This window comes from Nocardioides insulae DSM 17944, assembly GCF_000422825.1.
GTDB lineage: Bacteria > Actinomycetota > Actinomycetes > Propionibacteriales > Nocardioidaceae > Nocardioides > Nocardioides insulae.
The window spans coordinates 516,035-572,143 of record NZ_AUGU01000013.1 but is presented as its reverse complement, the minus strand read 5'-3'; the positions used below and the strand labels follow the sequence as shown (position 1 = coordinate 572,143).

Sequence of the window (56,109 nt, the reverse complement as noted above, 5' to 3'; positions counted from 1 at the left end):
GCCGCGCGATCACCACTGCCATCGCCGTCATCGTGCTCGGCCCGCCGATCCTGACCACGCTCCGTCGCGCCGCCCGACGCGCCACCGTGACCGGCGTCGTCGCCCCGACCGACTCCGTGGTCCCGGTCGGCGCGGGCGAGGCCACCGACCGCCCGGACGCGAGCTGACGCCAGCAGTCCTGGGCGGGCCGGCCGACCACGTCCGGCGTCGGTAGGAGTCACCCGGTGAGCTGCTGCGGACGGCCGCCGCTGCGGGTGGCGCCGATGCTGGCTGTCATGACGCAGGCCAACGCGAGCCACTGCAAGGGTCCGAGCAGTTCCCCGAGCACGACGACGCCCACCAGCGCAGCGGCGGCGGGCTCGAGGCTCATCAGGATGCCGAAGACGGGCGGGCGCATCTGGCGCAAGGCCACCAGTTCGCAGCTGTAGGGCACCACCGAGGCGAGCAGCCCGACCACGGCACCGATCAGCCACACCTGCGGCGAGGCCAGCTCCTCGGCGTACCGGCCGAGCACCAGCGGGAGGATGAGGAGCGCGCCGACGGTGCTGGCGAGGGCGAGGCCGTCGACCCCCTCCCAGCGTCGCCCGGTCTGCGCCGAGAGCAGGATGTAGGCGGCCCAGGCGGTGGCGGCGAGCAGGGCGAAGGCGACGCCGAGCGGGTCCAGGGAGGTCCGTTCGAAGCCGAGCAGCAGGACACCGAGCCCCGCCAGGACGACCCAGAGCAGGTCGCGGCGGCGCCGCGATCCGAAGAGCGCGACGCTCAGCGGCCCGAGGAACTCGATGGTGACCGCGATGCCGAGCGGGAGTCGGGCGAAGGAGTGGTAGATGGCCCAGTTCATCAGGGCCAGACAGGTGCCGAACCCGACCACCACCAGCCAGTCCGTGCCGCTGTGTCCGCGCAGCCGCGGACGGGCGAGGGCGAGCAGCACGACCGAGCCGCACAGCAGGCGCATCCAGACCAGCGTGGTGGGGGAGGCCTCCTCGAAGAAGGTCTTGGCCAGGCCCGCGCCGAACTGGAGCGACACGATACCGATGAGCACCAGCAGCACCGGCGAACCGCCCGCACGGCCGGCAGATTTCACCCGTCCGCCGACGCTACGGGGTGGCGTCGGTCCGGTCACCGGTCCACCCTAGGAGGTGGCCGAGGGCGGGACGAAGCGTGTCCGGACGGGGAGCAGACATGACGACAGTGCTGATGATCGGGACCCGCAAGGGACTCTGGATCGCCACCTCCGACGACGCTCGCCAGGACTGGGACCTGCGCGGGCCCCACTTCGACATGGAGGAGGTCTACTCCTGTCTGGTCGACACCGCCGCCAGTCCACCCCGGCTGTACGCCGGCGCCTCGTCGATGTGGCTGGGGCCGTTGGTCCGGCGCTCGGCGGATCTCGGCCAGACCTGGGAGGAGGCCAGGGTCGCCTTCCCGGACGACATCGAGGCCAGTGTCGAACGGGTCTGGCAGCTCCAGCGCGGACCCGAGGACGGCGTCCTATGGGCCGGCACCGAGCCCGGGGCGATCTTCCGCTCGACCGACGGCGGGGAGAGCTTCGAGCTCGAGCGGGCACTGTGGGACCACCCCCACCGTCCGGAGTGGGCCGCGGGCTTCGGCGGTCAGGCCTTCCACACCCTGTTGCCCCACCCCGGCGACCCGTCGTCCCTCACCGCCGCCCTCTCGACCGGAGGGGTCTACCAGACCACCGACGGCGGTGGGTCCTGGCGCCCGCGCAACCAGGGGATCCGGGCGGAGTTCATGCCGGAGGGGGAGCAGTACCCCGAGTTCGGGCAGTGCGTCCACAAGGTCGCGCGTCACCCGAGCCGCCCCGAGCGACTCTTCGCCCAGAACCACGGCGGCGTCTACCGCTCCGAGGACGAGGGCGGCTCCTGGGTCTCGATCGCGGACGGGCTGCCGTCCGACTTCGGGTTCCCGGTGGTGGTCCACCCGCACGACCCGGACACCGTCTACCTCTTCCCGCTCAGCGGCGCCGAAGGACGCTACCCGCCGGAGGCCAAGGCGCGGGTCTGGCGCTCCACCGATGCCGGGGAGAGCTGGGAGGCGCTCGGCAAGGGCCTGCCGGACCGCTTCTACGTGGGTGTGATGCGCGATGCGATGTGCACCGACACGCACGCTTCGGCGGGCCTCTACTTCGGCGCCCGCAACGGCTCGGTGTGGGGCTCGGCGGACGCCGGGGAGACCTGGAGCCAGCTGTTCAGCGACCTCCCCGACGTGATGGTGGTGCGTGCCGGAGTGGTGTAGCCGCAGTGTGTGGGGCGGCGGGGTGGCCGCCCCACAGGCGCGTCGGGGTCAGACCATCGGCGGCTGGCCCTCGGGGGTGTAGACCGGCAGCTCACCGGTCGTCTCCGGGTTCTCGGGCACCGCGACCGGTTCGGGCACCGAGGACGTGATCCGGCTGCCGTCCGGGCGCAATCCGCCGACGACGGGTCGGTCCGGCAACCGCCCGTCGGCCCGGGGCCCCTGATGCGCCAGCGGTACGACGACCGGAGCCTCGGCGGTGACCTCGTACCACTCGCCGCGCACGGTGAGTTCGGTCCGACCCTCACTCCCGGGGGCGACCTCGTCGACGGTGAAGGAGACCTGGTCCTGGGTGAGCTCGACCAGCAGCCGGGTGCCGCGCCAGGTCAGCCGGTACCGCAGCCCGGGCCAGTCCTCGGGCAGTCGCGGGTCGACGGTGAGCACGCCGCGGTGGTCGCGCAGGCCGCCGAAGCCGAAGACCAGCGCACTCCAGATGCCTCCGCAGGAGGCGATGTGCATGCCGTCGACGGTGTTGCCGTGGCTGTTCATCAGGTCCAGGTAGAGCGCGTCGTGGAAGTAGTCCAGGGCGACGTGATGATGCCCCACCTCGGCGGCGATGATCGACTGCACGACGGCGGAGAGGCTGGAGTCGCCGGTGGTGATCGGGTCGTAGTACTCGAAGTCGGCGCGCTTCTGCTCCAGCGTGAACCGGTCTCCCTGGAGGAAGAGGGCCAGGACGACGTCGGCCTGCTTGAGGACCTGGAACCGGTAGATCACCAGCGGGTGATAGTGCAGCAGCAGCGGCCGGGTCTCGGGCGGCGTGTTGGGCAGGTCCCAGACCTCCCGCTCGAGGAAGAAGTCGTCCTGGGGGTGGATGCCGAGTCGGTCGTCGAAGGGGATGTGCATGCCCTCCGCACAGCGCTGCCACTCCTCCACCTCGGCCTCGGTGAGGGAGAGCCGGGAGACGACCTGCTCGAACTCGACCGGGTTGCGCTCCTTGATCATCCCGACCACGATCACCGCCGCCTCGAGGTTGTAGCGGGCCATCACGTTGGTGAACAGGTTGTTGTTCACCACGGTCGTGTACTCGTCCGGACCGGTGACGCCGTGGATGTGGAAGGACGGCTCGCCGTTGTGCCGCCAGAACCCCAGGTCGGCCCACATCCGGGAGGTCTCGACCAGGATGTCGATGCCCTCCCGGATCATGAAGCCCAGGTCGCCGGTGGCCAGGGCGTACTTGGTGAGCGCGAAGCTGATGTCGGCGTCGATGTGCACCTGGGCGGTGCCGGCGGCGTAGTACGCCGAGGCCTCCTCGCCGCTGATCGTGCGCCAGGGGAAGAGCGCGCCGTGCTGGGCCATCTCCCCGGCCCGTTCGCGCGCGGCCGGGAGCATCACCGAGCGGAAGTGCAGGGCGTTGCGGGCCACGCTCGGCTGGGTGTAGGTGAGGAACGGGATCACGTAGACCTCGGTGTCCCAGAAGTAGTGGCCCTCATAGCCGCTCCCGGTCACCCCCTTCGCGGGGACGCCGAGCCCGTCGGTGCGTGCGCTGGCCTGGGCGAGGGAGAACAGGTTGAACCGGATGGCCTGCTGCATCGCCTGCTGTTCGCGGGTGTCGCCGAGCAGTTCGACGTCCGAGCGGGCCCAGAAGTCGTCGTACCAGGCGCGCTGATCGGCGTGGTAGTAGGCGACCCCGTGCTGGGCCACCCGGTCCAGGGTGCGGTCGCACCGATCGCGCAGCTCACGCACCGGAACACCGCGTGAGGTGTGGTAGGTGACGGTCTTCTCCAGCCGCAGGGTGCGGCCCTCGGAGGCGTCGACGCGGTAGACCACCTTGGTCAGGTCGTCGTCGGCCCGCGCCACCGTGTCGACGGTGTCCATGGTCTCGATGCGGTGGTCGGCGGCGACCGCGAGGGTCATCCCGGAGTTGGTGCACCGGTAGCCCAGGCCCATCCGGTCCTCGGCGGCGAAGGAGTGCTGCGGCACCAGCACCCGGTCATCGAAGCCGGCTGCCTTGCGCGGGTCGAAACCGGCACCCGCGGTCGGGTGGTTGTACTCGTCCTTGCCGTCCTGCCGGTTGAGCAGTTGGGAGGAGATCACGATCGGTGCGTCCCCCGACAGCATGGTCACCTCGAGGGTGAACAGGGCCAGGTGACGCTGGGTCATCGAGACCATCCGGGTCGAGTCGATCCGCACCTGCTTGCCCGACGGGGTGCGCCAGATCAGGCTGCGCCGCAGGATGCCGTCGCGGAAGTCGAGCACCCGCTCGTAGTGCTCGAGGTCGGCGGTCCCGAAGGTCAGCGGCTCGTCGTCGACGTAGATCTTCATGACCTTGGCGTCGGGCACGTTGACGATGGTCTGGCCGGTGCGCGCGAAGCCGAAGGCCGCCTCCGCGTGCCGGATCGGCCAGGTCTCGTGGAACCCGTTGACGTAGGTGCCATGGGAGTACGCCGGCCGCCCCTCCTCGGGGTTGCCGCGCATGCCGAGGTAGCCGTTGGCCACCGAGAACAGGGTCTCGGTCAGCCCGACGTTGTCGGTGCGGTAGCTCGTCTCGATCAGCCGCCAGGGGTCCAGCGGGTTGATCCCTCGGTCCATCGGGTCCGGTCCGGCACCGGTGCTCATGCGCGGCTCCTCAGCTGTGCAAGGGGGTGGTTCACGAAGATCACCACGGGTGGAGGTGGGTGGGAGGTGGGGGTGAGAGGGGGAGCAGGTCAGTGCTCGTCGGAGGGGGCCAGATCGGCCAGGTCCGCCACGACCAGATGGGCGCCCGCGGCGAGCAGGGTCTCGGGCCCGGCCCCGCGATCGACGCCGATCACCAGGCCGAAGTCGCCGGAGGCGCCGGCGGCCACACCCGAGACGGCGTCCTCGAGCACGACCGCCCGACCGGGGGAGGTGTCGAGCACGGTGGCGGCGTGGACGAACGTGTCGGGGGCCGGCTTGCCGGGCAGGCCGAGTTCGGTGGCGACCCTGCCGTCGACAACGGTCCCGAAGCGGTCCAGTAGCCCCGCCGCGGTCAGGACGGCGGGCGCGTTGGCGGAGGAGGAGACCACGGCGAGGGGCAGGCCCAGGGAGGCCAGGTGGTCGAGCAGCAGGACCGAGCCGGGGTACGGCGTGACGCCGTCGCGCTCGAGCACGGCGTTGAAGGCGGCGTTCTTGGCGTCGCCCAGCGAGCGCACACTCAGCCCGTCGGACCCGGCCGGGTCCGACGGGGTGCCCTCCGGTAGCCGGATGCCGCGCGAGGCGAGGAAGTCCCGCACACCGTCGTAGCGCGGCTTGCCGTCGACGTGGGCGAAGTAGTCGGCCTCGGCGTACGGCGCGACCGGGCCGCCCGCCAGGCGCGCTCCGTGCGCCGCGAGGAAGCTGGTGAACATCTCGCTCCAGGCGGCCCGGTGCACCACCGCGGTCGGGGTGATCACACCGTCGAGGTCGAAGAGCACGGCGCCGTAGGCGCGCCAGTCCACGGTGGTCGCGGTCGTCGGCTGCTGGGTCACCGTTTCAGGCTAGGGGGTCGAGGTGACGAACCGGGGGAGCGTGGGAGAGGGATCACAACCCGAGAGTCCTCCGATGGTGAGACCGGGACGGCGTTCCACCGTCGCCGGGGATACCCTGGAGGGCATGCCCACTCTCCGCTCGGCCACCTCCACCACAGGACGCAACATGGCCGGTGCTCGCGCGCTCTGGCGTGCGACCGGCATGACGGACTCCGACTTCGGCAAGCCCATCGTGGCGATCGCGAACTCCTTCACCGAGTTCGTGCCCGGCCACGTGCACCTGCGCGACCTGGGCAAGTTGGTCGCGGAGTCGGTGGTCGAGGCCGGCGGCGTGGCCAAGGAGTTCAACACCATCGCGGTCGACGACGGCATCGCGATGGGCCACAGCGGGATGCTCTACTCGCTGCCGAGCCGTGAGCTGATCGCCGACGCGGTCGAGTACATGGTCAACGCGCACTGCGCCGACGCCCTGGTCTGCATCTCCAACTGCGACAAGATCACCCCCGGCATGCTGATGGCCGCGCTGCGGCTGAACATCCCGGTCGTCTTCGTCTCCGGCGGCCCGATGGAGGCCGGCAAGACCCAGGCGATCGCGGGCGTCGTCCACCCCAAGCTGGACCTGATCGACGCGATGATCGCGGCCGCCAACGACGAGGTCACCGACGAGCAGCTCGACAGCATCGAGCGGTCCGCCTGCCCGACCTGCGGATCCTGCTCGGGCATGTTCACCGCCAACTCGATGAACTGCCTCACCGAGGCGATCGGCCTCTCCCTACCCGGCAACGGCTCCACCCTGGCCACGCACTCGGCTCGCCGTCAGCTCTTCCTGGACGCCGGCACCACCGTGGTCGACATCGCCAAGCGCTACTACGAGCAGGACGACGAGTCGGTCCTGCCCCGTAACGTCGCCACGCGCCAGGCCTTCGAGAACGCCTTCGCCCTCGACGTCGCGATGGGTGGCTCGACCAACACCGTGCTGCACCTGCTGGCAGCGGCCCGCGAGGCCGAGCTCGACTTCAGCGTCGACGAGATCGACGCGGTGTCTCGGCGGGTGCCATGCCTCTCCAAGGTGGCGCCCAACACGCCGAAGTACCACATGGAGGACGTCCACCGCGCCGGCGGCATCCCGGCCCTCCTGGGCGAACTGCACCGCGGTGGGCTGCTCAACGCCGACGTCCACAGCGTGCACAGCCCCGACCTCGACACCTGGCTGGGCGCGTGGGACATCCGCGCCGAGCAGCCCTCCGAGCGTGCGCTGGAGCTCTTCAAGGCCGCACCCGGCGGGGTCCGCACCACCGAGGCGTTCTCCACCGACAACGTCTGGTCCTCCCACGACACCGATGCGGCCACGGGCTGCATCCGCGACATCGAGCACGCCTACACCGCCGACGGCGGCCTGGGCATCCTGAAGGGCAACCTCGCTCCCGAGGGCTGCGTGGTCAAGACCGCCGGCGTGCCCGAGGAGGTGTGGACCTTCCGCGGCACCGCGAAGGTCTTCGAGTCCCAGGACGCCGCGGTCGAGGGCATCCTCGGCGGCGAGGTCGAGGCCGGGCACGTGGTCGTGATCCGCTACGAAGGCCCCAAGGGCGGCCCGGGCATGCAGGAGATGCTCTACCCCACCTCGTTCCTCAAGGGCCGCGGCCTGGGTCAGAAGTGCGCGCTCATCACCGACGGCCGTTTCTCCGGCGGCACCAGCGGGCTCTCCATCGGGCACATCTCCCCGGAGGCCGCGGGTGGGGGCATGATCGCGCTGGTCGAGGACGGCGACCCGATCGCGATCGACATCCCGAACCGGTCGATCGTGCTCGAGGTCGACGACCTGGTGCTCGACGAGCGTCGTAGCGCCCAGGAGAAGCGGGACAAGCCGTACACCCCGATCGATCGTGACCGGAAGGTGTCGACCGCTCTGCGTGCCTACGCCTCGATGGCCACCTCGGCCTCCGACGGCGCCGTCCGTCGCCTGCCTGAGTGAGTAGTACGCCGGAGCCGTCCCTCCTCCATCGGCTGGTCGCCTTCGGTCCACACGCCGGCGCGCACCGCATCGCGGTGCGCGCCGCCGTCTCGATGCTGGTGCCGCTCCTGGTGCTGCTGGCCATCGACCGGCTGGAGTGGTCGCTCTACGCGTCCTTCGGCGCGTTCACGGCGCTGTACGGGCGCGAACGGGTCGACCTGCACCGGTTGGCGCTGCAGACGACGGTCGGCGTCTTGCAGACGACGCTCATCACCCTCGGGGCGGTGGTCGCCATCTCGCCCGAGCGCGCCTGGCTGGCGGTGCCGATCGCCGCGCTGGTGGCCGTGCTGAGCACCTGGCTCTCGGTGGGCGGGCGGTGGCATCCGCCGGGTCCGATCTTCCAGGTGTTCGCCTTCTCCGCGGTGGCCTCGGTGCCGGGCACCTGGGAGCAGGTCCCGGTGGCCGCGGCGGTGGCCGCCTCGGCCGCGGCCTTCGCCCTGATCGTGGGCAACATCGGTGGACTGTGGCGGCGGGTCCGCCGTACCGCCCCGCTGGAGCCGCCCGAGCTCCCCATCGGCGGCGTGGTCGCCGGCTTGTGGCGCCAGGCGTGGCTCTCCGGAGCCGGTGTCCTGCTTGCGGGCAGCATCGCCACCGCGGGCGGCATCGGCCGGCCCTATTGGGCGATGGTGTCGGCTGCCGTACCGCTGATGGCGGTCACGCTCACCGGCCAGGTCGTCCGCGGCCTGCACCGTCTGATCGGCACCTACCTCGGCCTGCTGGTGGCGGCGGTCCTGCTGCTCCCCGAGGTCGAACCACTGGTGCTGATCTTCCTTGTGGCCGCCCTCCAGGCGTTGGCCGAGCTGTTCATCGGGCGCAACTACGCCCTCGGCCTGGTCTTCGTCACACCGCTGGCGCTGCTGATGGTGCACCTGGCCAGTCCGACCGAGGTCCCGCAGCTCATCCTGGACCGCGGCCTGGAGACCACCATCGGTGTCCTCATCGGCGTGCTGGTCGGGCTGGCCGGCCGCGGGATTCCCGAGAAGCGGCGGACCAGCCTCCCATCCGGGGCGTAGTGGGCGCAGGTGCCCACGTGGTCCGATCTGCCCACGCACCCGGACGTGCGCCGGGCCCATGGTGGTCTGGTGAGGCCGTGGGGAGGCTGGCAGAGTGGAGCCATGGAGCAGCGGATCAGCCTGGTGACCCTTGCTGTCGCCGACGTGGGCCGCAGCCGGGAGTTCTACTGTGACGGGCTCGGCTGGGAGCCGTTGACCTACGTCGACGGCGAGGTGCTGATGATCCGCACCGGGGCGCACCTGTTGTTGTCCCTGTGGGATCGCGCGCACTTCACCGCCGAGGTGGGGGAGCCCCTCTCGGGGCCGGGCATCGCCCCGGTCACGCTGGCGCACAACCTGGCCAGTCGTGCGGAGGTCGATGAGGTCGTGGCGAGCATGCAGGCCGCCGGCGGTCTGGTGGTGGCGGCCCCCGAGCCTCGCGAGTGGGGCGGCTACTCCGGCTATGTCGCAGATCCGGACGGTTATCGCTGGGAGATCGCCCACGCTCCCGGCGAGGTGGGGGAGATGGTGGTGCCATGAGTGTTCCCGAGGAGGACCGCCGCGTCCTCGACGCGCACGAGATCGAGGCGGCCGAGCTGGACGACTGGTCCCTGGTCGACGGTGCGCTCGAGGCGCGCTATCGCACCGGCTCCTTCGCGCGCGGGATGCGGCTGCTGCGCCAGATCGCGGAGGAGGCCGAGCAGGCCAACCACCATCCCGACATCGAGCTGACCTACTTCACCCTGGTGGTGCGCTGGTCGAGTCACGACGTCGGCGGCATCACCCAGCGCGATCTCCGGCAGGCGCGGCTCACCAGCGAACACGCCCAGGCCCTCGCGGTCGCGGTGACCGAGGACTAGCGGAGCCACATACTGAAACCCGAGTCTCGGTATATGAGACGATCGGGGTCCTCGGGTGACGGGGCGGGGCTGCTGCCGATACGGTGGGCCCATGCCTGCCAGCATTCTCGTACGCACCCGACGCGCCCGCTGAGTCACACCATCAGCAGACGCGTCGCCCCTCCGTTGCCCCTAAGGCCGGAGGGTTTTTTGTTGCACGAGCAATGCCGGTCAGGTCCAACCGAGCCGGGTTTCCCCGGTGAGTAATCAGCCAGTCGGAAGATGAGGAATGACAGCGAGATGAGCGAGCAGATCTCCGGCGCCCAGAGCCTGATCACGTCGCTGGAAGCAGCGGGGGTCGAGCACGTCTTCGGCATTCCCGGAGGCGCCATCCTCCCGGCGTACGACCCGCTCGTAGACTCCTCGGTCCGACACATCCTGGTGCGGCACGAGCAGGGCGCCGGCCACGCCGCCCAGGGCTACGCCCAGGCCTCCGGCAAGGTCGGGGTCTGCATGGCCACCTCCGGCCCGGGCGCGACCAACCTGGTCACCCCGCTCGCCGACGCGCACATGGACTCCACCCCGATGGTGGCCGTGACCGGTCAGGTCGCCGAGTCGCTGATCGGCACGGACGGCTTCCAGGAGGCCGACATCCGCGGCATCACGATGCCGATCACCAAGCACAACTTCCTGGTCACCGACCCGGCCGAGATCCCGGCCCGGATCGCGGAGGCCTTCCACATCGCCAGCACCGGCCGTCCCGGCCCGGTCCTGGTCGACATCGCCAAGTCGGCGCTGACCGCGACCACGACCTTCCGGTGGCCCACCGAGCTCAACCTGCCCGGCTACCGCCCCGTGACCAAGCCGCACGCCAAGCAGATCCGCGAGGCCGCCCGCCTCATCCTCGGCGCCCGCAAGCCGGTGCTGTACGTCGGCGGCGGCACCATCCGCTCCGGTGCCTCCGCGGAGCTGCGGGTGCTCGCGGAGCTGACCGGCATCCCGGTGGTCACCACCCTGATGGCCCGGGGCGCGTTCCCCGACAGCCACCCGCAGCACCTGGGGATGCCCGGCATGCACGGCACCGTCGCTGCGGTGGCCGGCCTGCAGAAGAGTGACCTGATCATCAGCCTGGGCGCCCGCTTCGACGACCGCGTCACCGGCAACCTCGACTCCTTCGCGCCCAACGCCCATGTCATCCACGCCGATATCGACCCGGCCGAGATCGGCAAGAACCGGCACGCCGACGTCCCGATCGTGGGCGACATCAAGGAGGTCATCACCGACCTCGTGGCGGTGCTACGGGCCGAGGCGGCCGCCGGTCGCACCGGTGACTACGAGGGCTGGGTGGCGTTCTGTGCCGGAGTGAAGAAGCAGTACCCCCTGGGCTATGAGACCCACGAGGACGGGCTCGCCCCGCAGTACGTCCTGGAGCGCCTCGGCCGGATCTCCGGCCCCGAGTCGATCTATGTCGCCGGTGTCGGCCAGCACCAGATGTGGGCCACCCACTTCATCGGCTACGAGCACCCCAACACCTGGATCAACTCCGGCGGGCTGGGCACCATGGGCTTCTCGGTCCCGGCCGCGATGGGTGCCAAGGTCGCGCGCCCCGACGCCACAGTGTGGTCGGTCGACGGCGACGGCTGCTTCCAGATGACCAACCAGGAGTTGGCCACCTGCGCCATCGAGGACATTCCGATCAAGGTCGCGGTGGTCAACAACTCCTCGCTGGGCATGGTGCGCCAGTGGCAGACGCTCTTCTACAACCAGCGCTACTCCAACACCAACCTGCAGCGTCACGGTGGCCCGGTCCGGATCCCCGACTTCCCCAAGCTGGCCGAGGCGTACGGTTGTGTCGGTCTCTCGTGCGAGCGTGCCGAGGACGTCGATGCCACCATCGAGAAGGCGATGGAGATCAACGACGTCCCGGTCGTGGTCGACTTCCGTGTCCACAAGGACGCCATGGTCTGGCCGATGGTGGCCGCCGGCACCAGCAACGACGAGATCAAGTACGCCCGGGGCCTCGCGCCCCAGTTCGACGAGGACGACCTGTGAGGGCCCGTCAGCACCGCGCCCGCCACTCCACCCGGAAGGACACCGTCTGATGGACAAGCACACCCTCTCGGTCCTCGTCGAGAACAAGCCGGGCGTGCTCGCCCGGATCGCCGGGCTGTTCAGCCGCCGCAGCTTCAACATCGAGTCGCTGGCGGTCGGCCCCACCGAGCACGCCGAGATCTCCCGGATGACCATCGTGGTCGACGTCGACGAGGTCCCGCTGGAGCAGGTGACCAAGCAGCTCAACAAGCTCGTCGAGGTCATCAAGATCGTCGAGCTCGAGGAGCGTGCCTCGGTCCAGCGCGAGATCATGCTGGTCAAGGTGAGTGCCACCGCCGCCAACCGCGGCGAGGTGCTCGACACCGTGCAGCTCTTCCGGGCCAAGGTGATCGACGTCGCCCCCGACGCGCTCACCGTCCAGGTGACCGGCAACGCCGACAAGCTGGCCGACTTCCTGCGCGTGCTCGAACCGTTCGGCATCCGCGAGCTCGTCCAGTCCGGGGCGATCGCGATTGGGCGTGGCGCCCGATCGATCTCCGAGCGGCCCAGCCGCCCGGTCGCCGTACCGGCTCCGCCGGCCGCGGTCTGACCGGCCCCACCCAGACCACCCTCACCAAGAAGAAACACGAAGAAGGAGAGCCCGAAGTGGCTGAGATGTTCTACGACGACGACGCTGACCTGTCCCTGATCCAGGGCAAGACCGTCGCGGTCATCGGTTACGGCAGCCAGGGGCACGCACACGCGCTGTCGCTGCGCGACTCCGGCGTCGACGTCCGCATCGGCCTGCAGCCGGGTTCGGCGAGCCGGGCGAAGGCGGAGTCCGAGGGTCTGCGCGTGCTCACCCCCGCGGAGGCGGCGGAGGAGGCCGACGTCATCGTCATCCTCGCGCCCGACCAGCACCAGCGGAAGCTGTACGCCGAGGAGATCGCCCCGCACCTCGCCGAGGGCGACACGCTGGTCTTCGGCCACGGGTTCAACATCCGGTTCGGCTACATCACCCCGCCCGAGGGCGTCGACGTCTTCATGGTCGCCCCGAAGGGTCCCGGTCACCTGGTCCGTCGTGAGTACGTCGACGGCCGGGGCGTCCCGGTGCTCGTCGCGGTCGAGAAGGACGCCTCCGGCCAGGCCTGGGGCAACGCCCTGTCCTACGCGAAGGCGATCGGCGGCCTGCGTGCCGGCGGCATCAAGACCACCTTCACCGAGGAGACCGAGACCGACCTGTTCGGTGAGCAGGCCGTGCTGTGCGGCGGCGCCTCGCAGCTGGTCATGTACGGCTTCGAGACCCTCATCGAGGCGGGCTACCAGCCGGAGGTGGCTTACTTCGAGTGCCTCCACGAGCTGAAGCTGATCGTCGACCTCATGTACGAGGGCGGCATCGCCAAGCAGCGCTGGTCGGTCTCCGACACCGCCGAGTACGGCGACTACGTGTCGGGCCCCCGGGTGATCGACGAGCGGGTGAAGGAGAACATGCAGGCCGTTCTCGCCGACATCCAGAACGGCGCCTTCGCCAAGCGCTTCATCGACGACCAGGACGCCGGCAGCCCGGAGTTCAAGCAGCTGCGCGCCAAGGGTGAGGCCCACCCGATCGAGACCACCGGCCGCGAGCTGCGCAAGCTGATGGCCTGGGTCAAGTCGCACGACTCCGACTACACCGAGGGCACCGCCGCCCGCTGACCTGCCCAGCAGGACACGCGCGTCCCCGGTACGACGCCCCGCCACCGTCACGGTGGCGGGGCGTCGTCGTTCCTGCCATCGCTGCGAGAGCAGCGTGTGCCCACGGGTCTCACCCACGGGCCGGGGTGGGGCGGGCGCTCGGGGAGCGCCCGCGACCTCGTTCAGCGCCAGGACCCCGGGCCGGGTGAGGGAAACGGAGCAGCACTCGAGCGGTGGAGCAGGACCGAGCAGGGATCAGCACCCGGGAAACGGAGAAGGGGCCGGACGGCGGTCGCCGTCCGGCCCCTTCTCAGGGGATCCGAGCCGAGGTCAGCCCTTCAGGGTGTCGACCCAGTCGGGGTTCTCGTCCAGCCACGCCTGGACGGCCTCGGCCTCCTTGCCCTGGCCGTACTCGTTGACAACCATGTCCTCCAGGGAGCCGTACTGGTCGTCGTCGAGCTTGGCGTTGCCCATCATCTCGGCGACGTCGGGGTACTCGTCGCTGAAACCGGCAGTGGCGATCTCGTGCAGGCCCTCGGGCTCGCCCAGCGCACCCTTGGGGTCCTCGAGGTCCTTGACGTCGTAGGTGGTGTTGGCCCAGAACGGACGCCACAGCGTGACGACGATGTCCTCCTTGGCGTCGATGGCGCTGCCCAGCTCGGTGAGCATGGCCTGGGTCGAGGACTCCACCAGGGTGTAGTCGTCGTCCAGCCCGTACTCGGGCATGACGCTCTCCTTGGTGACCTTGGTCAGGCCGGCGCCGGGCTCGATGCCGATGATCTTGCCGTCGAAGCGGTCGGCATTGCCGGTGAGATCCTCGATCGAGTTGACGTCGTCCATGTAGGAGGGGACGGCGAGGGTCAGCTTGGCGTTGTCGTAGTAGGTGCCGAGGTCCTCGAGGTCGTCGCCGTACTGATCCATGTAGGCGGCGTGGGTCACATCGGGCCAGGCCGACGGGTAGATGTCGATGTCGCCCTCGGCGACGCCGGTGTAGAGCGGCGCCGCGTCGGCGATCTCCTCGATCTCGACCGTGTAGCCCTCGTCCTCCAGGACGTTCTGCCACAGGTACGCCATGCTCAGCCCGTCCGTCCACGACGGGATGATGCCGAGGGTGATGGTGTCGCCGCCACCACCGCTGGCGCTGTCGTCGCCGCCGTCGTCGTCGGAGCCGCAGGCCGCGACGCTCAGGCCGAGGCCGAGTGCGATGGTCGCCGCGCCGAGCCGCTTTCCTGTCCACTTGCGATTCATGCTGGTCCTTCCGTTGTGTGCCGGGCCCGGGGCCGGCACGCGATGGGGTGGTTCCGAGAGTCCGGGGTGATCAGCTCGCTCCACCAACACCTGCACCGGCGGCGGGGCGGATCTTCAGCTTCTCGATCTCGACGGCCTTCTCCTCCTCGCTCTGGGCGGGCTTGGGGCGGAACAGGCCCTTGAACCGGCCACGACCGGCCTCGCGGCCGCCGATTGCGGCGGTGACGCGGTCCAGGAAGATGGCGAGGATCACGACCGAGAGGCCGGCCTCGAAGCCGAGCCCGATGTCGAGACGCGAGATCGAGGTGGTGACCTGGCTGCCGAGCCCGCCGCCGCCGACGAGGCCGGCGATGACGGCCATCGAGAGGGCGAGCATGATCACCTGGTTGACACCGGCCATCACGGTCGGGGTTGCCAGGGGGAGCTGGATACGGCGGAGGATCTGACCGGAGGTGGCGCCGAAGGCGTGACCGGCCTCGACCACCTCGGGCTCGACCTGGCGGATGCCGAGCTCGGTGAAGCGGACGCCGGGCGGCAGCGCGAAGATCACGGTGGCGACCAGCGCGCCGGAGACTCCGATGCTGAACAGCGAGACCACCGGGACCAGCCACACGAACGCGGGCATGGTCTGCATCAGGTCCATGATCGGTCTGACGATCCTGCTGACCACCTCGGACTGGGCCGCGAGGATGCCGAGGGGAATGCCGATCACCAGGGCGATCACGGCCGCCACCAGGATCAACGCCAGGGTGTCCATGGCGTAGTCCCACTGCGCCATCGAGATGATCAGGGTCATCCCGAGCATGGTGCCCACGCCGAGCTTCCAGTCGCGGGCCGCCCAGGCGATCAGGGCGAAGATCAGGGCCATCACCAGGGCTGGCGGCCACTGGAGCACGTCCGCGAGCCCGTTGACGGTGGCCTCGATGCCGTCGGAGACGGCGTCGAAGAAGTTGTCGAAGGTGTCCTTGAACCACTCGAACCCGGTGTCGATCCATTCACCGACCGGGATCCTGGGGACCCCGTCGATGCGATCGTCGTACCAAGCGGTGCGGATCATGAGGCGCCTCCCACGAGTTCCTCGGAGGAGTGCTCCTCCATCATGTGCTGGGCGGCCGTGACCTTGCCGAGGGCGCTCAGCAGGGTGACCCGGGGGATCACGCCGACGAGCCGGCCGTCGTCGTCGACCACGGCGAGCGGGACCGACGAACCGGCGGAGGCGCTGAAGAGCTCGGCGACCGGGGTGTCCGCGGAGACGGTCACGGGCTGCTCCATGACACCCGCGAGGGAGTCGACCCTGGAGTGGACCGCGTCCGCCGCGGCGGCCTCGGTGACCATGCCCTGCAGCTTGCGCTGGCGGTCGACCACCATCACCGCGGACATCTGCTTCTCCCGGATGACCTTGTGCGCGGCGCGCGGGCCCTGGGTGACGCCCAGGACCTCCACCGGCGGCTCCATCACCGAGGACGCGGTGAGCACCCGGGTGCGGTCGACGTCGGCGATGAAGCGGGCGACGTAGTCGTTGGCCGGGTCGGTGAGGATGTCCTCGGCGGTGCCGATCTGGACGATCCGGCCGTTGCGCATCATCGCGATCCGGTCACCGAGACGCATCGCCTCGTTGAGGTCGTGGGTGATGAACAGGATGGTCTTGCCCAGTTGCTGCTGAAGCTCGATCAGCTGATCCTGCATGTCCCGGCGGATGAGGGGGTCCAGCGCGCTGAACGCCTCGTCCATCAGCAGGACGTCGGTGTCGGAGGCCAGCGCGCGGGCCAGACCGACGCGCTGGCGCATCCCGCCGGACAGGTCGCCGGGCAGGTGGTCGTCCCACCCGCTCAGGCCGCACAGTTCGAGCGACTCGTGCGCCTTGGCGCGGCGCTCGGCGGTGGGCACGCCCTGGATCTCGAGGCCGTAGGCGGCATTGTCGAGCACGGAGCGGTGGGGGAAGAGTGCGAAGTGCTGGAAGACCATGCTGATCCGCTGGCGGCGGATCCGGCGCAGGTTCTTGCCCTTGGCGGCGGTGAGGTTCTCGCCGTACACATCGACATGGCCGGCGGTGGGCTCGAAGAGCCCGTTGACCATGCGGATCAGGGTGGACTTGCCGGAGCCGGAAAGGCCCATGACCACGAAGATCTCGCCTTCCTCGACCGAGAACGACGCGTCGATGACGGCAGGGGTCATCCCGGCTCGTTGGAGTTCTTCGGGGTCGGCGCCGGCCTCCAGTCGCCTGACCCCCTCGGGGCCTCTTCGGCCGAACACCTTGTACAGGTGGTGTGCTTCGATCGCTGGCACCTGACCTCCTTGTGTCGGGGGGGACGTCCAGGGGAGACGTCATTGGGGTGGGCGCCTCTTTCAGGCGATCACAGACGATCTGTCATGCGCAAATCTGATGGGGATGAGGATTCAATAACAGTTGACCGTGAATTCTCGTGATTATCCACTTTCAGCGGCCGTGATTCTCGATCTGATTCCGGGCGCGTTATCAGGTGTGTTCACGCCACCATCACCCGGGTCCGGGACCGTCGCGAAGGCGGTGGGGCGGACCGCACCAGCTCCCAGGCCTCGGCCAGCAGCGTCACCGCAGCCCGGAGCTCCTCGGCGGGCCGTGTCCACGGCACTCGGACGAACCGGTCGAGTCCACCCTCGGCCGCGAACACCGGTCCGGGCGCGACCACGACCCCCCGGCGTTCGCCCTCCTCCACCAGGCGGGTCGCCGAGCCGTACGGCAGCCGGCACCACAGCGCCAGTCCGCCGGAGGGCACCCGGAAGGTCCAGTCCGGCAACTGGGTGCGCACGGCCTGCACCAGAGCCTCACGCTGGGCGCGCAGTCTGGCTCGCTGGGCGGTCAGCACCGACTCGGAGTCGGCGAGCAGGTGCCGCAGGGCGAGCTGCTCGAACACGGGGGCGCCGAGGTCGAGGCGCAGGCGCGCCCGCTCGAGCGGATCCCGCATGGCCTCGGGCATCCGGATCCAGCCGAGTCGGAGGCCGCCCCAGAAGCTCTTCGAGGCGCTGCCCAGGGTGATCGCGTCGGGGGAGTACGACGCGAACGGGGCCGGCATCTCGCCGCCGTCGAGCAGCAGCGCCTGATGGGCCTCGTCGATCACCGGGATCGTGTCGGTCTCGCGCAGGACGCCGGCCAGGTGCTCGCGCTGCGGGTCGCTCATCAGATGTCCGGTCGGGTTCTGGAAGTCGGGGATCAGATAGGCCAGCTTCGGAGCGGAGTGCCGGATCGTGTCCTCGACCGCCGGCAGGTCGAGCGCGTCCGCGTCGACCACGGCCGGGACCAGGCGGGCGCCGGAGTGCCGGATCGCGTCCACGGCGTTGGGATAGACAGGGGATTCGACCAGCACCCGATCACCGGGTCCGCTCAGCGCCTGGGCGACGATCGCCGCGCCGCTGAGCGACCCCGTCGTCACCATCACCTGGTCAGGACGGGTGGAAAGACCCCGCGCGGTGTAGGTTGCCGCGATCGCCTCCTGTAGCTCCGGCACCCCGGCAGGGAAGTAGCCGTGCCCACCCAGGTGGGCGGGGAGCTCCTCGAGGGCGGCCGTGTAGGCGGCGGCCACGCCCGGCGGGGCGGTGCCCGCCGCGCAGTTGAGGTCGATGGCATCCACGCCGGACACACCCGGTGTCAGGGTCTTGTCGTGCGCGCGGGTGAGACCGCCCGGCACCCGGGTGAAGGTGCCGGCGCCCTGCTTCGCCCGGGCATAGCCGGACTCGACCAGCGCGGCGTAGGCGCGGGTCACCGTGGTCCGCGACACCGACAGGGCCTGGCTCAGCTCCCGCTCGCTCGGGAGACGGGTGTCCAGCGGGATGCGGCCGTCCCCGATCGGCAGGGTCAGGGCCTCGGCCAGGCCGGCGTACGCCGGAGAACGGCCGAACCCCTCGACGAGGCCGGCCAGTCGGGAGGCGCTCACCGAACCGGGCATGGGTCCACCATCGCACGATTGGCTATTTAGTTGTAGGCCAATCGTCTCGATGATGGACCGGTGACCGCATCTTCACCGCCTCGTCCCACCGCACCCCAGGCCTCCCGACCCTCCCTGGTCGACCTCGGTCCGTTGGCCCAACTGCGGGCCGGTCGGCTCGGCAGGCGCCTGCCCCAACTGGCCGCCGGACTGGTCCTCTACGGGGTCTCGCTGGCGCTGATGGTGCGGGGCACGCTCGGCCTCTCGCCCTGGGACGTGCTGCACTCCGGGCTGATCAGCCACGTACCCCTGACGCTCGGTCAGGCCGTGGTCGTGATGAGCTTCGTCGTCCTGCTCGCCTGGATCCCGCTGCGGGAGAAGCCGGGCCTGGGCACCCTGGCCAACGCCGTCCTGGTCGGGCTGGCCGCCGACGCCACCCTCGCCTTGATCGACCCGCCCGGTGCGCTCCCGCTGCGACTGCTGCTCCTGGTCGGCGGAGTGCTGCTCAACGGCCTGGCGGGGGCGATGTACATCGGGGCACAGTTCGGGCGCGGCCCGCGGGACGGACTGATGACCGGGCTGGCCCGTCGTACCGGTCTCTCGCTGCGGCTGGTGCGCACGGCACTCGAGATCTCGGTCGTGATCCTCGGCCTGCTCCTCGGCGGCGCGCTCGGGCTCGGCACGATCCTCTATGCCGTGGCGATCGGACCCCTCACCCAGCGGTGGCTGCCCGCCTGGACGGTGTCCCTGGATTGCGCACCCTGCCCGCCCCGGGGCGAGGCGTCGGGTCGGCTCAGCGCTTGGTCGCGAGGATGACGCTGGTGTCGGCGGCGACCAGCACCTCGACGGCGGTGAAGCGCTCGTCGAGCAGCCACTGCTCGCGCAGCGGGTCCACGCGCCCGTAGGACAACGGCGGCCACTGCTCGCAGGGGGTGAAGTCGTCGAGCACCACGACGCCGCCCGGCTCCATCAGGTCGCTGATCTGGTCCACGCCGACCTGGTCGGGCTGTCCGGAGTCGAGGAAGAGCAGGGAGAAGGGGCCCTTGTCACGCAGGGTCGCCCAGTCGGCCGCGCGTACGTCGACCTGCGGGTCGTCCTCGAAGATCTTGGCCGCGGCGTTGGCCAGGGAGGCATTCAGTTCGGCGGTCAGGATCATCGTCTTGGGGCCCCGCATGCCGGAGCGCAGCCAGGCCGTTCCCACTCCGCAGCCGGTGCCGAACTCGGCCATCGTGCCCTCTCGGGTGGCGGCCAGCGTGGCCAGCAGGCGGCCGGTCTCGTTGCGGCAGAACGACACGTACCCGGCCTGCCGGGACACGTCGAAGGCCCGGGTGACGATCTCCGGCAGGTCTGGCGGCGCACTCATGAGTGCAGTGTGACAAGGACGGGCGCCGGTCTTGCAATGCGAACACATCGTGGTCAGGGGGTGGTGGCCCCGAACGTAGCCCCGTATCCTCGGCGCATCATGCGTTTCGCGTACGTACTTATCGAGTGCCGCGGCGAGGCCCGGCAGTCCTGACCGGACTGTACGAGAGGCCACCTCGTCGCGGTGGCTCTCGTACGCGCAGTACGTACTCGGCTTCTCGGCACCGACCGATCTGAGCATCCCGCCCGCTCACCGCGGCGCTCGGTCGGACCACCGTCCCGCATGATTCCCGAGGAGCCCTGATGTACGCGATGTACCCCGACAGCTACTCCGAGCCGACCTCCCCGAGCGGGTCCGGCACCCGCCGCGACAGCGAGTGGGGGCCGGCCAAGCACGACCCGCACGACCCCCGCAGCCGTGCCGCCGTGCAGGCGGCACTCGACCTGCGGGACAGCGGCGGGCAGCGACCCGACGACAATTAGGCTGCGCCCCATGACAGAACGCCGTGCCACTGATTCCGTGCGCCTCGCCGTCGTCCCCGGGGACGGCATCGGTCCCGAGGTGACCGCCGAAGCGCTCAAGGTCCTCGAGGCGGTCTCGCCGGTGAAGATCGAGCCGACCCGCTACGCCCTCGGCGCGGAGCACTACCTCGCCACGGGTGAGGTGCTTCCCGACGCGGTGCTGGAGGAGATCCGAGGACACGACGCCATCCTGCTCGGTGCGGTCGGGGGCAAGCCCGGCGATCCCGCGCTGCCCCCGGGCCTGCTCGAGCGCGGCCTGCTGCTGCGGTTGCGCTTCGAGCTCGACCACTACGTCAACCTGCGCCCCTCCACGCTGCTGCCCGGCGCCGTGTCACCGCTGGCCGACCCCGGCGAGATCGATTTCGTCGTGGTCCGGGAGGGCACCGAAGGGCCCTACACGGGCAATGGTGGCGCGCTCCGCGTCGGCACCCCGGCCGAAGTGGCCACCGAGGTGTCGGTCAACACCGCCTTCGGGGTCGAGCGGGTGGTCCGGGACGCCTTCGAGCGCGCCCGCAAGCGGCGCAAGCGGCTCACCCTGGTCCACAAGACCAACGTCCTCGTCCACGCCGGCGCGATCTGGTCGCGCCTGGTCGCCGAGGTGGGAGCCGACTACCCCGACGTCGAGGTGGACTATCTCCACATCGACGCCGCCACCATCTTCATGGCCACCGATCCCGCCCGGTTCGACGTGATCGTCACCGACAACCTCTTCGGAGACATCATCACCGACCTGGCCGCCGCCGTGACCGGTGGCATCGGCCTGGCCGCCTCGGGCAACGTCAACCCCGACCGCACCGCGCCGAGCATGTTCGAACCCGTGCACGGCTCGGCCCCCGACATCGCCGGCCAGCAGAAGGCGGACCCCACCGCCGCGATCCTCTCCGGCGCCCTGCTCCTCGACCACCTCGGTCACGCCGAGGCCGCTGCCGCCGTGGAGGCTGCCGTCCGCGCCGAACTGGCCGAGCGCTCCGGCCCCCGCCGTACCTCCGAGATCGGCGACTCGGTCGCCGCCCGCGTGGTCGGCTGAGGCCCAGCACCAGGAGCGAGCCCCTTCGGTGGCAAGCGCCGACCCGCCAGCTCTCTGCGACACCAGACAGGACTAGATTCGTACCATGCAGATCAGCACCGACCGCTCGCCCGCTCCGGTCAGCGAGGCCCGCCTCGCCGAGATCCTCGCCGACCCGGGGTTCGGCCAGCACTTCACCGACCACATGCTGCGGGTGGAGTGGACGCCGGAGAAGGGCTGGCACCAGGCCAGGATCGAGCCCTACGGGCCGATCAGCATGGATCCTGCCACCGCCGTGCTGCACTACGCGCAGGAGATCTTCGAGGGGATGAAGGCCTACCGCCACCCCGACGGGTCGGTGTGGTCCTTCCGGCCCGAGGCGAACGCGCAGCGGATGGTCCGCTCCAGCCGGCGGCTCGCGCTGCCGGTGCTGGAGGAGAGCGACTTCGTGCAGGCCGTCGACGCGCTCGTCGAGGTCGACGCGCGCTGGGTGCCCACCACCGAGGCGGGCGACGAGCGCAGCCTCTACCTGCGGCCGTTCATGTTCGCCTCCGAGCCGTTCCTCGGTGTCCGGCCCTCCCGGCACGTCACGTTCATGGTGATCGCGTCCCCGGCCGGCTCCTACTTCAAGGGAGGCGTCTCCCCGGTCAGGATCTGGCTCACCGAGGAGTACACCCGCGCCGCCCGGGGCGGGATGGGCGCCGCCAAGACCGGCGGCAACTACGCCTCCTCGCTGGTCGCCCAGCAGGAGGCCGCCGAGCACGGGTGCGACCAGGTGGTGTTCCTCGACGCCCAGGAGGGCACCTACATCGAGGAACTCGGCGGGATGAACCTCTACTTCGTCCACCGCGACGGCCGGATCGTGACCCCCGAGACCGGCACGATCCTCGAGGGCATCACCCGGGCCTCGATCATCGAGCTCGCCAAGGAGATGGGCCACACCGTCGAGGAGCGCCGGTTCAGCATCCAGGAGTGGAAGGACGGCGTGGCGAGCGGGGAGATCACCGAGATCTTCGCCTGCGGCACCGCTGCGGTGATCACCCCCGTCGGCGAACTGGTCTGGGACGGCGGCTCCGCACCGAGCCTGCCGCACGGTGACGTCGCCACGAAGATCCGCGGACGCCTCGTCGACGTCCAGTTCGGCCGGGCCGAGGACACTCACGGCTGGATGCACCGGATCATCTGACACTGAGTGCCCGAGGCCACCCTCGTGGTGACCGGGGGATCGGGGGGGCACCCGGGTAATCTCGGTCCGTGACCTCCGCGCCGCGCTCTGACGACCTCCCGACGCCGGGTCACCACGACATGCTCCGACCGTTCGACGGACGGGTGGGTGACTACACCCTGCTGGCTCCGCTCGGTGAGGGCGGCATGGGCGTGGTCCACCTGGCTCGTAAGGCCGATGGTGAACGGGTCGCGCTCAAGCTGCTCCGGCCCCACGTGGTCGGCGACCAGGAGACCCGCGCCCGACTGGCGCGTGAGGTCGCCTCCCTGAGTCGCGTGCGGAGCCGATGGGTCGCCGAGATCATCGACGCCGATCCGTACGCCCCGCTGCCCTACGTGGCGACCCGGTACGTCCCCGGCTATTCGCTGCACGATCAGGTCGCCGACGAGGGGCCGGTCACCGGCCGCGACCTGATCTGGCTGGCGCGTTGTCTGGCCGAGGGCGTCGCGGCCGTCCACTCGGCCGGGGTGCTGCACCGCGACGTGAAGCCGTCGAATGTCCTCATGGAGGGACGTACGCCGATCCTCATCGACTTCGGTCTGGCCCGCGTCGCTGACGACCCGAAGCTGACCCAGACCGGCTGGCTGCTGGGCACGCCCGGCTACCTCGCCCCCGAGATCCTGTACGGCGAGGAGCCCACCACCGCGGTCGACGTCCACGCCTGGGCGGCCACGGTCGCCTACGCCGCCACCGGTCGGCCGCCGTTCGGCACGGGACCGTCGATGGCCATCATGGACCGGGCCCGCCGCGGCCAGCACGACCTCGCCGGCATGCCCGACGAGCTCCGCGGCGCCCTGACGGTGGCGCTCGACCCCGAGCCCGGCAACCGGCCGACCTTCGAGCAGTTGCTGAGCTGGCTGCGTCCCCAGACCGAGCCGACGATGGGGCGTCCACTCCCGGCCGAGACGATGCCGTTCGTGGCCGCCACCGGCCTCGCCGGCCCCACGCCACTGCCCAGCGACGTGACCCGCCTCGACGACCTCCGGGCCGACCGGGCTGACCGGGCCGACCTAGCGGCCGCGCCCCTGGAACGTCCCGCACCGCCGGTCACCCTGGTGGAGCGCACCGGGGACCTACCCACCCAGTGGCAGCGCACGGCTCCGGCGGAGGCGCCCGACCCGAATGCCGGGGTCGCCGGGCAGCGGCTGCGGCGCGGGCTGCTCCTCCTCTCCGGCTGGATCGGTGCGGCGGCGGCCGGTGCGGCGTACCCCTGGATGGTCGTGACCGTCCTGATGGTGCTCGTCTGGCTGCTGCGCAGCGGATCGCTGGCCTCCTCGGCCGCCGCCGACCGGCGCCGGCTACGCGGCAAGAAGTGGTACGACGCCCCGCTGACCGTCATCCGAACTCCCTGGGACCTCATCCGCGGGGTGCCCGGCACCGTGCTGCTCGGGCTATGGGCCGCCGGGGTCACCGCCGCCGCTGCTCTGCTCTGCTACGCCGTCGCCGCACCGTTGACGCTCAGCGTGTGGATCTGCGGCCTGGTGTTCCTGGGCGGGCTGTGGTGGGGGCCGTTCGCCCTGCGGGTGCGCGGGCCGGTCGGCCGGGTCGTGCGCCCGGTCTCGAGCGGTGTCCGCGGCTGGCTCGGCGTGCTGGTCCTCATCGGCGCGCTCGGTGCGGCCTGCGGTTGGACCGCCTACGACCAGGGCCCGGACTGGTCCCCGGCGCAGGAGCCGCCGTTCAGCTCCCTGCTCTCCGCACCCTGAACCACCTAGTGTGCCGGTATGGCCGAACTGCATGATCTGACCGCGCTGGAGCAGGGCGACCTGGTACGTCGGTGCGAGGTCTCGCCGGCCGAGCTCGCCGAGCACTACCTCGACCGGATCGACCGGCTCGACGACGTCGGGGCCTTCGTGACAGTGGCCGAGGAACACATCTCGAGCTGCGCCCGCGCCCTCGCCGTCGGCCCGATCGGAGACTCGCCGCTGTACGGCGTGCCCACCGCGATCAAGGATCTCAACCTCACCGCGGGCGTGCGCACCACCTTCGGCTCCGCGGCCTTCGCCGACCATGTGCCGGAGGTCTCCGACAACGTCACGGAGTCGATCCAGGCCGCGGGGATGATCAGTCTCGGCAAGACCAACACCCCCGAGTTCGGCTCACCCTGCTACACCGAGCCCGACGTCGCGCCCCCCGCGGTCACACCGTGGGACCGCAGCCGCGGCGCGGGCGGTTCGTCGGGCGGCGCGGCGGCCGCGGTCGCCGCCGGTCTGGTGCCGGTCGCACAGGGCTCGGACGGCGGCGGCTCCATCCGGATCCCGGCCTCCTGCTGCGGGCTGGTCGGGCTCAAACCCACCCGCGGCCGGATCAGTGGGGCACCGATGTACGGCGACCCGATCGGGCTGGCCACCGCCGGCTCACTGGCGCGGACGGTGCGCGACGCGGCCGCCCTGCTCGACGTCCTGGCCGGCCGTCGGGTCGGTGACCCCTACTGGGCCCCGGAATCGGCGGTGGGGTTCCTCGAGGCCTGCGACCAACCCACCGGCCGGTTGCGGATCGCACGGTTCCTGACGCCCGTCATCGCCGAGGTCGACGTCGACCCCGCCTGCGTGAGCGCCTACGAGGAGGCCTCGCGACTGCTGGAGTCGCTCGGGCACGACGTGGAGGACATCGCCGTCCCCCTGCCTCCCGAGTCGGTCCCCTTCTTCGAGACCTGCTGGGCCGTGCTGACCGCGATGTCCAGCGCCCCCGAGGGCAAGGAACAGCTCCTCCGGCCACTCACCCGATGGCTCTCGGAGCGGGGCCGCGCGGTCAGCGGGCCCGACTTCGGGCTGGCCATCGGGCAGATGCGCCGGTTCGCGGCGCAGGCGCTGGCCGCGCTGGCGCCGTACGACGCCGTTCTCACCCCGACCCTGGCAAGCCCGCCGGTGGCCGTGGGCGCCCTGCGGGACGATGCGGATCCGGCCGCGGACTTCGCCGCGCAGAAGCGCTTCACCCCGTGGACCTCGGCCTGGAACGTCACCGGCATGCCCGCCATCTCCCTCCCGCTGCACTGGACCGCCGAGCAGTTGCCGGTGGGGGTGATGCTCGCCGGTCGTCCGGGTGAGGAGGCCCGCCTGCTCGCCCTCGCCGCCGCCGTCGAGGAGGCATCCCCCTGGCGCCACCGCCGCCCGCCCGGCTGGTGACCCTTCGCCTTCCTGCCCACCCGCCCGACCCACCCCTCCGTTGAGTGGGGCCTCGTGGACGGTTGAGTTGGGCCTCCCGGACGGTTGAGTTGGGCCTCCCGGACGGTTGAGTCGGCCCTCCCGGACGGTTGAGTCGGCCCTCCCGGACGGTTGAGTTGGGCCTCCCGGACGGTTGAGTTGGGCCTCGTGGGCGCTTGAGTGGGGCCTCCCGGGCGGTTGAGTTGGGTCCCCGGAACTCTCAACTCAACGGTCCACAACTCGCAACTCAACCTTCGGAAACTCCGACGTGAAGCGCTCCCCTAAAGGTCGGCAAGCAAGGGGGAGGGGGTCGGGTCAGTCGCCGAGACCGCGGGCGTGCAGGGCGTCCCCGGTGTGCTGGGCGCGAGCTACGACGCGGATGACCAGCGGGACCAGACGGGCGGGGAGGGAACGTTCGAGGCCGCGGGCGCGGGCGGCCCGCTGGGTCTCCTCGGCGAGTTCGACGGTGGCTGGGATCGCCCGGATCATCAGACCGAACGCGAGGGCGACCCGCTCCGGGTCCACGCCCAGCGGGCGGAGGAAGCGCACCCGGTGCGCGATCGTGTCGAGCAGTTCGTCGACCGGCGTGGTGAGCGTGAGGACCGTGGCGACCAGCACCAGCGCGAGCAGGTCGCCGACCCCCTCCACGGCGGAGGCCCAACCCTGCTGCCAGGCCAGCCAGCCGCCCAGACACAGCGCGACCACGAGTACACCGCGGATCGCGCGGAGGGTCAGCCGCAGGCCGGCACCGGCCCACAGGAGCAGGGCGAGCCCCATCGCGACGGCGACCAGCGCGGACACCGGGCCGCGCACCACGACCACGATCAGCCCGATGAGGAGCATCGCGCCCAGCTTGGTCCCGGCCGGCAGCCGGTGGAGTCGCGTCGTGCCCGGGATGTGGTGGCCGAGCAGCATCGTGCTCATCCGCGGTCGCCCGCGGGTCGGGCGGTGCCGGCCGTGGCGCGGTAGTGCGCGACCACCTCGGCGGCCGGCCCGTCTGCTGCGACCCTGCCATCGGTGACCAGCACCGCGCGGTCGCAGCGCGCGGCCAGGTCGAGGTCGTGAGTGACGAGCACGAGCTGCTGGGGGAGTCCGAGCAGGAGGTCGCCGATCATCCGGGCGTTGGCGAGGTCGAGCAGGGTGGTCGGCTCATCGGCGACCAGGACGGAGGGCGCGGTGGCCAGGACGCCGGCCAGCGCCAGCAGTTGGCGCTGACCGCCGGAGAGGGTCTGGACACTACGGTCGGCCAACTCCTCCAGACCGAAGTCGGCGAGTACGTCGAGCGCGGCGGCGCGACGCTCGGCCCGGTGGCGGTGCGTCCGTCGCAGGGAGAGCGCGACGTCCTCCGCGGCGGTCGGCATCACCAACTGGGCTGCCGGGTCGGTGAAGGTGAATCCGACCCGGCGGCGCACCTCCCGGCCGCGGGTGGCGACGTCGAGGCCGTCGACCCGCACCTGGCCACTGCTGGGGGTCGCCAGCCCGTTGACGAGCCGGGCGAGGGTGGACTTGCCGGCCCCGTTGGGGCCGATCAGCGCGACCCGCTGCTCGGTGAGGCTGAGGCTGGTGGGCGCCAGGATCTGGAGGTCGCCCGAGGCCACCGGCACTCGCACGCCCGCCCGGTCGAACTCGATCACGCGGTGACCCTCTCCGGAGCCGGCGCGGGGTGCGCTCCGCGCAGCAGCCCGGGGAAGGCCCGGTGCACCGGGGCTGCGACGAGGGCGACCGCGACCGCCTTGAGGAGGTCTCCGGGCCAGAAGACCTTGTCCAGGTGCCACGCGCCGGCCCAGGTCATGCCGTCGATGCGCCACACCATGCCGGCGATCCCACAGGCGTGGCTGGCCACGACCCCCAGTACGGCGGCGAGGAGCAGCAGCGGGACGCCGAGGGCCAGGCGGCTTCCGAACCGAAGTCTCGACCCGAGCGTCACGACCACACCGGTCACCATCGCAGCTGCCAGGAAGCCGACGATGTACCCGGCCGTGGGCCCGGCCAGCACGGCGAGTCCGGCCTTCCCGCCTGCGAAGACCGGCAGCCCGGCGAAGCCGACGACGAGGTAGAGGGCCACCGCGAGCACCCCTCGCCACGGACCGAGGACGGCGCCGGCGAGCATGACGGCGAAGGTCTGCAGCGTGATCGGGACCGGCCCGGTGAGGTAGAGAGCCGGGAGCACTGAGCAGACCGCGATCAGGGCGGCGAACGCCGCGATCAGGGCGAGGTCGGTGGACCGATGGCGGTCAGCTGAGTGGGTCACGTGGGCTCCGTGAGGGTGAAAGGTGAACGGCGTTCAGGACTGAACGACGTTCAGGTTAGGGTGGGATCCGGATCCGGTCAATCGGTGACCGGCGGAGGGAGGAGTCCTGTGGGCTATCACCGGGCCGACGTGATCGGGCGTGCCGTCGACGTCCTCGACTCCTACGGGCTGGCCGACCTCACCATGCGCCGTCTCGGCCAGGAGTTGGGTGTCCAGCCCAGCGCTCTCTACCACCACTTCGCGAACAAGCAGACCCTGCTGGCCGCGGTCGCCGACGAGATCCTGCGGCGGGGCGCGCGGCCGGTGGCCGAGGGGCCGTGGGAGGTGCGCGTGGCCGGCATCGCCGCCAACCTGCGCGAGGCCCTGCTCGGCTACCGAGACGGTGCGGAACTCGTCTCCACGGTGAGGGCCTTCGACCTGGGTGCTCGCGCGCCGTACGACGACCTCGCGGCCGCGCTCGCGGGCGGGGGAGTGCCCGAGGGTCTGGTCCCGACGGCGGCCGGCACGGTGCTCCACTTCGTGCTGGGCCACACCCTCGACGAACAGACCCATCTGCAGGCGGGCAGTGCCGGCGCGATCGAGGACGACCCGCGTGAGGGGTCCGACTTCGAGCTCGGGGTGGCCCTGATCGTCGGCGGCATCCGGGCTCACGTGGGGCAGATCACGCTCTGATCGGGATGCGAACGACGGAGTTCCGCGTTGGGCATCGATGGTCCGCTCTTCAATCACTCATGTCTGGAGCCCACGTGTCTGACATCCGCGTCCTCGCCCTCGTCGGCAGCCTTCGTGCCGAGTCCGTCAACCGGAAGATCCTCGACGCCGTTCTCGCCGACGCCCCCGCCGGCGTGGCGATCGAGATCGCCGAGGGCCTCGAGCACCTGCCCTTCTACAACGAGGACATCGACACCGACGACGTCGCCCCGGCCGTCCGCAAGTTCCGCCAGGAGGTCGCCGAGGCCGACCGCATCCTGTTCGTCCTGCCGGAGTACAACGGCACCATGCCCGCCGTCCTCAACAACGCCATCGACTGGGCTTCCCGCCCGTTCGGCGAGGGCGCCATCAAGGGCAAGGCCGTCGCCGTCGTCGGCGCCGCCGGTGGTCAGTACGGCGGGACCTGGGCGCACCAGGACACCCGCCGCTCGGCGAAGGTCGCCGGCGCCAACGTGATCGAGGACATCGAGCTCTCCCACGCCTTCGCCTGGGGCACCGACCCGGCTGAGGACGCCGAGGTCGTCGCCCAGTTCGCCGCCGCCGTCGCCAAGCTGGCGGCGTACGAGGGCATCGCCTGATCCCGCTCGGTTCCGCCACCGCGCCGGTGCCCCTCAGGGGGCACCGGCGCGGTGCATTTCCCCGGTGACCAGGGCCTCGGGCGGTATCGATTGGCCGCGCGACCTACCGAGGGACACGACCTGATCGGGACCCGGGGCCGAGAGGTCCCCGCTCAGTCCGCGCTGAAGTCGGCCCGGGCCATCAGGCGCTCGCACTCGGCGATCAGGCGTGCGCGCAGCGGGGCCGCCCGCTCGCTGAAGACGCGCTGTGCCTCGGCGTACTCCCGCTTGCCGTCGGTGGTCTCGATCCGGATCGGCTCCAACCCCAGCGCGATCAGGTCGTACGGCGCGGCGCGCATGTCCATCACCCGGATTTCCCAGGCGAGCTCGAAGCAGTCGGCGACCAGATCGCTGGACACCAGCGGTAGTAGCCGGAAGGCGTGCTTGTACAGATCCATGCACGCTACGGTCGCAGTCTCTTGAAAAGGGAGGTCGGATGGATGTGAATCGCCCCGGGTTTCGTGGAGGCTCGGTTACTTGGAACCAGCCCCGGTCGGGACGGGTGTTTCAGGGTAGTGCTCGGGCGTGATGCTGGCCCAGTGGTTGGCCTCGAACTCGGCGGGCGGGACGAGCCCGATCTCGCCATGCAGGCGTCGGTGGTTGAACCAGTCGACGTATTCGGCGACGGCGATCTCGACGTCGGTGGCGTTCTTCCAGCCGCCCTTGGGCCGCATGACCGGGTTGCGGATGCACTCGGCCTTGAACAGCGAGTTGAGCGCCTCGGCCATCGCATTGTCGTAGCTGTCGCCGCGGGATCCGACCGATGCGACGACCTCGGCTTCGGCGAGCCGTTCGGTGTAGCGAATCGCTCGATACTGGACTCCTCTGTCGCTGTGATGGACCAGGCCGGTGACGTCCTGACCGGCGCGCTGTCGGTTCCACAGGCCCATGTCGAGGGTGTCCAACGCGAGGTCGGTGCGCAGACTGGTCGACACCTGCCAGCCCACGATCATCCGGCTGAAGACGTCCAGGACGAACGCAACGTAGGTCCAGCCGGCGTGCGTCCTGACGTAGGTCAGGTCGGCCACCCACAGTTGGTTCGGCCCGGTCGCGACGAACTTCCGCTTCACCAGGTCCTCGGGCCGCTCGGTCTCCGCGCCGTCGCCGATGGTGGTCTTGCGGGTCTTCTCCCGCGGGATCCCGCGCAATCCCTTGGCCCTCATCAGCCGCTCGATCGTGCAGCGGGCGACCTTGACGCCCTCGCGGTTGAGCTCGGCATGGATCTTCCGTGCGCCGTAGACACCCAGGTTGGCCTTGTCGGCGACCTTGATGTCCTCGACCAGCTCGGCACCACGGATCGCGCGTGCCGACGGCGGCCTGATCTTCGATGCGTAGTAACTGCTCGGGGCGATCTGCACGCCGGCCTTCTTCAGCACAGCGCAGATCGGCTCGACCCCGACCTCGCGCCCGTCAACCACGTCGTGGCGATGGGCGTTGATGTAGGCGACTACTTGGGGGCGGGGCGGTCGAGCTCCGCCGCGAAGAAAGCCGCGGACGTCTTCAGAATGTGGTTCGCCCGCCGCAGCTCGCGGTTCTCCTGCTCGAGCTTCGCGATCCGCTCACCTCCGCTGACGTGGTGCCGGGCCGGACACCGCCGTCGATCTCGGCCTGCCGGACCCAGTTGCGCAGGGTCTCGGGATGCATGCCGAGCCGCTCGGCCACGCGGTTGATCGCACCGTGCTTCGTGGCCGGGTCCTGCCGGAGCTCGACGGCCATCCGGGTGGCCCGCTCACGCAACTCGTCGGGGTACTTCTTCGGTGCTGCCATGACTCTCATCCTCCATGGATTGAGAGCCTCCATCAGAGCCGGGGCGATTCAAGGCCGGAGCAAGCGATTGAGTCACTCGCCGGAGCGGGCCAGTTTGCGTACGCTCACAGATGTTGCGAGACACGCCGTCAGGGCGCACCTGGGCACTGACGCGCCCCCTGGGATAGCTGAGCGCGCTACCGGCTTACGTCAATGGGCAACAACGTAAAGCTACGCTAGGTCGGTGGCTGTCACCGGCGAACTCAACCTTGGGCATCTCCTAGCGGTCGCTGACATTGATCCGCGTGACGTGCGTGTGGTCCGGCATACCTACGGCTCAACGCCAGACTCGTTGAAGTCACGGAGTGACCTGACGTCAGGGAAGCTTTGGACCTACACGCGTACGCAGAGTCACGTGAACAAGATCGGCAAGTCACCCGAGCCCATCTGGCTGATCTTCATGGCGGACGGTGGCAGACGCTCACGCTTCGTCACTGCGTATGAGAACCACGGTGAGGTAGGCCAGGAGCGGACAGAACGGCTCCGATTCTTCGACCTAAGGCCGTCTGGCGTGCTGGGCAGCATGGCTGACCGGCTCGTGGTCGAGTGGTCCGGGGATACGGTCAATTGGGCAAAGAAGGGGACCTCCGCCGTTGGCTTTCCCGTGGTCGAGATTGCCGACCCCAGCAAGGTCCCGTTTCCCGGCTTTGACCACTTCGTCATCTCTCACGCCGAGCTTCAAGACGTGGTGGGTGAGGACTCGCGCTACGCCGATTGGCGTAGCGCGCTCGCGGTCGTGCAGGGCATCTACCTCATTGCTGACACCAGTACGGGGCATCTCTACATTGGCAAGGCAGACGGTAGGGAGCGGCTCCTTGGCCGGTGGAGTCATTACGCGCATGACGGTCACGGCGGCAACCTTGCCCTCCGAGAGTTGGCAGGACGCGACGCCGAGCACGCCCGTCACTTCCAATACAGCATCCTGCGTGTGTTCGGTCCAAGCGTCCCGGCAGAGGAGGTTGACCGGGCGGAGGCGCACTTCAAACGCGCGCTACTTAGTCGTCAGTACGGACTCAACAGGAACTAGCAAGCAGCCTCTCGCACTCTTCAATGAGTCGCTGACGGATGGGGGCAGCACGCTCGCTGAAGACGCGCTGTGCCTCGGCGTACTCCCGCTTGCCGTCGGTGGTCTCGATCCGGATCGGCTCCAACCCCAGCGCGATCAGGTCGTACGGCGCGGCGCGCATGTCCATCACCCGGATTTCCCAGGCGAGCTCGAAGCAGTCGGCGACCAGATCGCTGGACACCAGCGGTAGGAGCCGGAAGGCGTGCTTGTACAGATCCATGCCGGCGTGCAGACAGCCGGGCTGCTCGAAGGCGGCCCGATCCTCGCGGCCGGGGGAGAGGGTGTTGAGCGGACGGGCGGGCGGGGTGAAGAAGCGGTAGGCGTCGAAGTGGCTGCACGCGATCCGGTGACCCTCGACCACCCGATCGGTGCCGTCCGGGCCCAGGCGCAGCGGCCAGGCCGCGTGCCGGGTCTCGTCCTCGGTGAGGCGGTAGACCATCGCCCACTCGTGCAGCCCGAAGCACCCGAAGTGCGCGGGGCGGCCCGCTGTCGCGGTCAGCAGTCGGTGGGTGGCGGTGACGAGTGGTTGCTGGGAAGCGAGGTGGCCCTCGGTCACCGTGACCGAGGTGTCGCCGGTGGCAGCAGGGCCGTACCCCTTGAGGTCGGCGTACTCCGGTGCGTCCGTGAGCGCGACGCCGTGGCCGGGGTGCCAGCGGCGCAGTTGCGCCGGGCGCAGCGAGTAGTAGGTGAACAGGAAGTCGAAGACGGGGTGCTTGACCCGGTCGCGGCGTCGGGAGAGGTGCGGATCGACGTACGCCGCGATGCGTCGCTCGTGTGTCGCAGCCCGCTCCGCCCAGGTCTCCCGGTCCAGCACCTCCACAGCCGACCAGGGTAGGCGGATAGGCTCGCGGGGTGCGCATCGTGAGATTCAGCCAGGCCCGTTCATCGCAGGTCGAACCCCAGTACGGCGTCCTGGTCGGTGAGCTGGACGAGTTCGGCCAGCCCGAGGCGGAGAGCAGGATCGTCGCGCTGGCCGGGGACCCGCTCTACGTCGGTGTGAAGCTGCTGGAGCAGGAGCACCGGCTCGAGGACGTCCGGCTGCTCGCGCCGGTGCTGCCGCGCAGCAAGGTGGTCGGCATCGGCCGCAACTACGCCAAGCACGCCGCGGAGCTGGGCAACGAGGTGCCCGAGGAGCCGCTGTTCTTCCTCAAGCCGAACACCACCGTGATCGGCCCCGGCGACCCCATCCTCTACCCGCCGCAGTCCGAGGAGGTCCACTACGAGGGCGAGCTGGCGGTCGTGATCAGCCGGATCTGCCGCGACGTACCCGTCGAGAAGGCCACCGACGTGATCCACGGCTACACCCTGGCCAACGACGTGACCGCACGCGATCTGCAGCGCAAGGACGGCCGGTTCACCCGGGCCAAGGGGTTCGACTCGTTCTGCCCGCTCGGCCCGTGGATCGAGACCGACCTGGACCCCCAGGACTTCGCCGACGGGCGGGCCATCCAGACGCATCTGAACGGTGAACTCGTCCAGGACGGCTCCACCAGCGACCTGATCTTCGACATCCCGACCCTGGTGCACCACGTCTCCAGCGTCATGACGCTGCTCCCCGGCGACGTCATCCTCACCGGCACCCCCGAGGGTGTCGGTCCTCTTCATGTCGGCGACGAGGTGGAAGTCTCCGTCGCCGGCCTCGGCTCACTCACGAACAAGGTGGCACCCCGTTGACCGACTCTCCCGCACTCGACCCCGTCCTGGGCGACCTCGCTCCCGAGGACGTCCGCGTCCGGTTCCCACCGTCGCCGACCGGGTTCATCCACGTCGGCAACATCCGCAGCGCGCTGTTCAACTTCGCCTTCGCGCGCCACTACGGCGGCAAGCTGGTGCTCCGTATCGAGGACACCGACACCGCGCGCAACACCGCCGAGGGTTATCACTCGATCCTCGACTCGCTGCGGTGGATGGGCCTGAACTGGGATGAGGGCCCGGAGGTAGGCGGCGAGTACGGCCCCTACCGCCAGTCCGAGCGGATGGACATCTACGCCGACGTGGCGGCCAGGCTGCGGTCGGCCGGGTCGGCCTACGACTGCTTCTGCGCCAACGACGAGGTCGAGGCCCGCCGCAAGGCGGCCGGTTCCAAGGTGCAGGGCTACGACGGTTTCTGCCGCGAGCTGAGCGCCGACCAGCGCGCCGCCTTCGAGGCCGACGGCCGCACGCCGGTGCTGCGGCTGCGGATGCCCGATGAGGCGATCACCTTCACCGACCTGGTCCGTGGCGAGATCACCTTCCAGCCGGAGAACGTGCCGGACTTCGCGCTGCTGCGGGCCACCGGCGACCCCCTCTACACGCTGGTCAACCCGGTCGATGACGCGATGATGGGGATCACCCACGTGCTACGCGGTGAGGACCTGCTCTCCTCGACCCCGCGCCAGATCGCTCTGTACGACGCGCTCGCGAAGATCGGCGTCGGGCAGGGTGCTCCGCGCTTCGGTCATCTGCCGATCGTGATGGGCGAGGGCAACAAGCGGCTCTCCAAGCGTGATGCCGGCTCCGGTCTCGGCGACTACATCGAGGGCGGCTACCTCCCCGAGGGGGTGCTCAACTACCTCGCCCTCCTCGGCTGGGGGATCGCCGAGGACCGCGACGTGTTCAGCCTGGAGGAGATGGTCGAGGCCTTCGACATCCGCCGGGTCAACCCCAATCCGGCGCGCTTCGACCTGAAGAAGATGTCGGCGATCAATGCCGCGCACATGCGCAAGCTCTCGCTGGAGGACATGACCCACCGGGTGCTGCCCTTCCTCAAGCGGGAGGGAGTGGTGTCCGACCCGGTCTCCGACCCCGACGCGCAGATGTTGGAGCTGGCGATGCCGCTGGTCGCGGAGCGGATCAACCGCCTCGACGAGGCCCCCGGCATGCTCGCCTTCCTCTTCGTCGAGGAGGCCGACTTCGCCCTCGATGAGCAGGACGCCGCCAAGCTGCTCGACGAGGCCGGCAAGGAGATCGTGCAGGCCTCCTACGACGCCCTCGAGTCGCTGGGCGAGTGGTCGACCGCGGCGATCCAGGAGTCCCTCCAGGCGAAGCTGATCGAGGAGCTCGAGCTCAAGCCGCGCAAGGCCTTCGGCCCGGTGCGGGTGGCGGTGACCGGTAAGCGGGTCAGCCCGCCGCTGTTCGAGTCGATGGAGCTGCTCGGCCGCGAGCGCAGCCTGGGCCGGCTCCGCGCCGCGTTGTGACGATGCCTCGATGACCAGCGGTCCAGGGGAGCGATGACTCCCGGTTTGGAGTACCACCAGCTCCACCGTGCCGAGCGGTGGAGCTGGTGGCGGCCGCTCGTGGGTGCGGTGTCGGTCCTCGGACTTCTCTTCGTGGTGTTGCCCGTGGTGCTCATGGTGCCGTTCCTGGTCCTGCTGGCCCTCGCCGGGGCCGGGGCGGAGGACGTGAACGGGTTCCTCACCTTCGATCCCGTCACTCCGCTGTCCTTGGCCTACCTGCTCCTCACCCTGGCCGGTGGGATCCACCTCACCATCGCGGCCACCGCGGTGCTGCACCGCCTCACCCCCGGCTGGCTGGTCTCCGTGGTGGGCCGGATCCGGTGGTCCTGGCTGGTGGTGTGCCTGGCACTGTCGATGGTCGCGCTGGGTGCTCGGATCGTGGTGGGGCTGCTCGTGCCCGTGGCCCCGGACGAGGCCGCCGTCGAGCAGTCCCTCAATCCGGTCGACCTCACCATGCTGGCCTTCGCCGTGGTGATCCTTCTCGCCACCCCGCTCCAGGCGGCGGGGGAGGAGTTCGTCTTCCGCGGCTATCTCACCCAGGCCGTGGGCGGCTGCTTCCGGCCCGGGTGGGCCGGACGCCTCGCGGCGGTCCTGGTGCCGGCGTTCGTGTTCGCCCTGGCCCACGGGGCTCAGGACCCGCCCATCTTCGTGGACCGGTTCGCCTTCGGGATCGTGGCCGGCGTCCTCGTGATCGCGACCGGGGGCCTGGAGGCCGCCATCGCGATGCACGTGCTGAACAACTTCCTGGCCTTCGGGCTCGCGGTGCTCTTCGGCGATCTCTCCAGCGCGCTCGAGCCCACATCGGGCACCTGGTGGTCGCTGCCGCTCACCCTCGCGCAGTCGCTGGTCTACCTCGGCCTGGCCCTGCTGGTGGGCCGGGCGATGGGGCTTTCCACCCGTACGCCGGCCGCGCGGCCGATCGGAGGCGCCCCCGTTTTGGCGCCGCCAAACCGCTCGTTGTAAGGTCTTCGACGTGCTCAGCCGCCGCGGTGGTCGAGCGAATTGACCACTAGGTCAATGGGGTATGGTGTAATTGGCAGCACGACTGATTCTGGTTCAGTTAGTCTAGGTTCGAGTCCTGGTACCCCAGCCAAATCCGAGTAATCGCCTCCAAAAGGAGCGAGAGTCGAGGATTTGGAGTGAAACTCCCCGAAAGGTTAGAGTTCCACTCGCTGCGAAAGGGAAAGCCCACAGGCAGAACCAAGCGGCACCGATGAGCGATCATCACACGCCCCCGTTGTGTAGCGGCCTAGCACGCCGCCCTCTCAAGGCGGTAGCGCCGGTTCGAATCCGGTCGGGGGTACAACACCGAGCGAGGGCCCGGGCAGCGAAGCTGCCCGGGCCCTCGCTCTATCGTCCTGGCCCCTTCGGTCCTGGACGGTCTCAGGCTGGAGAGCCGGGATCTCCTCATCGATCCGCCGGGCTCGGGGGGCCGAATCCGTGTGCCTACTGGGTCGGCCTATATTCTCGCCGCCAGCAGGTTCCTCGGCCCGGTCCCACGGCCCATTCATACCGAGGACGGCTCAGCTCGGCTGCGCAGGGCCCTGCCCCTTCGGCGGAGGCCGGCCCGCGCGGGTGAGTCGCCGGCTCAGCGTTCGTGCGGCCGGCCCGACGAGGTGGCCCAGGCGCAGGCACGATGGCGGTGCGAGGTCCTGTGCGGCACCGCCGACGGCGACGAGGATCCCGGGTCGCGCTCCCTCGATGGCCGCCACGGTCTCCGGCAGGGGTTCGGCGTCGGGCTCCATGGGAACGGCGAGGACGGCGCAGGCAGCCGGCCACGCGGCGGCGGCTGTGGCCCAGTCCTGGGCCGGAACGTCGGCGCCCAGGTAGCCGGTGGAGAGTCCCGCACGGCGGGCGGCGGTGGCGAAGGCGAGGATCCCGAGGTCGTGCCGGGCACCCGGTGGGAGCCCGATCAGGACTCGGGGACCGGCCGGGTGGTCCCCGGCGGCGTCGTAGGCGGAGGCGAGCCGGCGGGCCACTCCGGCGGCGATCAGGTGCTCCCCGGCGACGCTGATCTGCCCCGACTCCCAGGCACTGCCAACCTCTCGGAGCGCCGGGAGCAGCCAGTCGTCGGCGACCGTCTCGAAGGTGGCGCCACCGAACCTCCGGTCCAGGAGCGAGCCCAGGGCGGCGTGGTCGAGGGTCTCGGCCGCCCGAACCAGTGCCCCGGTGTCGGGCGGCTCGTCGCCGGGAGAGGGCAGGAGTGGCCGGGACTCGACCGCGGTGCGGCGGTTCGTCTCCTCGGCAGCCGCCCGCACCGACCAGCCTTCGCCCACGAGGGTGTGCATCATGCGCAGCGCGCGCACGGCGTACTCGTCATAGAGGCGATAGCCAGACTGGGTGCGCTCGGCCGTGCCGATCCCGTAGCGGCGCTCCCAGGCGCGGAGGGTCGAGGTGCTGACGCCGACCAATTCCGCCGCGCGCTTGATGGTGTACATGCCTCCCGCTCACCGAAGGGCTTCGCGGAGCCCCTTCTCCGACTCTTCGCCGAGCCGCCGGAAGGCGGGACCGAGCAAGGGGGCGACCCAGCGCGCGAGGCCGATGAAGGTGAACTCGGCGTGGTAGCTCAACTGGGTGCCTCCGGAGGCGGTCGGCGACAAGGTCATCGTGTCCTGGGTGCGCACGGTCGGGTTCTCTCCGCGGAGGCGTAGTCGCCGCGGTGGCCGGTCCTCCTCGACCACGTAGGTCAGCTCGGTCTGCCGACCCAAGAACCGAGAGACGTTGTGGTAGCGGGTGCCGACCCCACCGTCCCCTTCGAGCAGGGTGGTTCGGATCGTACCGGAGTCCCATTCCTCGGTCGTGGTGAAGTCCCGGAGGTAGGCGAACACCTCCTCCGGAGGGCGCGTGAGGACGAGCGTGCGACGGATGTCCATGCCGATTCCAACCTTTGACAAACCTTGTACAACGACCCTAGCGTCGTGGTCGTCCGACGGCAACGGCCCGCACGGCCATGACCCCGGACGTCATCCCCCAGCGCGAGGAGTGGCATGAGACGAAACACCGTGGCCGTCGTCGGGGCAGGCGTGGCCGGTCTGACCGCTGCCCATGTCCTGGCCTCGCGCAGGGCGGTCACGCTCTTCGAGGCCGAGAATCGGTTGGGCGGACACGCCCACACCCACGACGTATCCGTCGCGGACGGGCGGACCGTCGCGGTGGACAGCGGCTTCATCGTGCACAACGAGCGGACCTACCCCCAGTTGCTGCGACTGTTCGCCGAGCTCGGGGTCGAGACGCGCCCCACCGAGATGAGCATGAGCATCACCTGCGACACGTGCGGTCTGTCGTACGCAGGCGGGCGCGGGGTGAGCGGCATCCTCGCCCAGCCGTGGCGGGCGGCCGATCCGCGCTTCCTGCGCCTGCTCGCCGAGGTGCCGCGGTTCCACCGGGCCGCGCGCCGGCTGCTCGCCGCGGACGGGGCGGAGACGACGTGGGGGCGGTTCCTCGGCGACGGCGGCTACTCCGAGCACTTCGTCCGGCATTTCGCGGTGCCGCTGGTCTCCTGCGTGTGGTCCTCGGGGGAGCGGGACGCGCTGGCCTACCCCGCGCGGCACCTGTTCGCCTTCCTCGACCACCACGGCATGCTCGGTGTCAGGGGCTCGCCCACATGGCGCACGGTCGTGGGCGGCTCCCGCTCCTACGTCGAGCGGCTGGCCGAGCGGCTCCCCGACGTGCGCCGGGAAGAGCCCGTCTGCGCACTCACCCGGCACTCGGACGGGGTCGACGTGCGGACCGGGGACGGTCGGATCGAGACATTCGACCAGGTGGTGATCGCGACCCACGCCGACCAGGCGCTGGCCATTCTCGCCGACGCCACTCCCGGGGAGAAGCAAGACCTCGGTGCGATCACCTACTCGGTCAACCGCACTCTGCTGCACCGGGACTCCTCCCTCCTCCCGCCCCAGCGCGCGGCTCGGGCCTCCTGGAACCACCGCACCACCTGCGGCCGGTCCCGGCCGGCCGGGGACGACGTGACGGTGAGCTACTGGATGAATCGACTGCACGGCCTCCAGCACGCCGAGGACCTGGTGGTCACCCTCAACGGGACCGCGCTGGTGGATCCGGCGGCCGTCGTGGCCGAGATGACCTACCGGCATCCGGTCTTCACGGCCGAAGCCGTGGCCGCGGCGCAGCGGCTCCGTGCCGCCGGCGGCGACCGGCTGGCTTTCGCCGGCGCCCACCTGGGCTGGGGCTTCCACGAGGACGGCTGTCGCTCCGGGGTCGAGGCGGCGGCCGCGCTGGGGGTGGCCTGGTGAGCGCCGCCGTCCACCCGCCGTCCGTGCCCGCGCTGGTGGTGGGCAGCATCAGCCACGCCCGACACGCACCACGGCGGCACTCGTTCGACTACGCCCACTACCAGTGGCTGGTCGACCTCGACGACCTGCCCCGGCTGCCCCGGCTGCTCCGGCCGCTCGGCCGCTTCGAGGCGCGCGACCACCTCGACGGGGGCCGGGCGGGCGGTGGGATCCGTGGGGACCTGACCCGATGGCTGGCTCGGCGAGGCGTCGAGCTCGAGCCGGACGACCGGGTGCTGATGCTCGCCCACGCGCGCGCATTCGGGCACGTCTTCGACCCGCTGACGGTCTTCTGGTGCCTCCGCCCGGACTGCTCGGTGCGGGCGGTGGTCTTGGAGGTGCACAACACCTACGGCGAGCGCCATGCCTATCTGCTGGAGGGCGCCGAACACGGCCGGACCGAGCTGACCAAGGAGTTCTACGTCTCGCCGTTCAACGACGTCTCCGGCCGGTACGCCGTCGCGATCCGGCTGACGCCCGAGCTGGTCCAGGTCGTCGTCGCGCTGCACCGGGAGGGACAGCCCTGGCTGACCGCCGTGGCCCGCGGCCGACCGGTGCCGGCGACCACCCGCAACCTGCTCAGCATCGTGCGCAAGCACCTGTTCATGACCCATCGGGTGAGCCTGCTCATCCGGTGGGAGGGACTGCGCCTGTGGCGCTCCCGACTGCCTGTCCAGCCCCGTCCCCCCCATTCCCCGGAGGCCGTCAGATGACCTCGCTCACGCGCCCGATCCCACTCCAGTGGCGCCGCTCCTCGGGGGTCCGGGTGGCCCTCGCCCACCTGATCACGCGCACTGCGCTGGCTCGTGTCCCGGTGGGGGTACGGCTCCCGGACGGTACGTCGTTCACGCGGTCCGAGCCACCGTCCGACGCTCCTGTCATCGAGCTGGTCCACCCCGACGCGCTGCTCCGGCGGATCGCCGAGAGCCCCAAGATCGGCATCGGCGAGGGGTACACCGCCGGGGACTGGCGCCCCGGGGAGGGCACCGACCTGGTCGAGGTGCTGAGGCCCTTCGCCGAGCGGCTGCGCACCGTCGTCCCGCCGTACCTGACACGCCTGCGTCGGTTCGTGGACCGTCCGATCCCCTCGTCCGAGCGGAACTCGCCGGCAGGGTCGCGCCGCAACATCGAGGCGCACTACGACCTGAGCAACGAGCTGTTCGCCGCCTTCCTCGACGAGACGATGAGCTACAGCGCCGCTCTGTTCGACGATCGCCGCCCGCTCGCAGGGCAGGATCTCGCCACTGCGCAGGTACGCAAGGTGCACGCGATGCTCGATCTCGCCGACGTGCGCGCCGGCAGCCGGGTGCTCGAGATCGGCACCGGGTGGGGGACCCTTGCGATCGAGGCGGCCCGTCGAGGCGCCCGGGTGACCACGGTGACGCTCTCCACCGAGCAGGCCGAGCTCGCGCAACGGCGGGTGGCCGCCGCCGGATCGGCCGACCGGGTCGACATCCGCGTGCAGGACTACCGCGAGGTCACCGGCAGCTACGACGCGATCCTCAGCGTCGAGATGATCGAGGCGGTCGGCGAGGAGTACTGGCCGACCTACTTCGGCGCGCTCGACGAGCTGCTCGCCCCCGGTGGTGTGGTGGCGCTCCAGGCGATCCTGATGGATCACGATCGCTACCGCGCGACCCGGCGCTCCTACGGCTGGATCCAGAAGCACATCTTCCCCGGCGGCATGATCCCCTCCCTGCGGGCGATCGAGACCATCGCCCAGCGCCATACCGGTCTGCGGGTGGACCGGGCGGATGCCTTCGGGGAGCACTACGCCGAGACACTCCGGCGCTGGCGGCGCGCCTTCGACGACTCCTGGCCCCAGATCGCGGCGCTCGGCTTCGACGAGACCTTCCGGCGCACCTGGGAGTTCTACCTGGCCTACTGCGAGGCCGGCTTCGACACCGGCTACCTCGATGTGGCCCGGATCCGGCTGAGCCGGGGCGGACGGGGTGAGAGGTGGTGAGGGCCCGACCCGATGGCTTCGCGGGGCGCTCGTTCTGGATCGTGGGGGCCAGCAGCGGAATCGGCGCCGCGCTTGCGCGTGAGTTCAGCCGGCGGGGCGCCGAGGTGGCGATCAGCGCCCGCCGGGTCGACGACCTCCTGGACGTGGCACGCGACGAGATGGCGGTGGTGCCCTGCGACGTGACCGACCGAACGGCCGTGCTGGCCGCGGCCGGCGAGGTCGGGGCGAGCGTGGGTGGGCCGGACGTCGTGGTGTGGTCTGCCGGCTACTGGGACCGCTTCGACGCTGCCGCCTGGGACGCCGACGCGTTCGCCCGCCACGTCGAGGTCAACCTGCTCGGCCTCAACAACCTGCTTGCAGCGGTCCTACCGGGGATGGTCCGCGCTCGTGGCGGCCACCTGGTCGCGATCGCCTCGGTCGCCGGGTATCGGGGGCTCGCCGGGGCGGAGGCGTACGGTGCCACCAAGGCCGCCCAGCTCAACCTGCTCGAGGGCCTCCGAGCGGCCCTTCGACGCTACGGCGTCCGGGTGACCACGGTGAGCCCCGGTTTCGTCCGGACCCCGATGACCAGGGACAACGACTTCCCGATGCCCTTCATCGTCGAGCCGGAGGAGGCGGCCCTGGCGATCGTGGAGGGGCTGCGCCGGCGTCGTACCGAGATCGTCTTCCCGCTCCCGATGGCGATCCTGATGAAGACCGCCCGCGTGCTCCCGGTGCGGGCGTGGGCGGCGTTGTCGGGGCGCGCGGCCGGCCGGGGGGCGCGCTGACCGCGATCCGCTTCTCCGCCGGAGCCGGCGGCTGGAGGAACCCCGGCGCCGCACGCGGCGGCCGCGGATGGGCTGGTGTCGCCGCGGAGGTGGGAGCCCGGCCCTTCCTCGCTCGTCGGCGGTGACCTGGCCTCGAACGATCATGGTCGGTACGAGCTGGACCTCACTCCGCGTCCAGTCCGTGCTCGATGGCATAGCGGGTGAGTTCGACCCGATTGTGCATCTGTAGCTTGCGGAGGGTGTTCTGCACGTGGTTCTGCACGGTGCGGTGGGAGAGCACGAGCCGCTCGGCGATCTGGCGGTAGGACAGTCCCTTGGCGACCAGTTTGAGCACCTCGCTCTCACGGTCGGTCAGGTGCGGCTCACCCGGATCCGGTGTCTCCGAGAGGCGCTGGAACTCGCCGAGCACCAGCCCGGCCAGTCCCGGAGTGAACACGGGCTCGCCGCGGGCCACCCGGCGTACGGCGTCCAGGAGCTCCTCGCGGGAGGCGGACTTCACCAGGTAGCCGGCGGCTCCCGCCTTCACCGCGGCCAGGACGTCCGCGTGCTCCCCGGAGGCGGACAGGATCAGCACCCTGACCGAGGGGTCCAGCCGTACGAGCTCGGCCGTGACCGCGACCCCGTCCGGTGCCGGGATCTGCAGGTCGAGCAGGACCACGCCGGGCCGCGCGGCCGGGAACCTGGCCAGGGTCTGGCGCCCGTCGGCGGCGACCGCCACCACCGCGAACCCGGCTTCGGTGAGGTCGCGCTCGACGGCGTCCCGCCACAAGGGGTGGTCGTCGACCACCATCACCGTGACCGGTCCCACCGGTTCTGCGCTCATGTCCTGGACCCTAGTGCGAGGGGGGCCGGGGGAGGACGAACTCCCACTCGGTGCCGAAGGGGCCGGTGGTGAGCTCGGCGGTGCCGCCGAGGTCGGTGATCCGTCCGCGGATCGACCCGGTGACGCCGAGACGGCCCTGGGCGGCGGCCTCGTCGAGCCGGCCTGCCGGGATGCCGGGGCCGTCGTCCCGCACGGAGAGCTCGAGCCGGTCCGGGAAGGCCTGGAGGAGCACCCAGGCCGGCGCCTGCGGGCCCACGTGGCGCTCGACGTTCTCCAGACAGGAACGGGTGGCGGCCACGATCTCCCGTGCGGTCGCCACCGGAAGGGCGACCGGGGTTCCGGGTGTCGAGACGGTGACGCGGTGGTCCCGCTCCAGCCCGACCAGCTCGGTGACCAGGTCCACCGATCCCGGCCCGGTGCTGTCGACGGCATCCTGGGCCTGGATGAGGGCACGCAGTTGGCGTTCCTGCCGGTCGGCCAGCACACCGAGCTCGGCCGCCTCGCCGCCGAGCTCCTTGCCGCGGCGCTGGACCAGCGCGAGCACCTGTAGGACGCCGTCATGGACGGCCCGGGCCAGCCGGGCCCGTTCCTCGGCCGCCGCCGCGGAGCGCTCCGCCCGATCACGCTCCGCGGCGAGCCGCTGCAGCGACGCGCACATGTAGCCCACGATCGGGCCACCGATCACGAGCAGGAACGCGTGCCCGTACTCCGCCTGCCCGACCTCGGGGCGCACCACGAGATCGGTGACGGCGAGCACCGTCCCGGCGATCAGCCCCCCGATCACCCGGTAGTGGATCGCCCACGCCAGCAGCGCCCCGATCACCCAGTAGCCGGGCACGCTCGCCTGGAATCCCGGGCCCTTCACCACGGGAGTGGCCAGCAGCAGGGCCACGGCGACGGCGAGGTCGGCGCCCAGCAGCAGCGCCGTACGACGCCGCGGCCCCGCGTACGCCCAGGTCGTGAAGCCGGTCCAGGCGATCATCACCGCCACGCAGGCGGCCCCCGCCGCGGGACGCTCGAAGTTGCCGGCGCGGTAGATGTTGAGGCCGACGGCGTTGAGCAGGACGACGGCGCGGAGCACCGCCAGCGCGCCGAAGAGCCGGTTCTCGACGGCTACGGCAGCGCTGGGAGTCGTGCTCACACTGCGCAGCATCGCACCCGCAGGCACCGGAGACCTGAGTATGCGTACGGATGTCAGGCCCCCGACGCCGCACCGAGACTCGATGGCATGGAAACCACGACACCAGCCACCAAGAACACCATGGCCTTCTTCGTCCAGTCGGCGCTCGCCTTCGGCCTCGCCCTTGCCTTCCTGCTGATCGCGATCCTCTACCTCCCCGCGGACCCGTGGCCGAAGGCCTTCCTCGCGCTGGGCACGATCTTCCTCACGACCTCCTCCTTCAGCCTCGCCAAGTGCGTCCGGGACGCCCAGGAGTCGCAGCACGTCGTCTCCCGTCTCGACCAGGCGAGAGTCGACCGGATCCTCGCCGAGCACGACCCCTGGAAGGACGTCGCCTGAGCCCGGGGCCACCGGTCGGCCCCTGGTAGGAGGTGCCGGCGCGGTGGACCCGGTGGCGGCACCCGACCTCGACGGAATCGGTCGGTCGCGCCTCGGTCGGGGCCCCCGAGCCCCCTGACCCTCCCGGGGCGCCGAGCGGTACGCCGACCGAGCGTGTCGGGCTCCCCGGTCGGGCTACCCGGTGGAGCTGCTCGTGCGGCGTACCGCGGCGGCGTCAGAGTTCGCGGGAGGGACCGAAGACCTCGTAGTGGATCCGGTCGGCAGGAACGCCGCGCTGGAGCAGGGTGGAGTGGACCGAGGACATGAACGGCACCGGGCCGCAGAGGTAGACCTCGGCGTCGGTCGGGATCTCGACCTCACCCAGGTCGATCAGGCCGGTGCTCAGACCGGGCTCGGCCGCCCGCTGGCCGAGCTGCTCGTACCAGCGCAGCAGCCGGGCCCGGGGGAGTTCGGAGACGAGCTCGTTGAGCTCGGCTCGGTGCGCGTGCCGGGCGGGGGAGCGGTCGGCATGCAGGACCATCACCGGGCGCTGGGATCCGGTCCGCCTGAGGTAGCGGAGGAAGCCGATCATCGGGGTGATGCCGATGCCGGCGGAGACCAGGACCAGTGGGTTCTCCCCGTCCCGGAGGGTGAGCTCACCGAACGGTGCGGACACCTCGACCGTGTCGCCCTCGAAGAGGTTGGCGTGCAGATGGTTGGACACCTCGCCCGCCGGCTCGGCCCCGCCGTCGACCTCGCGGGCGGGCACCGCCTTGACCGAGATGCCGACCGCGTCGGGGGCAGGCACGCTGGTCACGCTGTACTGCCGGATCTGGCGGGCACCGTCCGCCATCGGCGCGGCCACGGAGACGTACTGGCCCGGATGGGGCCGGTGGATCTCGGTGCCGTCGATGGTGGCCAGCACGAACGAGACGGTGTCCGGCGACTCCTGCACCCGGCGCCGGACCACGAGGGTGTGGAAGGCCTGGGCGGGGTCGACCCCGGCCTCGGCGTACAACTCCTTCTCCGCCGCGATCAGGGCGTGCGCCATGTGCCAGTAGACCTCGTCCCAGGCCGCGGCCACCTCGGGGGTGACCGCGTCCCCGAGCACCTCGACGATGGCGGCGAAGAGGTGCTCGTGGACGATCGGGTACTGCTCCTCGGTGATCCCCAGGGACGCGTGCTTGTGCGCGATCCGGGGCAGTACGTCGGCCGGGTCCGGGCCGTCCTCGGCGACCAGCAGGGTCGCGTACGCCGCCACCGCGCCGGCCAGCGCCCGCTGCTGGTCACCGCGTGCCTGGTTGCCCCGGTTGAACAGGTTGCGCTCGAGGTCGGGGTGGGCCGCGAACAGCCGACGGTAGAACTTCGGGGTGATCTCACCGATGGCGCCGCCGACGACGGGCAGGGTCGCGCGGACGATCTCGGTCGAGGTGGGGGAGAGCATGGCGGTGTTCCCTTCGGTTGGTGGTGCGGGAGGACTCAGCCGGCGGGCCGAGCGGTCAACTGGAGGAGCAGGGTGCGGGTGGGGCCGTCGCTGACCTCGGCGACGGAGATCGGGTCGAGGGCCGCGTAGAACGCCTCCTGAGCCTGCCGGAGCGCGGTGCGCAGCCGGCAGCCAGCGCGCAACGGGCAGGGGACGGCGCCCTCGCAGGCGACTACGTCGCCGGAGCCTTCCAGTGCCCGCACGATGGTGCCGACGGAGAGTTCGTGGGCGTCCCTGGCGAGACGGAGTCCGCCGGTGCGGCCGCGGCGGGTCTCGACCACCCCGAGCTTGCCCAGTGCGGTGGTCACCTTGGCGGCGTGGCTGGGCGGGACTCGCAGTTCCTCGGCCAGTGCTGCACTGGTCGTCGAACGCCCCTCGTCCAGGACCGCCAACCGCATGGTCATGCGGAGCGCGAGGTCGGTGAACGCGGTCAGCTGCACGACCCCACAGTAGATAATCCACATCCCAGATGCGTTAATTCTGGCCGTGATCCCTGCCACCGCCGGCGTCGGACGGTGGTGTCCGATTCCCGCCAGTGCTCTCGTGGTCGCGCAGGCATGATGGTGGTCATGAGTGCAGTCGTCGGTCGAGCCCACCTCGACCCCGAGTCGTGCTACCGGGCGGTGAAGTCGCGCGACCGGCGCTTCGACGGGGTCTTCTACACCGCCGTGCGCACCACCGGCATCTACTGCCGGCCGAGCTGCCCCGCGCGGACGCCGGCCTACGCCAATATCACCTTCCACCCGACCGCCGCCTCGGCCCAGGCGGCCGGCTACCGAGCGTGCAAACGGTGCCTGCCCGACGCCACCCCCGGCAGCCCCGAGTGGGACGTCGCCGCCACCGCCGCCGGACGCGCCATGCGGCTGATCGCCGACGGCGTGGTCGACCGGGAGGGCGTTCCCGGATTGGCCCGCCGGGTCGGCTACACGCCTCGCCACCTCACCCGGATCCTCACCGCCGAACTCGGCGCGGGCCCGCTCGCCCTCGCCAGGGCGCGTCGGGCCCAGACCGCCCGGGTGCTCATCGAATCCACCGGACTCGGCTTCGCCGAGGTGGCCTTCGCGGCCGGCTTCTCCAGCGTGCGTCAGTTCAACCAGACCCTCCGCGAGGTGTACGCCGCCACGCCGTCGCAGTTGCGCGGCGCCCGGCGTACCCGCCGGAGAAGCGACGACGCGCCCGACGGCAGCCTGGTCATGCGGCTCGCCGTCCGCACCCCCTTCGCCGGGCAGGCCCTGCTCAGCTTCCTGCGCGACCACGCCGTACCGGGGCTGGAGACCGCCGGGGACGGGTGGTACGCCCGGACCATCGACCTGCCGCACGGTCCCGGCGTCCTACGTCTCGATCTCGGCGACGACCTGCGCCAGGGGGAGACCGGCTTCGTGCGGGCGACCTTCCGGCTCACCGACCTCAGCGACACCACCGCCGCGGTCGAGCGTGCTCGGCGCCTGCTCGACGCGGACTGCGACCCGACGGCGGTGGGGGAGGCGTTCGCCGGTGACCCGCTGCTGGGCCCGCTGGTCCGTCACCGGCCCGGGCTGCGCGTGCCCGGGTGCGTCGACGGGCCGGAACTGGCGATCCGCACGGTCGTCGGCCAGCAGGTCTCGGTGGCCGGAGCCTCGACCGTGCTGGGCCGCATCGTCCTGGCTCATGGCCGGGCGGTCGAGACCGGGATCGACGGGCTCACCCACCTCTTCCCCACCCGCGACGAGCTCGCGGCCCTCGACCCCGGGACGCTGCCGATGCCGCGGGCGCGCGGCCGTGCGCTGGTCGGGTTGGCCCGGGCGCTGGCCGAGGAGGGGGGTGGCCTCCCGCTCGACCGCGGCGGCGATCGGGCGCAGGTCCGGGACCGACTGCTCGCGCTGCCCGGCATCGGGCCCTGGACGGCCGACTACGTCGCCCTCCGCGCGCTCGGACACCCCGACGTCTTCCTCCCCACCGATGTCGGCGTCCGTCGTGCTCTCAGCCGACTCGGGGCGCCGCCGGCCGACCCGTCCGGGTGGCGGCCCTGGCGCTCCTACGCCCTGATGTATCTGTGGAACTCCCTGGAGGCAGTGTGATGTGGACCATGATCGACTCCCCGGTGGGCCGGCTCCGGCTGATCGAGCAGGATGGCGCGATCAGCGCGATCGAGTTCGAACCCCACGACGACCGACGAGTGCGCGGCCCCCGAGCCGATGACCACCCGCTGCTGGTCGAGTGCGCCAGCCAGTTGGCAGCGTACTTCGCCGGCGAGCTGACCGACTTCGACCTGCCGCTCGCGGCCGAGGGTACCGAGTTCCAGCACCTGGTGTGGGCCGAGCTCCGCCGGATCGGCTACGGCTCCACGGCGACGTACGGCGAGATCGCCGCGCGCCTCGGGAAGTCCAACGCTGCCTCCCGCGCCGTCGGCCTGGCCAACGGCCGCAACCCGATCCCGATCGTGGTGCCCTGTCACCGGGTGATCGGCGCCGACGGCACGCTCACCGGGTACGCCGGCGGGCTGGACCGCAAGCGGGTGCTCCTCGCCCTCGAAGGCGTGACCCAGCCTGCCGACGAAACGCCCGCGCTCTTCTGACACCGCTCGCTGCGGACTACGCAGGCAAGGACTCACCCGCACTGTTCTGACCGGTCACCACGGCCCCGACGGCCGAGGCCCGGTGACGATCCTCCGGCCGCAGCGAGGTCTGACGGCACCGCCGATGGCGCCTCCTTGTGCCGGCAGCGTGATGGTCGGGCGATGAGACCTCTCGGGACCAGCACCAGTCCACGGCGATCTGCTCACCCGGTCCGTTGCGAGACCACGAACGGACAGGCGAAGGGGTCGCGGTCGCCCAGGCCGACCCGGTTGAGGTGGCGCACCACGATGCCGTAGGACTCGATCAGCCCGGCCTCGGTGTAGGGGACCCCCTGCTCGGCGCAGTACGCCCGCACGAGTGGACGCGCCCGGCGCAGGTTGCCGCTCGGCATGCTGGGGAACAGATGGTGCTCGATCTGGAGGTTGAGCCCGCCCATCAGCAGGTCGACCCCGCGGCCGCCGCGGATGTTGCGCGAGGTCAGGACCTGCCGGGAGAGGAAGTCGATCCTGGTGTCCCGCGGGACCAGCGGCATGCCCTTGTGGTTCGGGGCGAAGCTGGCGCCCATGTAGACGCCGAAGACGACCAGCTGCACAGCCAGGAAGGCCGCGCCCAGACCTGCCCCCAGTACGGCCACCACCAGCGCCGGCCAGCCCAGCAGCCGAACGGCCAGGAGCGCGGCCTCGGTACGACGATGCTTGAGTCCCGGGTCGCCCAGCACGGTGCGCACCGCACCCACATGGAGGCTGACACCCTCGAGCGTGAGCAGTGGGAAGAACAGCCAGCCCTGTCGCGCGGTGAGCCAGCCCAGCACCCCGGTACGCCGGGCGGCGTCGTCGGGGGTGAACAGCAGGACGCCGGGGCGGATGTCGTCGTCAGCACCCACCTTGTTGGGGTTGGCGTGGTGACGGGAGTGCTTGCGCATCCACCAGCCGTAGCTGAGGCCGACGACCAGATTGCCCAGCACGCGGGCGGCCCACTCGTTCTTCGGGCCCGAGGCGAAGATCTGTCGATGCGCGCCGTCGTGGGACAAGAACGCGGTCTGGGTGAACAGCACCCCGAAGGCGGCCGCGACGAGCAGTTGCCACCACGTCTGGCCGAGTGCGAGGAGGGCGATGAGGGCGAGGGCGAAGCCGGCACCGAGCAGGAGGGTGCGGGCGGCGTACCGGCGGGGTAAACGGTCCAGGAGCCCCTTCTCCTTGATCCGGCGGGACAGGTCGGCGTAGGCGGACACCTGGCGGTGCGCCTGGGGTGGCAGTGCTGTCATGGCCGGGACGCTAGGGAGCAGGTTCGCCCGGGCGCGTCACTCCCGAGAGCCATCCGACCCCCTACCCGGGTAGGGGACCGACCGCCGCACCGACGGCGGTTCACCGCGCCAGCCCGCGGAGTCGGGCCAGGGCGAGCGGGAGGCATAGCGCCGTGATCGCCAGCGGCCACGCCACGGCCATGGGTACCGCGTGGTCGGCCACCCACGACGCCGACGGGCCGGCGGGGTTGCCGAACAGATCGCGGATCGCGACCACGGTGGCCGACAGCGGGTTCCAGCCTGCGGGGCCGGCCAGCCAGCCGGGCATGAGATGGGTGGGTACGACGGTGTCGGCCACCATCGCCAGCGGGAAGACCAGCGCGAAGTACTTCATCGCGGCCTCGGGGCCGCTGACCAGCAGCCCCAGCAGGATGCCGACCCAGGAGCAGGCCGCGCGCAGCAGGATCAGTAGTGCCAGGGCCGCGAGCACCGGGCCGGGGCCACTGTGCCACTGCCATCCGAACAGCACGCCGAGCCCCATCAGGATGGCCAACTCCACCAGCGCGACGAGGACGTCAGCCAGCGACCGACCGGCCAGGAACGCGACGGGAGACATGGGCAGCGACCGCATCCGGTCGAGGACTCCGCCACGGACATCGGCGGCCGTGGCGATGGTGGTGTTGCCGATGCCGAAGGCCATGGTGAGCGCGAAGAGTCCCGGCAGGAGGAACTCGCGATACTCGGTCCCGGGCACGGCCATCGCCGCCCCGAGGGCGTCGCCGAAGACGAACCCGAACATGGCCACGGCCAGCACGGGGATCATGAGGGTGCCCAGCAACTCATCGGGGCGCCGGAGCAGGTGCCACAGGTGGCGCCGAGCCACCACCCAGGTGTCGGCCGCGGCCCAGGCGAGGCGCGAGCTGCGGGAGGCGGCTACGACGGTCGGCGCGCTCATCGCCCCTTCCCCTCACGGATCGGCCCGGCGGTCAGGCGGAGGAACACGTCGTCCAGGTCGGGGCGGCGCAGGGAGACGTCGTCGGCCTGCAGCCCGGCCTCGTCGAGGGTGCGGGCCAGGCGGCCGAGTGCTCCGACCCCGCCGCGCACCGGCGCGGAGATCCGGCGAGCGGCCGGGTCGATCTCGGGGGCGGCACAGAGCGCGGCGGAGATCGAGCCGGCCGCCGCCGCGAGGTCCCGTCCCGCGGGTACCGCGACCTCGAGCCGGCTGCCGCCGACGCGTGCCTTCAGCTCCGAGGGAGAGCCCTCCGCTACCACCCGGCCTCGGTCCATCAGCGAGATCCGCGAGCACAGCCGGTCGGCCTCCTCGAGGTACTGGGTGGTGAGCAGCACGGTGGTGCCCGACGCGGCCAGCTCGCGGACCGCGTTCCACACCTCGTTGCGACTGCGCGGATCCAGGCCGGTGGACGGTTCGTCGAGGAAGAGCACGTCCGCACCCCGGATCAGGCTGACCGCCAGGTCGAGCCGGCGGCGCATGCCGCCGGAGTAGTTCCGGACCGGGCGATCGGCGGCGGCCTCCAGATCGAAACGCTCCAGCAGCGCCCCCGCGCGCCGCCGCGCCGCGCGGGCGCGGAGGTGGTGCAGCCGGGCGAACATCTCCAGGTTCTGCCTGCCGCTCAGGACCTCGTCCAAGGCGGCGTGCTGGCCAGCGAGGCCGATGCGGGCGCGTACCCGGGCAGGATCACTGGCCACATCGCATCCCGCGACCCGCGCGCTGCCGCCGTCGAGGCGGACCAGCGTGGCCAGGATCCGTACGGCGGTGGTCTTGCCCGCCCCGTTGGGCCCGAGCAGCCCGTGCACGGTGCCGGGGGCGACGGCCAGGTCGAGGCCGTCCAGGGCGGCACCGCGGCCGGGATAGTGCTTGCGGACGCCCTCGGCGAGGATGGCTGCGTCGCGGCGATCGGTGCTCATGCGGCGGCCACCTCCGTGTCGGCGCCGAGCCGCGTGTGCCGCGGGAGCGGGATGACCGCAGACGTTCCGGGCGCGGTCACCTCGTCGTAGCGACCCACGGCGATGCGGGTGATGTTGCGCAGCGACTCGCTGTGCTCCGCGTAATAGCCGCAGTGACCGGTGACATCGCCGGTGCCGAACCGGGTGGCGCCCAGTGCGGGGTGCAGGGGAGCGCGACCGAGCCCGATCCGGCGGAACCTGCCGCGGGGGAACAACCGGATCCAGTCGGAGTCGGCCTGCGCCGCCCACAGCCGGGTAGCTGTCCCGAGCTCGTGGCGCCGCCAGACGCCCATCCCGGGACTCCCCAGCGCCACGCAGTCCTGGGCGCGGCCCGCGGCGAGGGCGAGCCCGCAGACCGTGCTGCCGTAGCTGTGGCCGATCAGGGTGAGGTGGGCGGCGCGCGGTAGTACCCGGGTGAGCTCGGCCAGGTCAGCCGCTCCGGCCCGGGCCGGGCCGTTGGACACCGCGGCGGCCAGCCCCCGGGGCGCGTGATAGCCCACCCACACCACGACGGCCACGCGACTGCCGGGGGCGAGGGCCTGCATCGTTCGCAGCAGCAGTTCGCCCCGGGCGCGGGGGGCTACCGGTCCACGCTCGGTGAAGTAGTTCCCCAGGTGGTGGCCGTTGCCCGGCACGAGGATCGCGATGTGGTCGGCGAGGGCGACCTCGCCGAGTGCCTCCACGACCCGCGTGCCACCGGGAGGGTCACAGGCAAGGAGGCGACGACCCTCGGTCTCGAGCAGGCGGTATCGGAGCGGTCGATCGCCACGAGGCGGCAGTGTCGAAGTGGTCATGACCGGGACGCTAAGGAGCAGGTCTCGCGGCCCGCGTCACTCCCGAGTGCCGTTCCGCACCCCTACCGGCGTACTACCTCAGGCCGCCCGAACACCCCCGGCGTACGACGCGCTCCGGTCGCCCGCGCGCCTAGGCTGCCGACCATGACGCCGGTGGAGAGGATACGTACGCGGGCCCTGTTCGCGGGTGTCTCGGAGCGGTGGATCCAGCTGCTGCCGTGGGCGGTGGCGTTCGTGCTGTGTGTCGTCCTGCTGCCCACCACCAGTCACGTGCTCCGCGACTGGGGACTGAACAGCGGCGTCGCGAACGCGCTGGCGGTGGCGCAGACGGCACCCCTGCTGCTCGCGGTCCTCCGCCCGCTCCAGGCCTGGTACGTGATCTTCGGCGCCGACATCGTGGGCGCGCTGGCCCTGCTCACCGTCGAACAGGACGGGGTGGTCTGGCCCTTCCCGCCGATGGAGATCGTCGGGTACGTCGCCCTCTGCCTCGCCCTCGGCCTGCGCGAGCCGCGCCGCACCCTCGTGCTGGTGTGGCTGATCACGGCCGGCGCGAACGCCACCCTCGGGCTCCTCGCGCCGGAGGACACGGACGGTGCGAACCCGCTCATCACCGTCCTCAGCGGGGTGGCGCTGCTGCTCGGAGGAGCACTCCGCGAGCGGTACGACGCGCAACGCAAGCTGGCCGAGCAGGAGACCATCAGCGAGGCCGAGCGTGCCCGGCGCACCCTGCTGGAGGAACGCGCCCGCATCGCCCGCGAGCTGCACGATGTGGTGGCGCACCACATGTCGGTCATCACGGTGCAGGCGGACACCGCGCCGTACCGCCTCGACGGGGTGGCCCCGGACGTGCAGGAGGAGTTCGCCTCCATCGCCGCGGCCGCGCGAGAGTCGCTCGCCGAGATGCGACGACTCCTCGGCGTGCTGCGCAACGAGGACACGCACGGTGAGCTCGCGCCCCAGCCCGATCTCACCCGGATCGGCCACCTGGTGGAGGCGACGGTCCGGGCGGGTGTTCCGGTGGATTACAGCCCCTGCGAGGCCGCGGTGCCCGAGAGCGTGGGACTGGCGGCGTACCGCATCGTCCAGGAGGCGCTCGCGAACGTCGTGCGGCACGCACCAGGTGCCCCGACGCGAGTCTCGGTCACCGCAGGCGACGGCGAGGACGGCGGGTGGGTCACGCTGCTCGTCGTCAACGGACCTGCGCCCGGTCCGCCGGCTGCGCCGCTCGAGGAGGTCGGCACCGGGCACGGGCTGGTCGGTATGCGGGAGCGGGCCCGGCTCGAGGGTGGCACGCTCGACGCGGGGCCGCTGCCCGACGGCGGCTTCCGGGTGGCGGCCCGACTCCGCGTGACCGGAAGGAAGAGCACGCCATGATCCGCGTGATCATCGTCGACGACCAGGCCATGGTCCGGGCCGGCTTCGCTGCCCTGCTGGCCGCCCAGAGCGACATCGAGGTGGCGGGTGACGCCCCGGACGGCGCGCAGGGCGTGGCGCTGAGCCGGCGTACCCATCCCGATGTCGTGCTGATGGATGTCCGCATGCCGGAGATGGACGGGCTCGAGGCGACCCGCCAGCTGCTCTCTCCTCCGCCCGGGGTGATGCACCGGCCGCGCGTCCTGATGCTCACGACCTTCGACGTCGACGACTACGTCTACGAGGCGCTCCGGGCCGGCGCGAGCGGCTTCCTGCTGAAGGACGCGCCGCCGGCCGACCTGATCGCGGCGGTGCGCGTCGTGGCGGCCGGCGACGCGCTGCTCGCCCCCTCCGTGACGCGCCGCCTCATCGCTGACTTCGCCCGGCAGCGCCCGGTCGCGCGTGGCGAGGCAGCGCTGCGGCTCAAGGTGTTGACCGAGCGCGAGACCGAGGTGCTCACGCTGGTCGCCCGTGGTCGGTCCAACGCGGACATCGCGAAGGCACTGTTCCTGGCCGAGCAGACCGTGAAGACCCACGTCAGCCGGGTGCTCACCAAGCTCGATCTGCGCGACCGGGCGCAGGCGGTCGTCGTCGCCTACGAGTCGGGACTGGTGGTGCCGGGCGAGTGAGGATGCTGCGGGTAGTCCGGGACGAAAAGCCCGCCCAACCCGCCCAGGAGTGATGCTTTGCGTCCCGGACTATCCCGGCGGGGAATGAGGGAGGGTCCAGCCCGGGCGTACGGAACTCACTCCGCGGCGGCTCGGCGCAGGGACTCCGAGAGGCGTTCGGCGGCGGCGAGGACGGCGGGGGCGTGCATGCGGCCGGGCTGGCGGGTGAGCCGCTCGAGGGGGCCCGAGACGGAGACGGCGGCGATCACCTTGCCGCCGGGCGACTTCACCGGCGCGGAGACCGAGGCGACGCCGGCCTCGCGCTCTCCGATGGACTGCGCCCAGCTCCGGCGGCGGATGCCGGAGAGGGCGGCGGCGGAGAAGGCGGCGTTCTGCAGGCCGCGGTGGAGACGATCCGGGTCCTCCCAGGCGAGCAGCACCTGGGCGGCCGAACCGGCCCGCATGGAGACCTGGGAGCCGACGGGGATGGTGTCGCGCAGGCCGGAGGGGCGCTCGGCGGCGGCGACACACACGCGGTGGTCGCCCTGGCGGCGCCACAGTTGAGCGGACTCGCCGGTGATGTCCCGCAGGCGGGCCAACACCGGGCCGGCGGTGGCGAGCAGGCGGTCCTCACCGGCCGCCGCGGACAACTCGGCGAGCCGCGGCCCCAGCACGAACCGGCCCTGCATGTCGCGGGCGACCAGACGGTGGTGCTCCAGGGCGACGGCGAGACGGTGTGCGGTGGGGCGCGCCAACCCGGTGCCGGCGACGAGGCCAGCGAGGGTCGCGGGACCCGATTCGAGGGCGGTGAGCACGAGGGCGGCCTTGTCGAGGACGCCGACGCCGCTGGAGTTGTCCATATGCCAAGACTAATGTCTCACTTGCTGGGATGCAAGGGCTAGACTCTGAGACGTAGTCAGGAGCACGGTCGAGAGATCGGCTCATCATCAGGTGAGGCCTCGCCGGGGCCGACTCGAAGGAGAGTCCAAAGATGGGTAAGACCCTGTCGGAGAAGGTGTGGGACGAGCACGTCGTCCGGTCGACCACGGGAGAGCCCGACCTCCTCTTCATCGACCTCCACCTCGTCCACGAGGTCACGAGTCCGCAGGCGTTCGACGGCCTCCGGCTGGCCGGTCGCCAGGTGCGCCGCCCCGATCTCACCCTGGCCACCGAGGACCACAACGTGCCCACGGTCGACTGGGACAAGCCGATCGCCGACCCGGTGAGCCGCACCCAGGTCGAGACGCTGCGCAAGAACACCGAGGAGTTCGGCGTACGCCTGCACCCGCTCGGTGACATCGAGCAGGGCATCGTGCACGTCGTGGGCCCCCAGTTGGGTCTGACCC

General features: G+C 71.1%; 55 protein-coding genes, 2 tRNA genes and 1 pseudogene (2 of these 58 only partly in view). 33 read left to right on the top strand and 25 right to left on the bottom strand.

Going from position 1 to position 56,109, the window contains the following annotated elements:
* Positions 1-167: the final stretch of an ECF transporter S component gene (locus tag G515_RS19310; protein WP_051217798.1), read on the top strand. Its footprint begins 709 nt before the window's first position; only the last 167 of its 876 coding nucleotides appear in the window; its start codon lies off the left edge, out of view; it ends in the stop codon at positions 165-167.
* A 50-nt stretch (positions 168-217) separates the two neighbouring features.
* Here G515_RS19310 and G515_RS0103370 read toward each other — a convergent pair whose 3' ends face one another.
* Positions 218-1,081 carry an EamA family transporter gene (locus tag G515_RS0103370; RefSeq protein WP_245565178.1) on the bottom strand — a complete coding sequence of 288 codons (864 nt, stop codon included), beginning with the start codon at positions 1,079-1,081 and terminating at the stop codon, positions 218-220.
* A 98-nt stretch (positions 1,082-1,179) separates the two neighbouring features.
* On the opposite strand from G515_RS0103370, the gene G515_RS0103365 reads away from it, so the two are divergent.
* Positions 1,180-2,253: a WD40/YVTN/BNR-like repeat-containing protein gene (locus G515_RS0103365; protein ID WP_028659004.1), complete on the top strand. Its 1,074-nt coding sequence runs from the start codon at positions 1,180-1,182 to the stop codon at positions 2,251-2,253.
* A gap of 48 nt (positions 2,254-2,301) precedes the next feature.
* On the opposite strand, the gene G515_RS19305 is transcribed toward G515_RS0103365, so the two are convergent.
* Complete coding sequence (locus G515_RS19305; protein ID WP_036553837.1) at positions 2,302-4,869, bottom strand: glycoside hydrolase family 65 protein; 2,568 nt, start codon at positions 4,867-4,869, stop codon at positions 2,302-2,304.
* Between the two features lie 89 nt (positions 4,870-4,958).
* On the bottom strand, positions 4,959-5,738 hold the full coding sequence (locus G515_RS0103355) for an HAD family hydrolase (RefSeq protein WP_425411226.1): 780 nt from the start codon (positions 5,736-5,738) through the stop codon (positions 4,959-4,961).
* Positions 5,739-5,862: 124 nt separating this feature from the next.
* Between G515_RS0103355 and ilvD the strand changes: the two genes are divergently transcribed.
* The 7 genes from ilvD to ilvC all read left to right on the top strand — a co-directional run bounded on the left by ilvD (position 5,863) and on the right by ilvC (position 13,306).
* Positions 5,863-7,710 (top strand): dihydroxy-acid dehydratase, encoded by a 1,848-nt coding sequence (gene ilvD, locus G515_RS0103350; RefSeq protein ID WP_028659002.1) that lies wholly within the window; start codon positions 5,863-5,865, stop codon positions 7,708-7,710.
* A complete protein-coding gene (locus G515_RS0103345) occupies positions 7,707-8,762 on the top strand; it encodes an FUSC family protein (protein WP_028659001.1) in 1,056 nt (351 codons plus the stop codon). The genes ilvD and G515_RS0103345 overlap by 4 nt, the downstream gene beginning before the upstream one ends.
* A 102-nt stretch (positions 8,763-8,864) precedes the next feature.
* Entirely contained in the window at positions 8,865-9,281 is a 417-nt protein-coding gene (locus G515_RS0103340; protein WP_028659000.1) for a VOC family protein, read from the top strand.
* The gene (locus G515_RS0103335; protein ID WP_028658999.1) at positions 9,278-9,601 is read left to right on the top strand and encodes a 4a-hydroxytetrahydrobiopterin dehydratase; all 324 of its coding nucleotides are present in this window, start codon (positions 9,278-9,280) and stop codon (positions 9,599-9,601) included. Before G515_RS0103340 ends, G515_RS0103335 begins: the two co-directional genes overlap by 4 nt.
* Before the next feature lie 261 nt (positions 9,602-9,862).
* Positions 9,863-11,632, top strand: a complete 1,770-nt coding sequence (locus tag G515_RS0103330) for an acetolactate synthase large subunit (protein WP_084652999.1) — start codon at positions 9,863-9,865, stop codon at positions 11,630-11,632.
* 49 nt (positions 11,633-11,681) lie between these two features.
* Complete coding sequence (ilvN, locus tag G515_RS0103325; protein WP_028658997.1) at positions 11,682-12,221, top strand: acetolactate synthase small subunit; 540 nt, start codon at positions 11,682-11,684, stop codon at positions 12,219-12,221.
* Positions 12,222-12,277: 56 nt separating this feature from the next.
* Entirely contained in the window at positions 12,278-13,306 is a 1,029-nt protein-coding gene (gene ilvC, locus G515_RS0103320; protein WP_028658996.1) for a ketol-acid reductoisomerase, read from the top strand.
* 309 nt (positions 13,307-13,615) lie between these two features.
* Here the strand turns inward: ilvC and G515_RS0103315 are convergent, their stop codons facing one another.
* From G515_RS0103315 to yczR, 4 genes are all read right to left on the bottom strand, one after another.
* Positions 13,616-14,533 carry a glycine betaine ABC transporter substrate-binding protein gene (locus G515_RS0103315; RefSeq protein WP_051217797.1) on the bottom strand — a complete coding sequence of 306 codons (918 nt, stop codon included), beginning with the start codon at positions 14,531-14,533 and terminating at the stop codon, positions 13,616-13,618.
* A gap of 70 nt (positions 14,534-14,603) precedes the next feature.
* Positions 14,604-15,590, bottom strand: coding sequence for an ABC transporter permease (locus tag G515_RS19300; RefSeq protein WP_084652997.1), 987 nt, complete (start codon positions 15,588-15,590; stop codon positions 14,604-14,606).
* Positions 15,587-16,819 carry a quaternary amine ABC transporter ATP-binding protein gene (locus tag G515_RS0103305; RefSeq protein ID WP_028658994.1) on the bottom strand — a complete coding sequence of 411 codons (1,233 nt, stop codon included), beginning with the start codon at positions 16,817-16,819 and terminating at the stop codon, positions 15,587-15,589. The genes G515_RS19300 and G515_RS0103305 overlap by 4 nt, the downstream gene beginning before the upstream one ends.
* Positions 16,820-17,019: 200 nt before the next feature.
* Positions 17,020-18,456, bottom strand: coding sequence for a MocR-like transcription factor YczR (gene yczR / locus G515_RS0103300; RefSeq protein ID WP_028658993.1), 1,437 nt, complete (start codon positions 18,454-18,456; stop codon positions 17,020-17,022).
* A gap of 60 nt (positions 18,457-18,516) precedes the next feature.
* On the opposite strand from yczR, the gene yczE reads away from it, so the two are divergent.
* Complete coding sequence (gene yczE, locus G515_RS0103295) at positions 18,517-19,251, top strand: membrane protein YczE (protein ID WP_028658992.1); 735 nt, start codon at positions 18,517-18,519, stop codon at positions 19,249-19,251.
* Here yczE and G515_RS0103290 read toward each other — a convergent pair.
* Complete coding sequence (locus G515_RS0103290; protein WP_028658991.1) at positions 19,229-19,798, bottom strand: O-methyltransferase; 570 nt, start codon at positions 19,796-19,798, stop codon at positions 19,229-19,231. The genes yczE and G515_RS0103290 overlap by 23 nt on opposite strands.
* Before the next feature lie 302 nt (positions 19,799-20,100).
* Here G515_RS0103290 and G515_RS0103285 point away from each other — a divergent pair, with 302 nt between their 5' ends.
* The 5 genes from G515_RS0103285 (at position 20,101) to G515_RS0103265 (ending at position 25,672) form a co-directional block, all read left to right on the top strand.
* Complete coding sequence (locus G515_RS0103285; protein ID WP_028658990.1) at positions 20,101-20,280, top strand: hypothetical protein; 180 nt, start codon at positions 20,101-20,103, stop codon at positions 20,278-20,280.
* A gap of 10 nt (positions 20,281-20,290) precedes the next feature.
* Positions 20,291-21,346, top strand: coding sequence for a 3-isopropylmalate dehydrogenase (locus G515_RS0103280; protein ID WP_028658989.1), 1,056 nt, complete (start codon positions 20,291-20,293; stop codon positions 21,344-21,346).
* An 85-nt stretch (positions 21,347-21,431) separates the two neighbouring features.
* On the top strand, positions 21,432-22,511 hold the full coding sequence (locus tag G515_RS0103275; protein ID WP_028658988.1) for a branched-chain amino acid aminotransferase: 1,080 nt from the start codon (positions 21,432-21,434) through the stop codon (positions 22,509-22,511).
* Between the two features lie 68 nt (positions 22,512-22,579).
* Positions 22,580-24,253: a serine/threonine-protein kinase gene (locus G515_RS22450; protein ID WP_051217795.1), complete on the top strand. Its 1,674-nt coding sequence runs from the start codon at positions 22,580-22,582 to the stop codon at positions 24,251-24,253.
* A gap of 18 nt (positions 24,254-24,271) precedes the next feature.
* Positions 24,272-25,672, top strand: coding sequence for an amidase (locus tag G515_RS0103265; RefSeq protein WP_028658986.1), 1,401 nt, complete (start codon positions 24,272-24,274; stop codon positions 25,670-25,672).
* Between the two features lie 333 nt (positions 25,673-26,005).
* Here the strand turns inward: G515_RS0103265 and G515_RS0103260 are convergent, their stop codons facing one another.
* The 3 genes from G515_RS0103260 to G515_RS19290 are packed head-to-tail and all read right to left on the bottom strand — an operon-like array spanning position 26,006 to position 27,941.
* Positions 26,006-26,614 carry an energy-coupling factor transporter transmembrane component T family protein gene (locus tag G515_RS0103260; RefSeq protein ID WP_028658985.1) on the bottom strand — a complete coding sequence of 203 codons (609 nt, stop codon included), beginning with the start codon at positions 26,612-26,614 and terminating at the stop codon, positions 26,006-26,008.
* Positions 26,611-27,324 carry an energy-coupling factor ABC transporter ATP-binding protein gene (locus tag G515_RS0103255; protein WP_028658984.1) on the bottom strand — a complete coding sequence of 238 codons (714 nt, stop codon included), beginning with the start codon at positions 27,322-27,324 and terminating at the stop codon, positions 26,611-26,613. The genes G515_RS0103260 and G515_RS0103255 overlap by 4 nt, the downstream gene beginning before the upstream one ends.
* Positions 27,321-27,941: a biotin transporter BioY gene (locus G515_RS19290; protein ID WP_036553835.1), complete on the bottom strand. Its 621-nt coding sequence runs from the start codon at positions 27,939-27,941 to the stop codon at positions 27,321-27,323. Before G515_RS19290 ends, G515_RS0103255 begins: the two co-directional genes overlap by 4 nt.
* A 108-nt stretch (positions 27,942-28,049) precedes the next feature.
* Here G515_RS19290 and G515_RS0103245 point away from each other — a divergent pair, with 108 nt between their 5' ends.
* Together G515_RS0103245 and G515_RS0103240 are read left to right on the top strand one after the other, a co-directional pair.
* Positions 28,050-28,613 (top strand): TetR family transcriptional regulator, encoded by a 564-nt coding sequence (locus G515_RS0103245; protein ID WP_028658983.1) that lies wholly within the window; start codon positions 28,050-28,052, stop codon positions 28,611-28,613.
* A 74-nt stretch (positions 28,614-28,687) separates the two neighbouring features.
* On the top strand, positions 28,688-29,230 hold the full coding sequence (locus tag G515_RS0103240) for an NADPH-dependent FMN reductase (RefSeq protein WP_028658982.1): 543 nt from the start codon (positions 28,688-28,690) through the stop codon (positions 29,228-29,230).
* A gap of 152 nt (positions 29,231-29,382) precedes the next feature.
* Here the strand turns inward: G515_RS0103240 and G515_RS0103235 are convergent, their stop codons facing one another.
* Both G515_RS0103235 and G515_RS0103230 read right to left on the bottom strand, forming a co-directional pair.
* Complete coding sequence (locus G515_RS0103235; RefSeq protein ID WP_028658981.1) at positions 29,383-29,667, bottom strand: hypothetical protein; 285 nt, start codon at positions 29,665-29,667, stop codon at positions 29,383-29,385.
* Between the two features lie 75 nt (positions 29,668-29,742).
* Positions 29,743-31,036, bottom strand: a pseudogene (locus G515_RS0103230) (IS3 family transposase).
* A 394-nt stretch (positions 31,037-31,430) separates the two neighbouring features.
* On the opposite strand from G515_RS0103230, the gene G515_RS0103220 reads away from it, so the two are divergent.
* On the top strand, positions 31,431-32,102 hold the full coding sequence (locus tag G515_RS0103220; protein ID WP_245565177.1) for a GIY-YIG nuclease family protein: 672 nt from the start codon (positions 31,431-31,433) through the stop codon (positions 32,100-32,102).
* Here the strand turns inward: G515_RS0103220 and G515_RS0103215 are convergent.
* The gene (locus G515_RS0103215; protein ID WP_028658978.1) at positions 32,089-32,961 is read right to left on the bottom strand and encodes a hypothetical protein; all 873 of its coding nucleotides are present in this window, start codon (positions 32,959-32,961) and stop codon (positions 32,089-32,091) included. The two genes, G515_RS0103220 and G515_RS0103215, sit on opposite strands and share 14 nt — an antisense overlap.
* Before the next feature lie 32 nt (positions 32,962-32,993).
* Between G515_RS0103215 and G515_RS0103210 the strand changes: the two genes are divergently transcribed.
* The 5 genes from G515_RS0103210 (at position 32,994) to G515_RS0103190 (ending at position 36,659) form a co-directional block, all read left to right on the top strand.
* Positions 32,994-33,815 carry a fumarylacetoacetate hydrolase family protein gene (locus G515_RS0103210; RefSeq protein ID WP_028658977.1) on the top strand — a complete coding sequence of 274 codons (822 nt, stop codon included), beginning with the start codon at positions 32,994-32,996 and terminating at the stop codon, positions 33,813-33,815.
* Positions 33,812-35,317: a glutamate--tRNA ligase gene (gene gltX / locus G515_RS0103205; protein ID WP_051217793.1), complete on the top strand. Its 1,506-nt coding sequence runs from the start codon at positions 33,812-33,814 to the stop codon at positions 35,315-35,317. Before G515_RS0103210 ends, gltX begins: the two co-directional genes overlap by 4 nt.
* A gap of 33 nt (positions 35,318-35,350) precedes the next feature.
* The gene (locus G515_RS19280) at positions 35,351-36,319 is read left to right on the top strand and encodes a CPBP family intramembrane glutamic endopeptidase (RefSeq protein WP_051217791.1); all 969 of its coding nucleotides are present in this window, start codon (positions 35,351-35,353) and stop codon (positions 36,317-36,319) included.
* A 55-nt stretch (positions 36,320-36,374) separates the two neighbouring features.
* A tRNA-Gln gene (locus G515_RS0103195) sits at positions 36,375-36,449 on the top strand.
* A gap of 137 nt (positions 36,450-36,586) precedes the next feature.
* Positions 36,587-36,659 (top strand) — tRNA-Glu (locus G515_RS0103190).
* Between the two features lie 220 nt (positions 36,660-36,879).
* Here the strand turns inward: G515_RS0103190 and G515_RS22445 are convergent.
* Together G515_RS22445 and G515_RS0103180 are read right to left on the bottom strand one after the other, a co-directional pair.
* Complete coding sequence (locus G515_RS22445; RefSeq protein ID WP_051217789.1) at positions 36,880-37,794, bottom strand: MerR family transcriptional regulator; 915 nt, start codon at positions 37,792-37,794, stop codon at positions 36,880-36,882.
* 9 nt (positions 37,795-37,803) lie between these two features.
* On the bottom strand, positions 37,804-38,229 hold the full coding sequence (locus tag G515_RS0103180) for an SRPBCC family protein (protein ID WP_028658975.1): 426 nt from the start codon (positions 38,227-38,229) through the stop codon (positions 37,804-37,806).
* Positions 38,230-38,343: 114 nt separating this feature from the next.
* Between G515_RS0103180 and G515_RS0103175 the strand changes: the two genes are divergently transcribed.
* The 4 genes from G515_RS0103175 to G515_RS0103160 are packed head-to-tail and all read left to right on the top strand — an operon-like array spanning position 38,344 to position 42,381.
* On the top strand, positions 38,344-39,609 hold the full coding sequence (locus G515_RS0103175) for an NAD(P)/FAD-dependent oxidoreductase (RefSeq protein WP_036553830.1): 1,266 nt from the start codon (positions 38,344-38,346) through the stop codon (positions 39,607-39,609).
* A complete protein-coding gene (locus G515_RS0103170; protein ID WP_036553828.1) occupies positions 39,606-40,361 on the top strand; it encodes a DUF1365 domain-containing protein in 756 nt (251 codons plus the stop codon). The genes G515_RS0103175 and G515_RS0103170 overlap by 4 nt, the downstream gene beginning before the upstream one ends.
* The gene (locus tag G515_RS0103165; protein ID WP_028658973.1) at positions 40,358-41,614 is read left to right on the top strand and encodes an SAM-dependent methyltransferase; all 1,257 of its coding nucleotides are present in this window, start codon (positions 40,358-40,360) and stop codon (positions 41,612-41,614) included. Before G515_RS0103170 ends, G515_RS0103165 begins: the two co-directional genes overlap by 4 nt.
* On the top strand, positions 41,611-42,381 hold the full coding sequence (locus tag G515_RS0103160; RefSeq protein ID WP_036554136.1) for an SDR family NAD(P)-dependent oxidoreductase: 771 nt from the start codon (positions 41,611-41,613) through the stop codon (positions 42,379-42,381). The genes G515_RS0103165 and G515_RS0103160 overlap by 4 nt, the downstream gene beginning before the upstream one ends.
* Before the next feature lie 163 nt (positions 42,382-42,544).
* On the opposite strand, the gene G515_RS0103155 is transcribed toward G515_RS0103160, so the two are convergent.
* The gene (locus tag G515_RS0103155; RefSeq protein WP_028658971.1) at positions 42,545-43,204 is read right to left on the bottom strand and encodes a response regulator; all 660 of its coding nucleotides are present in this window, start codon (positions 43,202-43,204) and stop codon (positions 42,545-42,547) included.
* A 10-nt stretch (positions 43,205-43,214) separates the two neighbouring features.
* Positions 43,215-44,345, bottom strand: a complete 1,131-nt coding sequence (gene macS, locus G515_RS0103150; RefSeq protein ID WP_036554134.1) for a MacS family sensor histidine kinase — start codon at positions 44,343-44,345, stop codon at positions 43,215-43,217.
* An 87-nt stretch (positions 44,346-44,432) separates the two neighbouring features.
* On the opposite strand from macS, the gene G515_RS0103145 reads away from it, so the two are divergent.
* Complete coding sequence (locus G515_RS0103145; RefSeq protein ID WP_028658969.1) at positions 44,433-44,723, top strand: YiaA/YiaB family inner membrane protein; 291 nt, start codon at positions 44,433-44,435, stop codon at positions 44,721-44,723.
* A 214-nt stretch (positions 44,724-44,937) separates the two neighbouring features.
* On the opposite strand, the gene G515_RS0103140 is transcribed toward G515_RS0103145, so the two are convergent.
* On the bottom strand, positions 44,938-46,146 hold the full coding sequence (locus G515_RS0103140) for a globin domain-containing protein (RefSeq protein ID WP_028658968.1): 1,209 nt from the start codon (positions 46,144-46,146) through the stop codon (positions 44,938-44,940).
* 35 nt (positions 46,147-46,181) lie between these two features.
* Positions 46,182-46,625 carry an RrF2 family transcriptional regulator gene (locus G515_RS0103135; protein ID WP_028658967.1) on the bottom strand — a complete coding sequence of 148 codons (444 nt, stop codon included), beginning with the start codon at positions 46,623-46,625 and terminating at the stop codon, positions 46,182-46,184.
* A gap of 129 nt (positions 46,626-46,754) precedes the next feature.
* Here G515_RS0103135 and G515_RS0103130 point away from each other — a divergent pair, with 129 nt between their 5' ends.
* Both G515_RS0103130 and G515_RS0103125 read left to right on the top strand, forming a co-directional pair.
* Complete coding sequence (locus G515_RS0103130) at positions 46,755-48,242, top strand: DNA-3-methyladenine glycosylase 2 (protein ID WP_028658966.1); 1,488 nt, start codon at positions 46,755-46,757, stop codon at positions 48,240-48,242.
* 8 nt (positions 48,243-48,250) lie between these two features.
* On the top strand, positions 48,251-48,739 hold the full coding sequence (locus tag G515_RS0103125; RefSeq protein ID WP_342662828.1) for a methylated-DNA--[protein]-cysteine S-methyltransferase: 489 nt from the start codon (positions 48,251-48,253) through the stop codon (positions 48,737-48,739).
* A 203-nt stretch (positions 48,740-48,942) separates the two neighbouring features.
* Here G515_RS0103125 and G515_RS0103120 read toward each other — a convergent pair whose 3' ends face one another.
* The 4 genes from G515_RS0103120 to G515_RS19265 all read right to left on the bottom strand — a co-directional run bounded on the left by G515_RS0103120 (position 48,943) and on the right by G515_RS19265 (position 52,742).
* Positions 48,943-50,004 (bottom strand): fatty acid desaturase family protein, encoded by a 1,062-nt coding sequence (locus G515_RS0103120; RefSeq protein ID WP_028658964.1) that lies wholly within the window; start codon positions 50,002-50,004, stop codon positions 48,943-48,945.
* A 100-nt stretch (positions 50,005-50,104) separates the two neighbouring features.
* Complete coding sequence (locus G515_RS19270; RefSeq protein ID WP_036553826.1) at positions 50,105-50,938, bottom strand: ABC transporter permease; 834 nt, start codon at positions 50,936-50,938, stop codon at positions 50,105-50,107.
* Positions 50,935-51,909, bottom strand: coding sequence for a daunorubicin resistance protein DrrA family ABC transporter ATP-binding protein (locus G515_RS0103110; protein WP_028658963.1), 975 nt, complete (start codon positions 51,907-51,909; stop codon positions 50,935-50,937). The genes G515_RS19270 and G515_RS0103110 overlap by 4 nt, the downstream gene beginning before the upstream one ends.
* The gene (locus tag G515_RS19265; protein WP_084652993.1) at positions 51,906-52,742 is read right to left on the bottom strand and encodes an alpha/beta hydrolase; all 837 of its coding nucleotides are present in this window, start codon (positions 52,740-52,742) and stop codon (positions 51,906-51,908) included. The genes G515_RS0103110 and G515_RS19265 overlap by 4 nt, the downstream gene beginning before the upstream one ends.
* Before the next feature lie 144 nt (positions 52,743-52,886).
* Between G515_RS19265 and G515_RS0103100 the strand changes: the two genes are divergently transcribed.
* Both G515_RS0103100 and G515_RS0103095 read left to right on the top strand, forming a co-directional pair.
* Positions 52,887-54,116 (top strand): sensor histidine kinase, encoded by a 1,230-nt coding sequence (locus G515_RS0103100; RefSeq protein ID WP_028658962.1) that lies wholly within the window; start codon positions 52,887-52,889, stop codon positions 54,114-54,116.
* A complete protein-coding gene (locus G515_RS0103095; RefSeq protein WP_028658961.1) occupies positions 54,113-54,784 on the top strand; it encodes a response regulator in 672 nt (223 codons plus the stop codon). The genes G515_RS0103100 and G515_RS0103095 overlap by 4 nt, the downstream gene beginning before the upstream one ends.
* A 116-nt stretch (positions 54,785-54,900) precedes the next feature.
* Here G515_RS0103095 and G515_RS0103090 read toward each other — a convergent pair whose 3' ends face one another.
* The gene (locus G515_RS0103090; RefSeq protein WP_028658960.1) at positions 54,901-55,623 is read right to left on the bottom strand and encodes an IclR family transcriptional regulator; all 723 of its coding nucleotides are present in this window, start codon (positions 55,621-55,623) and stop codon (positions 54,901-54,903) included.
* A gap of 131 nt (positions 55,624-55,754) precedes the next feature.
* Between G515_RS0103090 and leuC the strand changes: the two genes are divergently transcribed.
* Positions 55,755-56,109, top strand: the beginning of a protein-coding gene (gene leuC / locus G515_RS0103085) for a 3-isopropylmalate dehydratase large subunit (protein ID WP_028658959.1). It continues 1,058 nt past the right edge of the window; the window shows 355 of its 1,413 coding nt (coding positions 1-355); its start codon is at positions 55,755-55,757; the stop codon falls past the right edge of the window.

Coding starts and splice junctions, on each gene's coding strand:
- G515_RS0103125 (WP_342662828.1), top strand. CDS start 48,251: ATGATCGACTCCCCGGTGGGCCGGCTCCGGCTGATCGAGCAGGATGGC.
- G515_RS0103165 (WP_028658973.1), top strand. CDS start 40,358: ATGACCTCGCTCACGCGCCCGATCCCACTCCAGTGGCGCCGCTCCTCG.
- G515_RS0103095 (WP_028658961.1), top strand. CDS start 54,113: ATGATCCGCGTGATCATCGTCGACGACCAGGCCATGGTCCGGGCCGGC.
- G515_RS0103140 (WP_028658968.1), bottom strand. CDS start 46,146: ATGCTCTCCCCCACCTCGACCGAGATCGTCCGCGCGACCCTGCCCGTC.
- G515_RS0103280 (WP_028658989.1), top strand. CDS start 20,291: ATGACAGAACGCCGTGCCACTGATTCCGTGCGCCTCGCCGTCGTCCCC.
- G515_RS0103155 (WP_028658971.1), bottom strand. CDS start 43,204: ATGAGCGCAGAACCGGTGGGACCGGTCACGGTGATGGTGGTCGACGAC.
- G515_RS0103330 (WP_084652999.1), top strand. CDS start 9,863: ATGAGGAATGACAGCGAGATGAGCGAGCAGATCTCCGGCGCCCAGAGC.
- G515_RS0103145 (WP_028658969.1), top strand. CDS start 44,433: ATGGAAACCACGACACCAGCCACCAAGAACACCATGGCCTTCTTCGTC.
- G515_RS0103265 (WP_028658986.1), top strand. CDS start 24,272: ATGGCCGAACTGCATGATCTGACCGCGCTGGAGCAGGGCGACCTGGTA.
- G515_RS0103260 (WP_028658985.1), bottom strand. CDS start 26,614: ATGAGCACGATGCTGCTCGGCCACCACATCCCGGGCACGACGCGACTC.
- G515_RS0103275 (WP_028658988.1), top strand. CDS start 21,432: ATGCAGATCAGCACCGACCGCTCGCCCGCTCCGGTCAGCGAGGCCCGC.
- G515_RS19300 (WP_084652997.1), bottom strand. CDS start 15,590: ATGATCCGCACCGCTTGGTACGACGATCGCATCGACGGGGTCCCCAGG.
- G515_RS22445 (WP_051217789.1), bottom strand. CDS start 37,794: ATGTACACCATCAAGCGCGCGGCGGAATTGGTCGGCGTCAGCACCTCG.
- G515_RS0103340 (WP_028659000.1), top strand. CDS start 8,865: ATGGAGCAGCGGATCAGCCTGGTGACCCTTGCTGTCGCCGACGTGGGC.
- G515_RS19270 (WP_036553826.1), bottom strand. CDS start 50,938: ATGAGCGCGCCGACCGTCGTAGCCGCCTCCCGCAGCTCGCGCCTCGCC.
- G515_RS0103130 (WP_028658966.1), top strand. CDS start 46,755: ATGAGTGCAGTCGTCGGTCGAGCCCACCTCGACCCCGAGTCGTGCTAC.
- G515_RS19305 (WP_036553837.1), bottom strand. CDS start 4,869: ATGAGCACCGGTGCCGGACCGGACCCGATGGACCGAGGGATCAACCCG.
- G515_RS0103100 (WP_028658962.1), top strand. CDS start 52,887: ATGACGCCGGTGGAGAGGATACGTACGCGGGCCCTGTTCGCGGGTGTC.
- G515_RS0103285 (WP_028658990.1), top strand. CDS start 20,101: ATGTACGCGATGTACCCCGACAGCTACTCCGAGCCGACCTCCCCGAGC.
- G515_RS0103110 (WP_028658963.1), bottom strand. CDS start 51,909: ATGAGCACCGATCGCCGCGACGCAGCCATCCTCGCCGAGGGCGTCCGC.
- G515_RS0103335 (WP_028658999.1), top strand. CDS start 9,278: ATGAGTGTTCCCGAGGAGGACCGCCGCGTCCTCGACGCGCACGAGATC.
- yczR (WP_028658993.1), bottom strand. CDS start 18,456: ATGCCCGGTTCGGTGAGCGCCTCCCGACTGGCCGGCCTCGTCGAGGGG.
- G515_RS0103120 (WP_028658964.1), bottom strand. CDS start 50,004: ATGACAGCACTGCCACCCCAGGCGCACCGCCAGGTGTCCGCCTACGCC.
- G515_RS0103235 (WP_028658981.1), bottom strand. CDS start 29,667: ATGGATCTGTACAAGCACGCCTTCCGGCTACTACCGCTGGTGTCCAGC.
- G515_RS0103175 (WP_036553830.1), top strand. CDS start 38,344: ATGAGACGAAACACCGTGGCCGTCGTCGGGGCAGGCGTGGCCGGTCTG.
- G515_RS0103365 (WP_028659004.1), top strand. CDS start 1,180: ATGACGACAGTGCTGATGATCGGGACCCGCAAGGGACTCTGGATCGCC.
- G515_RS0103090 (WP_028658960.1), bottom strand. CDS start 55,623: ATGGACAACTCCAGCGGCGTCGGCGTCCTCGACAAGGCCGCCCTCGTG.
- ilvN (WP_028658997.1), top strand. CDS start 11,682: ATGGACAAGCACACCCTCTCGGTCCTCGTCGAGAACAAGCCGGGCGTG.
- G515_RS0103315 (WP_051217797.1), bottom strand. CDS start 14,533: ATGAATCGCAAGTGGACAGGAAAGCGGCTCGGCGCGGCGACCATCGCA.
- G515_RS19265 (WP_084652993.1), bottom strand. CDS start 52,742: ATGACCACTTCGACACTGCCGCCTCGTGGCGATCGACCGCTCCGATAC.
- G515_RS0103180 (WP_028658975.1), bottom strand. CDS start 38,229: ATGGACATCCGTCGCACGCTCGTCCTCACGCGCCCTCCGGAGGAGGTG.
- G515_RS0103290 (WP_028658991.1), bottom strand. CDS start 19,798: ATGAGTGCGCCGCCAGACCTGCCGGAGATCGTCACCCGGGCCTTCGAC.
- ilvD (WP_028659002.1), top strand. CDS start 5,863: ATGCCCACTCTCCGCTCGGCCACCTCCACCACAGGACGCAACATGGCC.
- G515_RS19280 (WP_051217791.1), top strand. CDS start 35,351: ATGACTCCCGGTTTGGAGTACCACCAGCTCCACCGTGCCGAGCGGTGG.